The sequence below is a fragment of the Acidiluteibacter ferrifornacis genome (genome assembly GCF_009909615.1).
Classification (GTDB): Bacteria; Bacteroidota; Bacteroidia; order Flavobacteriales_E; family Vicingaceae; genus Acidiluteibacter; species Acidiluteibacter ferrifornacis.
Genome location: NZ_WWNE01000002.1, coordinates 877 through 58,547 on the forward strand (window position 1 = coordinate 877; position 57,671 = coordinate 58,547).

At 35.3% G+C, this 57,671-nt stretch carries 51 protein-coding genes and 1 pseudogene (1 of these 52 running past the window's edge); 27 read left to right on the top strand and 25 right to left on the bottom strand.

What is annotated here, in order from left to right:
* Positions 1-418 precede the first annotated feature (418 nt).
* The 4 genes from GQN54_RS00040 to GQN54_RS00055 all read right to left on the bottom strand — a co-directional run bounded on the left by GQN54_RS00040 (position 419) and on the right by GQN54_RS00055 (position 4,825).
* Entirely contained in the window at positions 419-1,414 is a 996-nt protein-coding gene (locus GQN54_RS00040; RefSeq protein WP_160630710.1) for a M28 family peptidase, read from the bottom strand.
* Complete coding sequence (gene cysS / locus GQN54_RS00045) at positions 1,404-2,891, bottom strand: cysteine--tRNA ligase (protein WP_160630712.1); 1,488 nt, start codon at positions 2,889-2,891, stop codon at positions 1,404-1,406. Before cysS ends, GQN54_RS00040 begins: the two co-directional genes overlap by 11 nt.
* 56 nt (positions 2,892-2,947) lie before the next feature.
* Positions 2,948-3,811: a toxin-antitoxin system YwqK family antitoxin gene (locus GQN54_RS00050; RefSeq protein ID WP_160630714.1), complete on the bottom strand. Its 864-nt coding sequence runs from the start codon at positions 3,809-3,811 to the stop codon at positions 2,948-2,950.
* A 72-nt stretch (positions 3,812-3,883) separates the two neighbouring features.
* A complete protein-coding gene (locus GQN54_RS00055; RefSeq protein ID WP_160630716.1) occupies positions 3,884-4,825 on the bottom strand; it encodes an NAD-dependent epimerase/dehydratase family protein in 942 nt (313 codons plus the stop codon).
* A gap of 296 nt (positions 4,826-5,121) precedes the next feature.
* Here GQN54_RS00055 and trhO point away from each other — a divergent pair, with 296 nt between their 5' ends.
* The 5 genes and pseudogenes from trhO (at position 5,122) to GQN54_RS00080 (ending at position 10,003) form a co-directional block, all read left to right on the top strand.
* Positions 5,122-6,120 (top strand): oxygen-dependent tRNA uridine(34) hydroxylase TrhO, encoded by a 999-nt coding sequence (gene trhO, locus GQN54_RS00060; RefSeq protein ID WP_235932931.1) that lies wholly within the window; start codon positions 5,122-5,124, stop codon positions 6,118-6,120.
* Positions 6,121-6,157: 37 nt separating this feature from the next.
* A complete protein-coding gene (locus GQN54_RS00065) occupies positions 6,158-7,315 on the top strand; it encodes a homogentisate 1,2-dioxygenase (RefSeq protein ID WP_160630720.1) in 1,158 nt (385 codons plus the stop codon).
* Positions 7,316-7,511: 196 nt separating this feature from the next.
* Positions 7,512-7,874 (top strand): annotated as a pseudogene (locus GQN54_RS00070) (four helix bundle protein).
* Positions 7,875-7,923: 49 nt separating this feature from the next.
* Positions 7,924-9,084 carry a 4-hydroxyphenylpyruvate dioxygenase gene (gene hppD / locus GQN54_RS00075; RefSeq protein WP_160630722.1) on the top strand — a complete coding sequence of 387 codons (1,161 nt, stop codon included), beginning with the start codon at positions 7,924-7,926 and terminating at the stop codon, positions 9,082-9,084.
* Positions 9,085-9,289: 205 nt separating this feature from the next.
* On the top strand, positions 9,290-10,003 hold the full coding sequence (locus GQN54_RS00080; protein WP_160630724.1) for a GIN domain-containing protein: 714 nt from the start codon (positions 9,290-9,292) through the stop codon (positions 10,001-10,003).
* A 65-nt stretch (positions 10,004-10,068) separates the two neighbouring features.
* On the opposite strand, the gene GQN54_RS00085 is transcribed toward GQN54_RS00080, so the two are convergent.
* From GQN54_RS00085 to GQN54_RS00095, 3 genes are all read right to left on the bottom strand, one after another.
* Positions 10,069-11,970, bottom strand: a complete 1,902-nt coding sequence (locus tag GQN54_RS00085; protein WP_160630726.1) for an amidophosphoribosyltransferase — start codon at positions 11,968-11,970, stop codon at positions 10,069-10,071.
* Between the two features lie 121 nt (positions 11,971-12,091).
* Positions 12,092-13,108 (bottom strand): amidohydrolase family protein, encoded by a 1,017-nt coding sequence (locus tag GQN54_RS00090; RefSeq protein ID WP_160630728.1) that lies wholly within the window; start codon positions 13,106-13,108, stop codon positions 12,092-12,094.
* A gap of 3 nt (positions 13,109-13,111) precedes the next feature.
* Complete coding sequence (locus GQN54_RS00095) at positions 13,112-13,636, bottom strand: 3-hydroxyanthranilate 3,4-dioxygenase (protein WP_160630730.1); 525 nt, start codon at positions 13,634-13,636, stop codon at positions 13,112-13,114.
* Positions 13,637-13,756: 120 nt separating this feature from the next.
* Here GQN54_RS00095 and GQN54_RS00100 point away from each other — a divergent pair, with 120 nt between their 5' ends.
* The 7 genes from GQN54_RS00100 to GQN54_RS00130 all read left to right on the top strand — a co-directional run bounded on the left by GQN54_RS00100 (position 13,757) and on the right by GQN54_RS00130 (position 21,750).
* Complete coding sequence (locus GQN54_RS00100) at positions 13,757-14,545, top strand: SDR family oxidoreductase (protein ID WP_160630732.1); 789 nt, start codon at positions 13,757-13,759, stop codon at positions 14,543-14,545.
* Between the two features lie 132 nt (positions 14,546-14,677).
* A complete protein-coding gene (locus GQN54_RS00105; protein ID WP_160630734.1) occupies positions 14,678-15,745 on the top strand; it encodes a glycosyltransferase family 4 protein in 1,068 nt (355 codons plus the stop codon).
* Positions 15,746-15,838: 93 nt separating this feature from the next.
* Positions 15,839-16,966, top strand: a complete 1,128-nt coding sequence (locus GQN54_RS00110; protein WP_160630736.1) for a glycosyltransferase — start codon at positions 15,839-15,841, stop codon at positions 16,964-16,966.
* A gap of 14 nt (positions 16,967-16,980) precedes the next feature.
* Positions 16,981-18,201, top strand: coding sequence for an O-antigen ligase family protein (locus GQN54_RS00115; RefSeq protein ID WP_160630738.1), 1,221 nt, complete (start codon positions 16,981-16,983; stop codon positions 18,199-18,201).
* Positions 18,202-18,285: 84 nt separating this feature from the next.
* Positions 18,286-19,071: an ABC transporter permease gene (locus GQN54_RS00120; protein WP_160630739.1), complete on the top strand. Its 786-nt coding sequence runs from the start codon at positions 18,286-18,288 to the stop codon at positions 19,069-19,071.
* A gap of 3 nt (positions 19,072-19,074) precedes the next feature.
* Positions 19,075-19,842 carry an ABC transporter ATP-binding protein gene (locus GQN54_RS00125; RefSeq protein WP_160630741.1) on the top strand — a complete coding sequence of 256 codons (768 nt, stop codon included), beginning with the start codon at positions 19,075-19,077 and terminating at the stop codon, positions 19,840-19,842.
* A gap of 21 nt (positions 19,843-19,863) precedes the next feature.
* Complete coding sequence (locus GQN54_RS00130; protein ID WP_160630743.1) at positions 19,864-21,750, top strand: glycosyltransferase family 2 protein; 1,887 nt, start codon at positions 19,864-19,866, stop codon at positions 21,748-21,750.
* Between the two features lie 5 nt (positions 21,751-21,755).
* On the opposite strand, the gene GQN54_RS00135 is transcribed toward GQN54_RS00130, so the two are convergent.
* From GQN54_RS00135 to GQN54_RS00150, 4 genes are all read right to left on the bottom strand, one after another.
* Entirely contained in the window at positions 21,756-23,315 is a 1,560-nt protein-coding gene (locus tag GQN54_RS00135) for a DHHW family protein (RefSeq protein WP_160630745.1), read from the bottom strand.
* 129 nt (positions 23,316-23,444) lie between these two features.
* Complete coding sequence (locus GQN54_RS00140; RefSeq protein ID WP_160630747.1) at positions 23,445-24,854, bottom strand: MBOAT family O-acyltransferase; 1,410 nt, start codon at positions 24,852-24,854, stop codon at positions 23,445-23,447.
* Positions 24,851-25,768: a hypothetical protein gene (locus GQN54_RS00145; RefSeq protein WP_160630749.1), complete on the bottom strand. Its 918-nt coding sequence runs from the start codon at positions 25,766-25,768 to the stop codon at positions 24,851-24,853. The genes GQN54_RS00140 and GQN54_RS00145 overlap by 4 nt, the downstream gene beginning before the upstream one ends.
* Entirely contained in the window at positions 25,768-27,252 is a 1,485-nt protein-coding gene (locus GQN54_RS00150; RefSeq protein ID WP_160630750.1) for an MBOAT family O-acyltransferase, read from the bottom strand. Before GQN54_RS00150 ends, GQN54_RS00145 begins: the two co-directional genes overlap by 1 nt.
* A 178-nt stretch (positions 27,253-27,430) precedes the next feature.
* On the opposite strand from GQN54_RS00150, the gene GQN54_RS00155 reads away from it, so the two are divergent.
* Positions 27,431-28,039 carry a sulfotransferase family 2 domain-containing protein gene (locus GQN54_RS00155; RefSeq protein WP_160630752.1) on the top strand — a complete coding sequence of 203 codons (609 nt, stop codon included), beginning with the start codon at positions 27,431-27,433 and terminating at the stop codon, positions 28,037-28,039.
* Here GQN54_RS00155 and GQN54_RS00160 read toward each other — a convergent pair.
* From GQN54_RS00160 to GQN54_RS00195, 8 genes are all read right to left on the bottom strand, one after another.
* Positions 28,023-30,323 carry a glycosyltransferase family protein gene (locus GQN54_RS00160; protein ID WP_160630754.1) on the bottom strand — a complete coding sequence of 767 codons (2,301 nt, stop codon included), beginning with the start codon at positions 30,321-30,323 and terminating at the stop codon, positions 28,023-28,025. The two genes, GQN54_RS00155 and GQN54_RS00160, sit on opposite strands and share 17 nt — an antisense overlap.
* Positions 30,324-30,363: 40 nt before the next feature.
* Entirely contained in the window at positions 30,364-31,116 is a 753-nt protein-coding gene (locus tag GQN54_RS00165; RefSeq protein WP_160630756.1) for a hypothetical protein, read from the bottom strand.
* Entirely contained in the window at positions 31,113-31,826 is a 714-nt protein-coding gene (locus GQN54_RS00170) for a transthyretin-like family protein (protein ID WP_160630758.1), read from the bottom strand. The genes GQN54_RS00165 and GQN54_RS00170 overlap by 4 nt, the downstream gene beginning before the upstream one ends.
* A gap of 167 nt (positions 31,827-31,993) precedes the next feature.
* The gene (locus tag GQN54_RS00175; RefSeq protein WP_160630760.1) at positions 31,994-32,416 is read right to left on the bottom strand and encodes a hypothetical protein; all 423 of its coding nucleotides are present in this window, start codon (positions 32,414-32,416) and stop codon (positions 31,994-31,996) included.
* Between the two features lie 12 nt (positions 32,417-32,428).
* On the bottom strand, positions 32,429-32,815 hold the full coding sequence (locus GQN54_RS00180; RefSeq protein ID WP_160630762.1) for a hypothetical protein: 387 nt from the start codon (positions 32,813-32,815) through the stop codon (positions 32,429-32,431).
* 4 nt (positions 32,816-32,819) lie between these two features.
* A complete protein-coding gene (locus tag GQN54_RS00185) occupies positions 32,820-33,557 on the bottom strand; it encodes a hypothetical protein (protein ID WP_160630764.1) in 738 nt (245 codons plus the stop codon).
* A 140-nt stretch (positions 33,558-33,697) separates the two neighbouring features.
* A complete protein-coding gene (locus tag GQN54_RS00190; RefSeq protein WP_160630766.1) occupies positions 33,698-34,699 on the bottom strand; it encodes an OmpA family protein in 1,002 nt (333 codons plus the stop codon).
* Positions 34,700-34,796: 97 nt separating this feature from the next.
* Positions 34,797-35,564, bottom strand: coding sequence for an exodeoxyribonuclease III (locus tag GQN54_RS00195; RefSeq protein WP_160630768.1), 768 nt, complete (start codon positions 35,562-35,564; stop codon positions 34,797-34,799).
* A gap of 175 nt (positions 35,565-35,739) precedes the next feature.
* Here GQN54_RS00195 and GQN54_RS00200 point away from each other — a divergent pair, with 175 nt between their 5' ends.
* The gene (locus tag GQN54_RS00200; RefSeq protein ID WP_160630770.1) at positions 35,740-39,198 is read left to right on the top strand and encodes a hypothetical protein; all 3,459 of its coding nucleotides are present in this window, start codon (positions 35,740-35,742) and stop codon (positions 39,196-39,198) included.
* Position 39,199: 1 nt separating this feature from the next.
* Here GQN54_RS00200 and GQN54_RS00205 read toward each other — a convergent pair whose 3' ends face one another.
* Positions 39,200-40,126, bottom strand: a complete 927-nt coding sequence (locus GQN54_RS00205; RefSeq protein ID WP_160630772.1) for a hypothetical protein — start codon at positions 40,124-40,126, stop codon at positions 39,200-39,202.
* 68 nt (positions 40,127-40,194) lie between these two features.
* Here GQN54_RS00205 and GQN54_RS00210 point away from each other — a divergent pair, with 68 nt between their 5' ends.
* The 10 genes from GQN54_RS00210 (at position 40,195) to GQN54_RS00255 (ending at position 50,375) form a co-directional block, all read left to right on the top strand.
* Positions 40,195-40,884 (top strand): ComF family protein, encoded by a 690-nt coding sequence (locus tag GQN54_RS00210; RefSeq protein ID WP_160630774.1) that lies wholly within the window; start codon positions 40,195-40,197, stop codon positions 40,882-40,884.
* Positions 40,885-40,972: 88 nt separating this feature from the next.
* Entirely contained in the window at positions 40,973-41,986 is a 1,014-nt protein-coding gene (locus GQN54_RS00215) for an endonuclease/exonuclease/phosphatase family protein (protein WP_160630776.1), read from the top strand.
* An 87-nt stretch (positions 41,987-42,073) separates the two neighbouring features.
* Positions 42,074-42,556, top strand: coding sequence for a GAF domain-containing protein (locus tag GQN54_RS00220; protein WP_160630778.1), 483 nt, complete (start codon positions 42,074-42,076; stop codon positions 42,554-42,556).
* On the top strand, positions 42,557-44,164 hold the full coding sequence (locus tag GQN54_RS00225) for an Ig-like domain-containing protein (RefSeq protein ID WP_160630780.1): 1,608 nt from the start codon (positions 42,557-42,559) through the stop codon (positions 44,162-44,164).
* Positions 44,165-44,226: 62 nt separating this feature from the next.
* Positions 44,227-46,050 carry a M2 family metallopeptidase gene (locus tag GQN54_RS00230; RefSeq protein WP_160630782.1) on the top strand — a complete coding sequence of 608 codons (1,824 nt, stop codon included), beginning with the start codon at positions 44,227-44,229 and terminating at the stop codon, positions 46,048-46,050.
* Positions 46,051-46,154: 104 nt separating this feature from the next.
* On the top strand, positions 46,155-46,940 hold the full coding sequence (locus tag GQN54_RS00235; protein ID WP_160630784.1) for a hypothetical protein: 786 nt from the start codon (positions 46,155-46,157) through the stop codon (positions 46,938-46,940).
* A 148-nt stretch (positions 46,941-47,088) separates the two neighbouring features.
* Entirely contained in the window at positions 47,089-47,961 is an 873-nt protein-coding gene (locus tag GQN54_RS00240; protein ID WP_160630786.1) for a competence protein CoiA family protein, read from the top strand.
* 311 nt (positions 47,962-48,272) lie between these two features.
* A complete protein-coding gene (locus GQN54_RS00245; RefSeq protein ID WP_160630788.1) occupies positions 48,273-48,512 on the top strand; it encodes a hypothetical protein in 240 nt (79 codons plus the stop codon).
* 364 nt (positions 48,513-48,876) lie between these two features.
* Complete coding sequence (locus tag GQN54_RS00250; protein ID WP_160630789.1) at positions 48,877-49,632, top strand: nucleotidyltransferase family protein; 756 nt, start codon at positions 48,877-48,879, stop codon at positions 49,630-49,632.
* Positions 49,633-49,634: 2 nt separating this feature from the next.
* The gene (locus tag GQN54_RS00255) at positions 49,635-50,375 is read left to right on the top strand and encodes a DUF6602 domain-containing protein (RefSeq protein WP_160630791.1); all 741 of its coding nucleotides are present in this window, start codon (positions 49,635-49,637) and stop codon (positions 50,373-50,375) included.
* A gap of 205 nt (positions 50,376-50,580) precedes the next feature.
* Here GQN54_RS00255 and GQN54_RS00260 read toward each other — a convergent pair whose 3' ends face one another.
* On the bottom strand, positions 50,581-50,946 hold the full coding sequence (locus GQN54_RS00260) for a hypothetical protein (protein ID WP_160630793.1): 366 nt from the start codon (positions 50,944-50,946) through the stop codon (positions 50,581-50,583).
* On the bottom strand, positions 50,943-51,170 hold the full coding sequence (locus tag GQN54_RS00265) for a hypothetical protein (protein ID WP_160630795.1): 228 nt from the start codon (positions 51,168-51,170) through the stop codon (positions 50,943-50,945). The genes GQN54_RS00260 and GQN54_RS00265 overlap by 4 nt, the downstream gene beginning before the upstream one ends.
* 484 nt (positions 51,171-51,654) lie before the next feature.
* On the opposite strand from GQN54_RS00265, the gene GQN54_RS00270 reads away from it, so the two are divergent.
* From GQN54_RS00270 to GQN54_RS00280, 3 genes are read left to right on the top strand one after another with little or no spacing between them, the layout of a single operon-like run.
* Positions 51,655-52,284, top strand: coding sequence for an HAD family hydrolase (locus GQN54_RS00270; RefSeq protein WP_160630797.1), 630 nt, complete (start codon positions 51,655-51,657; stop codon positions 52,282-52,284).
* Positions 52,281-53,387, top strand: coding sequence for an S-methyl-5-thioribose-1-phosphate isomerase (gene mtnA / locus GQN54_RS00275; RefSeq protein WP_160630799.1), 1,107 nt, complete (start codon positions 52,281-52,283; stop codon positions 53,385-53,387). Before GQN54_RS00270 ends, mtnA begins: the two co-directional genes overlap by 4 nt.
* Positions 53,388-53,390: 3 nt before the next feature.
* The gene (locus GQN54_RS00280; RefSeq protein ID WP_160630801.1) at positions 53,391-53,999 is read left to right on the top strand and encodes a class II aldolase/adducin family protein; all 609 of its coding nucleotides are present in this window, start codon (positions 53,391-53,393) and stop codon (positions 53,997-53,999) included.
* Here the strand turns inward: GQN54_RS00280 and mce are convergent.
* The 3 genes from mce to GQN54_RS00295 form a co-directional block, all read right to left on the bottom strand.
* Positions 53,996-54,397, bottom strand: a complete 402-nt coding sequence (gene mce, locus GQN54_RS00285; protein ID WP_160630803.1) for a methylmalonyl-CoA epimerase — start codon at positions 54,395-54,397, stop codon at positions 53,996-53,998. The two genes, GQN54_RS00280 and mce, sit on opposite strands and share 4 nt — an antisense overlap.
* Positions 54,398-54,461: 64 nt before the next feature.
* The gene (locus GQN54_RS00290; protein ID WP_160630805.1) at positions 54,462-55,256 is read right to left on the bottom strand and encodes a hypothetical protein; all 795 of its coding nucleotides are present in this window, start codon (positions 55,254-55,256) and stop codon (positions 54,462-54,464) included.
* A 146-nt stretch (positions 55,257-55,402) separates the two neighbouring features.
* Positions 55,403-57,671 carry the 3' portion of an adenylate/guanylate cyclase domain-containing protein gene (locus GQN54_RS00295; protein ID WP_160630807.1) on the bottom strand. Its footprint extends 1,532 nt past the window's final position, so only the last 2,269 of its 3,801 coding nucleotides appear in the window; its start codon lies beyond the right edge, outside the window; the stop codon is at positions 55,403-55,405.

Sequence of the window (57,671 nt, forward strand, 5' to 3'; positions counted from 1 at the left end):
TTTCCATTACTGACAACCGCATTGTAAAAAGCAGCTTCTTCTGCACATACTGTTGTTGGCCCGTGAACAACTTGTGTCCCTTGTGCAAATGTAATAATTGAAATAATTGAAAATAAAAATAGTAAAACTGACAGCTTTTTCATTTGACTTAAAATTAAGAGGTTAGTTGTTCTAAAATTAAATCAAACTTTAATACAAAGCAAGACAGTTCTTTAAAAAAATAGATATTGTAATAGCATATCAATGAAACCCTTATGGGAATTGAAATTTCAATACATTATTTGTAATAATATTTGAAAAATTAGGCTAAAAATCGTCAAATTTGTTCTAACCTTTTCTCTTAGAATAATCTAAAAATGTCCTATTTTAGAAAAAGTCCATTTCACTTAGAAGTATTCTATGAATAATAATCCAAGATCTACTTCTCACCATAAACCGTCGCCAAAACCACTTGACCAACAGCTTTTAGGGTATTCTTGTCTATCACCTCCATATTGTCGTCATGGGTGTGCCAATGTGGGGCAAATGCACGAGTATTGGCGTCATATTGAATAATGTCTATGCTTGGAATTTTTGCCAATCTATTGACATACAAATGATCATCTTCTCCTACATGGGTGGTTTGCATAAAAGGAAAGTAGTTGCTGTAGCCCAATCGTGCCGCTACATTCCATACCTTGTCTACAATTTGTGGAGCATAGTACATCGAAATGGATTCTTGAGTAAACACTGCATTGGCTGCGCCTACCATGTCTAAAAGAATGCCATATTTTGCGGTGTAACCCTTAATGTGCGGGTTTCTTGCCCAGTACTGGCTACCCAAACACCAAGTAGCTTGTTTGGGGTTCATGGTGCCTGAAGGTTGACCATAATCCTCTGCATCAAAAAACACAATGTCTACACCAATTGTAGGATTCTTAATCTGAAACTGGCGAGCAACTTCCAATAAAACACCAACTCCACTACCTCCATCATTGGCACCAGCTATGGCTTTATTACGATCTTTTTTATCTTGGTCGGCAAATGGGCGAGTATCCCAATGCGCCATTAGTAGCACCCGATTTACTTTTTCGGGATAATAACTACCAATAATGTTTTGAAAATTCAACTTCGTCCCATCAAAGGCTTCTACTACTCCTTTCTGAACGGTCAAAGTTGCTCCAAATTTGGTCAATTGATTTTTTAAATACTCAGCAGCTTTTCGGTGTGCTTCAGTATTTGGGACTCTGGGTCCAAAGGCTACCTGATCGGCAACAAATTGGTAGGCAGAGTCAGCATTAAAATCTGGCAAAGCCAATTTTTCCACAGGCGGCTTAGAAAGAGGTGACTTTTCAACTACTTTCTTGGTATCGTCTTCACCACAGGCAACTAAAAAGGTAACTGCAGCAAAAAATGCTAAGTATTTAGTTCTCATATTCCCATTGGGCTCCTTCTTTCCCGTCTTTTATCTGAATGTTTAATGCCTTTAATCGATCACGAATCTGATCAGCCATTGCATAGTTTTTATTTTCTTTTGCACTTGCTCTGAATTCTAAAACCAAATCCATTAAGGCATTGGTTAGCGCATTGTTCCCACCCTCAACTTCGGCTGAAACTTCTTGTTTTAGCCCTAAAATATCAAAAACAAATAAATGAACCACCTTTTTAAACTGCTCTAAATCAGCTGCTGTCAGTTGCTCTTTTCCTTCTTTCAATAGGTTTATCCACTTCGCTGCGTCAAACAAATGAGCGATTGCAATGGGAGAATTAAAGTCGTCATCCATTGCAGCGTAAAGCTTTTCCTCTAATTCTTTTACATTCAAGGTAGAGGCATTTGACGGCTTTAAATCATTCAACAACCCAACAGCTTTCATTAAACGTCTCATCCCCTTTTCAGCAGCAGCAAGTGCCTCATTAGAAAAATCTAATGTGCTACGATAATGCGATTGTAAAATAAAAAATCGAATTGTCATTGGACTGTAGGGCTGGGTTAATTGGAAATTATCTCCAGAAAATAATTCATGGCAGAAAATTCCATTACCTAAAGATTTTCCCATTTTTTGTCCATTAATGGTCACCATATTATTATGCAACCAATAGTTGGCAAATGGCTTATCTTTATTCGCTTCTGCTTGGGCAATTTCGCACTCATGATGTGGGAATGCATTTTCCAAACCACCTCCGTGAATGTCAAAATTATCTCCCAAATATTTTTGACTCATCACCGTACACTCAATATGCCAACCCGGATAACCCATTCCCCAAGGTGAATTCCACTGCATTAAATGGGTTTCGTCTGCCTTTTTCCACAGTGCAAAATCAAGCGGAGTACGCTTTTCAGATTGAGCATTTAGCGATCGGTTGGCAGCTCCATCCATCATTTCTTCTACTTTCCTTCCCGAAAGCTTCCCGTAGTTATGGTCTTTGTTGTATGTTGTGACATCAAAATACACCGAACCATTCACTTCATAAGCAAATCCCTTTTTGATCAATTCTTCTATAGCTTCAATCTGCTCTGGAATATGACCTGAAGGTCGTGGAGAAATGTTTGGACGCAATACATTAAGGGCGTCCATGTCGCGAAAATAGTTATACATATACTTTTCTACGACAGCCATTGGATCCACCTTCTCTAATCTGGATTGCTTAGCAATTTTATCGTCTCCTTCGTCAGCATCATCCGTTAAATGACCTACATCCGTAATATTTTGAACATATTTTACTTGCGGAAATTTATGTTTGAGATATCGATAGATCAGATCAAAAGAAACATATGATTTCGCATGCCCTAGGTGGGCGTCACCATAAACGGTAGGGCCGCAAACATACAAGCCTATGCTATTCGGGTTAATGGGTTTAAAAACCTCTTTTTCTCGACTTAAGGTATTGTAAAGTTTGATTGGTGTAGACATGAGTGAAATCGATTGTTATTGTTTAATTCTCTACAAAAGTAGGAATGAAATAACAATTATTTATCCTCGATAACACCATCTCCAATATAGCGACCGTTTTTAAAGATTTTGATTTTAACCAGCAAACCATTTTGGTCGTAATCATACATTTTACCATTGATGAATCGATAATCCTTGAATTCTCCATCCTTAGCAATTTGCATGTCCTTGTTATACAATTTATAATACCCATTACCTGTAAAACCACCTTGGTTAGGTTGTTCTTCCTTAGATGCTTTTACATTTACGTTTGGTGCTGCATCCAACTGTTTTTTTAATGGATCGGTCATTGGTTTTTTAGGAGCGTATTCAGCATAGTTTTCTCGATCGATTAAACCGCCCGCAAATACCTTTACTGATTTCAAGTCTCCATTATCGTAGTATTCCTTTAGCTCTCCGCTCTCTTGACCTGCAGCCCATGTTCCTTCAATCTGAAGCTGCCCATTTTCATGAAAATATTTTTGAACCCCTTCTCTTTTACCACTTGCTGTAAAATTAAAATCTTGAGCTATATTTCCATTGGTATGGTATCGTTTAAAAGAGCCTGTATTTTTAGTACTTGCCCAAGTTCCTTCTTCTTGTAGCACTCCGTTTTCGTAATATAACTTGTAAGGCCCCTTCGGTCGGCTCCCTACATAAGTAATCTCTGATTTTAATTTCCCATTATCAAAATAGGCTTTCCATAAACCTACTTTTCTGCCATCCGCATACTTCCCTTCTTCCTCTATCTTTCCTGATTTGTCTTTCACTATCCAATAACCTTGTCGCTTATTGGCCACATCAGTCTTGTTTATGGTGTCTCCATTTAGCAACTCAAACGACTGTGAATTAGCAGAGTAGCCAAAAATACTTAAAACAATTATCAGGAAGAATCTCTTCATAATGTAGACGGTAGTTGAACGTTGTATCTAAATGAGTTTTTAAATGTATAAAAAAACCATTTAAAGAAAAAATTAACTCAGCTTTGAAAGTTGTTTAATCATGTCTTCCGACATCTTTCTTAAATCGTACTCCATTTTCCAATCCCAATCATTCTGTGCAAATGAATCATCAATACTTGAAGGCCAACTCTCTGCAATTTTTTGACGAAAGTCAGGTTGATAAGTAATTTCAAATTCTGGAATAATTTTCTTGATTTCGGCAGCAATTTCTTTTGGATTAAAACTAATTCCACCTAAATTATAACTGCTTCTAATGGTTAGTCTACTGCCATCAGCCTCCATCAATTCAATGGTTGCCCGAATAGCGTCTTCCATATACATCATAGGCAATGAAGCGTCCTCTTTTAAAAAGCACTCATATTTTCCTGACTTCAAAGCTTGGTGATAAATGTCTACCGCATAGTCGGTAGTTCCGCCGCCAGGCAAAGTCTTATAACCAATTAACCCTGGATAACGGATACTTCTTACATCTACACCAAATTTTTGATGGTAATATTCACACCATCTCTCTCCTGCTAGCTTACTGATTCCATAAACTGTAGTTGGATCAGTTGTGGTGTGTTGAGGAGTATTTTCTCTCGGAGTATTGGGACCAAATACAGCAATAGAGCTTGGCCAAAAAATTCGATTGATATGCCCATCTTTGGCTAAATTCAACACATGAAACAAACTATTCATGTTTAGATCCCAAGCAAATTCAATCTGCTTTTCAGCGGTAGCCGAAAGCAAAGCGGCTAAATGATACACATCAGTAATTTTGTATTGTTGAACAATTTCAAAAAGACGTTCCTTGTCTAAAGCATTCAAAACTTCAAAAGGCCCTGCTTGATCACCAAAATCTCTAATATCTGAAGAGACCACATTGTTGGCTCCATGTTTTTCCCTTAAATTAAAAACGAGTTCCTGTCCCACTTGTCCTCCTGCTCCAATCACTAATATTCTTTTATCTTCCATGATGTGTCAAATTTGGGGTCAAAAGTATTAAATTAAACGTAGGATTTTAAGTAGGGAATGTTAGAAAACCAGAAATGTCTCTTCCAAGCTCTATGAACTAATAGCGCACTCCAAAAGCATTGTGTTAGTGACCTATAATTGTTTAGATAAGTGTCAACTTAAATCTCCAAAAGGTAGAATCAAAGCACGCTTTTGTTCAATAAACTTGTTTATTGAATTTTGTACCTTTGTAGGGCAAATTTTAGACTATGCAGCTGTTTAATATCTATGACAAAAAGCTTTTAAAAGAAAAGCTAATGAACGAAACGTTTAAAAGAATCACGATTTCGTTTTATCGATACGTTATAATTGACCAACCTCATCAACTGCGTGATGAATTGTATGCCGAATGGGCCGCATTAAATGTATTTGGGAGAACTTATTTAGCCCAAGAAGGAATTAATGCCCAAATGAGTGTTCCTGAGCACCATTGGGATGAATTTATGCTTCGATTACAGGCGAGAAAGTATTTTGAAAATATGCCTATAAAACGCGCCGTAGAAGATGATGGAAAATCTTTTTACAAGTTAAAAGTAAAAGTTCGAAACAAGATTGTAGCCGATGGATTGGATGATGGAACATTTGACGTAACTAATGTAGGTCGACATTTAACGGCTAGAGAATTTAATGAAGCATTGGCTGATCCAAATACAATAGTGGTAGACATGCGTAATCATTACGAAAGTGAAATAGGTCATTTTGAGAATGCCATTTGCCCTGATGTCGATACCTTCAAGGAAGAATTGCCCGCGGTAGAAGATATGCTGAAAGGAAAAGAAGATAAAAAATTACTGCTTTATTGCACCGGTGGAATTCGTTGCGAAAAAGCCTCAGCTTATTTCAAACACAAGGGCTTTAAAGATGTGAATCAACTTCACGGTGGAATTATTGACTATGCACGACAAATTGAAGCCGAAGGATTAGAAAATAAATTTAAGGGTAAGAATTTTGTTTTTGACGAACGATTAGGAGAGTCTATTTCAGGCGAAATCATTTCTGAATGCCACCAGTGTGGAGCTCCGTGTGATACTCATACTAACTGCGCTAATGACGATTGTCATCTATTATTTATTCAATGTGAGGCTTGCGCTACAAAAATGGATGGTTGTTGCACAGACGAGTGTAAAACTATCGCTAATTTGCCTATGGAAGAGCAAAGAGCCTTACGTAAAGGAAAGTTAAAAACAGATGCCCATTCTGTTTATAAAAGCCGTTTGAGACCGAATTTAAAAAATTTAAGAAATCAAAAAGTGTAGCATTTTTTGCCTACATTTTTACTTTAAAAAATAAATTATGCCATTTTACAGAAAGCTTGGAAACATACCACACAAACGTCACACAACTTTCAAAAAAGAAGACGGGAGTTTACATTATGAACAACTATTTGGTACTGTAGGGTTTGACGGAATGTCTACTTTAATGTACCACAAACATCGTCCTACTATGGTGAAAGAATACCTAGGATCCAAGGATGTAATGCCAAAGATTGCTGTAGAAAAAAACTTTAAATCAAGGCGGTTAATTGGATTTAATGTAAAGCCTGTTGATGACTATTTAGAAAGCAGAGAACCGATGCTTTGTAATTCAGATTTAATTGTTGCTTTAGCTGCTCCTAAGCAATCGATGAAGGAATATTTTTATAAGAATACCGATGCCGATGAAGTAATTTTTATACATAAAGGAAGTGGTAAGCTAAGAACATTCTTAGGGAATATTGACTTTAAATATGGAGATTATTTAGTAATTCCAAGAGGGATGATTTATCAAATGGAATTTGATGATGAAAATAATCGGCATTTTGTTGTCGAATCCTTTAGCCCAATATACACGCCTAAGCGATACAGAAATTGGTTTGGCCAATTATTGGAACACTCCCCTTTCTGTGAGCGCGACATTAGAACCCCAGAGGACTTAGAAACCCATGACGAGATGGGTGACTTCCTAATCAAAATTAAAAAAGAAGGTGTAATTCACGATTACATATATGCCTCTCATCCTTTCGATGTAGAAGGTTGGGATGGATACAACTATCCATATGCCTTCTCTATTCACGACTTTGAACCAATTACAGGAAGAATACATTTACCACCTCCTATTCATCAAACATTTGAAGCTGCTGGCTTTGTGATTTGTTCTTTTGTTCCTAGATTATATGATTATCACCCAGACAGCATACCTGCACCATACAACCATAGCAATATTGACTCAGATGAAGTATTGTACTATGTAGACGGTGACTTTATGAGTAGGAATGATATTGATCAAGGGCAAATTACTCTGCATCAAGCTGGAATCCCTCATGGTCCGCACCCAGGTGCTTATGAAAGAAGTATAGGTCAGAAGGAAACAGCAGAATTAGCGGTTATGGTGGACACTTTTAAGCCCCTGAAAATAACTGAGAATGCTATGAAATTAGATGATGGAAAATACTATAAGTCTTGGATACACTAATGCACGATAAATTAGGAGCCCAAGCCAGAGCAATGTGGTAAGTACGGTTTATGGGTTTTAAAAGAGGAGGCTTGTATGTCTAAGATTTTAGACCACGTCACTGTGAGAATTGAGATGTTAGATCGCTTCGCAGTTAGAAGCGAAAAGTTAGACCGCTTCGCAGTTAGGAAAAAGACAAATGAGTAAAGAAATTTAGATGGCAGAAAATAGAAAAAGACATAACTATAAAAACTTAAAAATATGGATTTTAGGTATGGACATGGTAAATGATGTTTTTGAACTATTGACTGAATTTCCTCAGGAAGAAAAATTTGGTTTAACTTCACAAATTAGTAAGTGTTCGGTTTCTATTCCTAGTAATATCGCAGAAAGCTCTTCGAGAACCGAAAAATCATTCTCACATTACATTGATGTCTCTTAGGGTTCCTCTTTTGAGCTTGAAACACAATTATTGATTGCATTAAAAAGAAATTATATACAAAAAGAAAAGTTTAAAGAAATAGAGAAGAAGCTAATTGAGTTCCAGAAAATGACAATGGAATTCCAAATGACTTTGTAGAATTAGTCTGGCTTCTTGCATCTAACTTCTTACTTCTAAAAAGAAAAATATGAAAAAAGAAATCAAATCAGTAGAATACGGTTTAGAGAAAATATTTGAAGGTGCTCAAGACTTCTTGCCATTGATGGGTACAGATTACGTTGAGTTTTACGTTGGAAATGCCAAACAAGCAGCTCATTTTTACAAGACAGCCTTCGGCTTCCAATCCTATGCATACAAAGGATTAGAAACTGGAAGTAAAGATTCAGTTTCCTATGTGCTAAAGCAGGATAAAATTAGGTTGGTATTGACCACACCATTGAATTCAAAGAGCCCAATTAACGACCATATTGTGAAACATGGTGACGGTGTGAAAGTGGTAGCTCTATGGGTAGAAGATGCAACTAAATCATGGGAAGAAACGACTTCTAGAGGAGCTAAATCCTATATGGAGCCAACTGTTGAGAAAGATGAACACGGAGAAGTTGTAAGATCAGGAATCTATACTTATGGTGAAACAGTCCATATGTTTGTAGAGCGTAAAAACTACAATGGACAATTTTTACCTGGTTTCCAAAAATGGGAATCTGACTACAATCCAGCTCCAACAGGATTGAAATACATCGATCATATGGTTGGAAATGTGGGTTGGAACGAGATGAATATTTGGGTAAAGTGGTATGAAGATGTTATGGGATTTGTGAACTTCTTATCATTCGATGACAAACAAATTCACACTGAATATTCTGCTTTGATGAGTAAGGTAATGAGTAATGGAAACGGCCGAATTAAGTTCCCTATTAATGAGCCCGCAGAAGGTAAAAAGCGTTCTCAAATTGAAGAGTATTTAGATTTCTACGAGGGCCCTGGTGTTCAGCATATCGCTATTGCTACGGATGATATTTTGACGACAGTAGCTGACCTCAGATCTAGAGGAATTGAATTTTTATCGACTCCGCCGGACGAGTATTATAGAGCAGTACCTGGTCGTTTAGAAGAATTTAGCCACGAGCTCAAGGAGGATATTGAGAAATTAAAGAGCCTTGGTATAATGATCGACGCAGATGAGGAAGGTTACTTATTGCAAATCTTTACAAAGCCTGTTGAAGATCGACCAACTTTATTCTTTGAAATTATTCAGCGAATGGGAGCAAGAGGATTTGGAGCAGGTAATTTCAAAGCATTGTTTGAATCCATTGAAAGAGAGCAAATGAAGAGAGGTACGTTGTAACATCGATTATTTTTAGTAAAGCCTTCTTAACAAATTGTTAGGAAGGCTTTATTATTTCCTACCATTCGATGAATGGAATTATTGTTACTGCTATTTACTTTTAACCTACGTGGATGACATGATACGGTCGATAAGCGGCGAATATTCTAGAATTGAAAAGAGTTTTAGTGCCTAGTTTTGTATTCTAAATTAGAAAACATACAACATGAGCACTCCAATTCGATTAACCATTTTTTCATTACTGCTTTTATTATTTCAACCCTTAATTTCGACTCCTATCGAGGACAATAAGTTTGATATTGAAAGAGAAATAAATGTAGAAGTTTTTACCAAACTTTTCATTTATGGAAATGTAGAAGTTTTCATCACCGAATCACCAATTCAAAAGGTTACAATAGTAGGTCCCGAAGAAGTAGTTAAGGATGTAAGTTATAGCAATGAGGAGGGAGAGTTAAGACTAGTTCATGGCAATAAATACGATGGAAAAAATAGAATTCAACTACATATACAGTTACAAAAAATAGATGCCATTTTCGCTTCAGGTGCTGTAGATATAATTGGTGAGGGTTTGTTCTCTATGGAAAATGGTAAGTTAGAAGCCATCGGTAACAGTTCTATACTAATGGAACTGGATGCTAAAAACATCGAGTTATTTTCAAAAGGCTACGGAAAAATAGGTTTAGCAGGAAAGGCCAATACATTAAACTTAAATATAGAGGATAAGGCAATGGTAGAAGCTGTTAATTTATTTGTAGAATACGCTTCTATCAATACTTCAAGCTCCCAAGATGTGTATATTGATGCTTTCCGTAAAATAGATGTAACCATTTCTAGCAAAGGAGATGTAATATGTAAATCAAAGCCCATGATTAATACCATGAATAAATCTGGTAAAGGCAAATTCATCTATAGCTTATAAAATTCAGTGCAAAAAAAAATGCTTCACCAAATGGTGAAGCATTTTTTTTGCATTCTACAACTTTATTAATAGGCTCTTTCGTTCTTACCTTCAATATAATTGATGAAACTTTTGTTTACCACCTTGTTTCCCCCAGGGGTAGGATAATCTCCTGTAAAATACCAATCTCCTTTGTGGTTTGGAATTGCTTTATGCAATCCTTCAATGGTTTGATAAATTACTTGCACTTCAGCTTTTATTCCTTCAGGACGTAACAATTGACTAATCTTAGCAGAAATCTCTTCCGCTGTAAATGGTGCATATATCTCCTTTACATAGTTGCGAATTTCTTCCTTTGGCAAGTTCACCTGAGCTTTACAACGTTTGTAAACGTCCGTAATAATGGCATCCTTCCCTTGTTCTTTCAACAAAGTAATCGCTGCTACAAAAGCAATAAAATCTCCCAATTTCGCCATGTCTATTCCGTAGCAATCTGGGTAACGAATCTGAGGTGCAGAAGAAACTATAACAATCTTTTTTGGTCCCAATCGATCCAAAATTCTAAAAATACTTTGCTTTAAAGTAGTACCTCTTACAATAGAGTCATCAATCACTACTAAGTTGTCTTTCCCCATTGCAATTGCGCCGTAAGTCACATCATAAACGTGGGCTACCAAATCATCTCGTCCACTATCTTGTGTAATAAATGTTCTTAGTTTCGCATCTTTGATGGCTATCTTTTCTGCTCTGGCTCGCTTAGAAAGCACTTCTGTCAATTGCTCATCTGTAGCATCAGGACCAAGCGCTCTAATTTCTTTCAGCTTGTTTTGATTGATGTAATCCTCCATCCCTTTCACCATTCCGTAGAAAGCAGTTTCTGCCGTATTTGGAATAAAAGAAAACACACTGTTGTCAACATCGTAATCGATGCTTTTCAACACTTCTGGAGTAATTGAACGACCCAATTCTTTACGTTCTTTATAAATATCTGCATCGCTTCCTCTTGAGAAGTAAATCCGCTCAAACGAACATTGCTTTTCCTCTAAAGGCTCCCGAACCAATTGTTCTGAAACAGTTCCATCCCTTTTAATAATTAATGCATGTCCTGGCTTTATTTCTTTAATGGATTCCAACGGAACATTGAAAGCAGTTTGAATAGCTGGTCGCTCTGAAGTCACCACCACTACCTCATCATCTTGGTAATAATGTGCCGGACGAATTCCAGAAGGGTCTCTCAACACAAAAGCATCTCCGTGCCCCATCAAACCTGCCATAGCATATCCGCCATCCCAATCTAGAGCCGCATTTTTTAGAATAGATTGTACATCCATCTTCTTAGCTATCAATGATGATATCTCTTCATTGGAATAGCCCAATGTTTTATATTCCTTGAAAAGTTTATTATTCTCCTCGTCTAAAAAGTGCCCAATTTTTTCCAAAACAGTCACCGTATCAGACATTTCCTTCGGGTGCTGCCCAATATTTACCAACAAGTCAAATAGCTCATCTACGTTGGTCAAATTGAAGTTACCAGCTACTACTAAGTTTCTGGTCATCCAGTTATTCTGACGTAAAAATGGGTGACAATTTTCTATACTATTTCTTCCAAAAGTCCCATATCTCAAGTGACCTAGAAATAGTTCTCCAGTAAAACCTACATTCTTTTTTAACCAATCGGTGTCTTTCAACAACTCAGGATCTTTTTCATAAACCTCCTGGATAGCTCCATTTATCTTATCAAAAACGTCTTGTATAGGCTTGTTGCTATTGGAGCGGTGTCGACTAATATAACGCTCACCTGGTTGCATATCAAACTTTATGTTGGCAACTCCTGCACCATCCTGACCTCGGTTGTGCTGTTTCTCCATTAATAGATAAAGCTTGTTGATTCCGTAGGTGGCTGTGCCGTATTTCTCTAGATAATAATCAAGAGGTTTTAGTAGTCGAACGAGGGCAATTCCGCACTCGTGTTTGATTGAATCACTCATTAAAATTGCTTTTAAGCACCCTAAAAAATATGAGGTGCAAATTTAGGATTAAATCCAATGTAAGGGAAACCTCCCTTCCAAAAATAAAGCGCACGTGAGTTCTCAAGTGCGCTTTATTTTTTTATAAAAACTGTGCTTTATTTAGGCCTAACCAATTAAGGGCGTTGTCTGACAACAACTTTCCTTTTAATTCATTGGAATAGGGCATGCTCTTTATTAATTTTCCTGGCTCCAATTCTCCTAAAGGAAAAGGGTAATCTGTTCCCAAAGCGACAAAATCTTCACCCATTGTTTTAATCACAAAATCCAAAGCATGGGGATCATGGACCAAGGAATCAATATAAAATTTCCCTAAATAATCTCTTGGGTTTACATTGTTATCAATCGCACATAAATCAGGACGAACATTAAATCCGTGTTCTACTCTACCTATAGTCGCAGGAAATGAGCCACCACCATGAGCAAAAGCCACTTTTAACTGAGGAAGCCTCTCGAATACGCCCCCAAAAATCATAGAACAAATGGCTAAAGAAGTTTCCGCTGGCATTCCAACTAACCAGGGCAACCAATAACGCTCCATTTTATCTTTACCCATCATGTCCCAAGGGTGCACAAAAATGGACATTTCTAAATCTTGTGCGGCCTCAAAAATGGGGAATAATTTTGGTGAACTCAAATTCCAGTCATTAACATGACTCCCTATTTGTATACCTTTTAAACCTATTTCTTTACATCGTTTTAATTCTTCAATTGCTAGTTCAGCATCTTGCATTGGAACAGTTCCTAACCCTATGAAACGTTTCGGGTATCGAACGACTATATCTGCAATGTGGTCGTTCAAAAACTTAGAAACTTCTAAGCAGTCATAAGGTTTTGCCCAATAACTAAACATAACAGGAACAGTAGACAACACCTGAACATCTACATGTTGGTGTCCACATTCTTTAATGCGCGCTTCTGCCGACCAACAATTATCTTCGATCTCTCTAAAAAATTTATTGTCCATCATCATACGAGCGCAACAAGGCTTATGATGATCGAGGTGGATAAACCCTCCATATCCAAACTTCTCTCGAAAGTTGGGAATGTTTTCAGGTAAAATGTGTGTGTGAATATCTATTGTGAGCAATTCTGCCATATCTTATACAAACCTTTCATCTACTTCCATAACTGTCCCACATTCCTTGCAGGTTCTTAACTCTTCAGATCCGTAAAACTTACGGAATACAGGAATAAAATCTTTTTCTATGCTATTTAAAACAAAGTATTCATCAAATAGCTTAGTATTGCAATTATCGCAAAACCATAGCAATCCATCCTTTTCTCCATTGATTCGCTTTCGCTCAATAACCAATCCAATAGACCCTTCAGAACGAATTGGTGAATGAGGGACACGTGCTGGCAATAAGAATATTTCTCCTTCCTTAATTGGTACTTCTACTGCCTTTCCATCTTCTTGGATTTTTACAATAATATCTCCTTCCAACTGATAGAAAAACTCTTCCCCTTCTTCCCAATGATAATCTTTTCGAGCGTTTGGCCCACCAACTACCATCACTATAAATTCCGCATCTTCATACACCAATTTATTTCCTACGGGAGGCTTTAATAAATGACGGTGTTCGTCTATCCATTTTTGAAAATTAAAAGGTCGTCTGATTGCCATGATTATTCTATTTTTAATGGTCTTCTAAGGTAATAAGTTTTTGAAGTTTTACAAAGCTAGCCACAACTTTTGAGAATGCTATTTGGAATAGCTAATTTAGCAGCACTAAAAAGAAAGCAGATGAATTTAGACTTAACAAATAGAAGAGCATTAGTTAGCGGAAGCACCGCAGGAATCGGAAAAGCCATTGCCATGGAATTAGCTAGCATGGGCGCAAGCGTTACTTTACTAGCTCGTAATGAAGACAAACTAAAAACAGTACTTTCTGAATTACCATCTAACACCAATCAAACTCACGAATACATTGTAGCCGACTTTAGCCAAACAGCTCAAGTTCGACAAGCGATAGAAAACTATTTGGCAGGTGGAAAAACAATAAATATCTTAATCAACAATACAGGTGGACCTCCTGCAGGGCCAATAGAAAATGCTTCAACAGAAGAATTTGAAGCGGCATTTTCAATGCACTTGATCAACAACCATATATTAGCAACTGCTGTAAAACAAGGGATGATTGATTCTGGATACGGCCGAATAATCAACATCATTTCTACTTCAGTAAAAATTCCTTTAACAGGCTTGGGCGTATCTAATACGGTTCGTGGAGCCGTAGGAAACTGGTCGAAAACTATGGCCAATGAATTGGGTAAATATGGCATTACGGTAAACAATGTATTACCTGGTGCTACTGCTACAGAGCGATTGAGTCAAATTGTAAGTAATAAAGCATCAAAAACAGGAAAAGCAGAAGCAGATGTTATGAAAGGTATGGAGGCTCAAGTTCCGATGAATAGAGTAGCACAACCAGAAGAAGTAGCCAATGCAGCTGCATTTTTAGCTTCACCAGCAGCTAGCTACATCAATGGAATTAACATTCCTGTAGACGGTGGACGAACGGGTAGTTTGTAAATGAATATAAATTAGCACATCAATATTATTGTCTACACTGAAAATATTTTGACCCAGCATATATCCGTATAATACCCTACATAAATTACTTTTTTTCACCGTTATATTTGTACCTATATTAGTTCAATTTGAATGAATAAAAGCAAAACCATATACATCAATGGCAGATTTTTAACTCAACCAGTTACGGGAGTTCAACGCTTTGCAATTGAGTTATGCGAAGAATTATTCAAACTCGATCTAAAGGTCAAGTTAGTTTCACCAAAAAATGTCCTTCATAAGGATTTATCTAAAAAGTTTAAAAACCAAACTATTGGCTCTTTAGAGGGGCATCTCTGGGAGCAAATTGAATTACCCCGTTTTTTGAAACAAAAGGGAAATCCAATATTGCTTAATTTATGTAACACTTCACCCCTTTATTATTCAGAATCAGTAATTACATTACATGATCTGGCCTTTATAAAGCATCCTGAGTGGTTTTCATTTGCATTTAGAACCTTTTATAATTTTTTAATTCCAAAAACCATAAAGAAAGCAAAAATGATTTTAACAGTTAGCAATACTGTAAAATCAGATATTCAGAAGTATTTTAATCAGAATGGTGACAACATTCACGTAGTATATAATGGTCTTCCTCTCATATTTCAAAACGCTAAAAAAAATCGGAAAAAAGATGATAAACGTCCTTATTTTTTAGCAATGGGTGGAAAAAACCCTAGGAAAAATCTGAATAATGTTCTCGCTGCCATGCAATTGCTTGAAAACTCAGATTTTGATTTAAGAGTAATTGGTCGATCTGAAGCTAATTTTAATACCGTTAAAATTGATGCAAAAGAATACCGATTTAATCTCATCTTTCACACGGATATTGATGACGAAAAACTTCAAGAACTCTACAAGGGAGCCAAAGCACTTATCTACCCTTCATTCTACGAAGGTTTTGGGATTCCTCCTCTCGAAGCTCTTAATGCAAACTGCCCCATAATCCTATCCGATATTGAAGTTTTTAGAGAATTATATCATGACGTGGCAACCTTTGCTGACCCCAATAGTATTGAGGATATCAAATCAGGTATTGAAAAAATAATAAACAATGAATATGAAGCTCTATCCATTGAAAAAATGAATGAGCTCAATGAAAAATATTCTTACTGGAATGCTGCAAAAATAGTAAGCGATCGTGTGGAGGCTTTAATTTAGATTAATTCTAAAAGTGTAATCCATGACCAAATTCTTTGCTCAATTCTAACCAAAAACATTAATTTGGAAGGCTGTACAACTACAAAATGTTAAATGGAAAAAAAGTTAAAGGTTGCAATAGTTCATGATTGGTTCACAGTAGATGGTGGTGCAGAAAAAGTATGTCGAGAAATCATCAATATGTATCCTAGTGCAGACATATTTAGCCTTATTGACTTTTTATCCGATACAGATAGAGCAACCATTTTAAATGGTAAGAAAAGTAACACCTCTATAATTCAAAAATTTCCTTTTGCTAAGAAATATTACAGGTATTATCTTCCTTGGTTTCCCTATGCAATTGAACAGATAGACTTAACTCATTATGATTTAATTATATCTTCTTCCTACGCAGTAGCAAAAGGAGTGTTGACTCACTCTAACCAAATTCACGTATGTTATTGTCATAGTCCGATGCGATATTTATGGGATTTGTATTTCAGCTACATCCCTAAAACAAAATGGTCCAATTTCCCTTTGGCTTATTTTATGCGCCATTACATCTCTAAGTTGAGACAATGGGATGTCATTTCAAGCAATAGGGTAGATACATTTGTTGCAAATTCGGAAAATATTGCCAAAAGGATTAAAAAAGTATACAGAAGAGATTCCATAGTCGTATATCCACCATTATTTACTGACAAATTTAAGTTAGTCACTCAAAAAGAGGATTATTATGTATCTGCATCACGTTTGGTTCCCTATAAAAAAGTTGAACTCGCAATACAAGCTTTTAAAAAGCTTCCCGGTAAAAGACTTAAAGTAATTGGTGACGGTCCTGAACTAGTGAAATTAAAACAGCTAGCTAAAGGATCTAAGAATATTGAAATTTTAGGTTACCTTGAGCAAGCCGACTTTTCAAGAGTTTTAGGAAATGCTAAGGCATTTATTAATTCCTCCTACGAAGATTTTGGAATTGCCCCGGTAGAGGCTCAAGCTTGTGGCACACCTGTGATAGCTTATGCAAAAGGAGGAGTTTTAGAAACTACACTAGAAAACAAAACAGCCATATACTTTTACGAGCAAACACCTGAAGCTATTATAAAAGCTATCGATCAATTTGAGCTAACTAATTTATGGGCACCTGAAGCAATTCATAAATATGCTACTTCATTTAATAATGAGCGATTTGCTCGTGAATTCACTAAAGTTATAAATCAGTGCTTAAAAGATCACTCCTAAAAAACAATCTTTTTTTGATTACAACCATTGCTTTGATGTTCGCTTTGGTTTTGGATAGAAAAGCTACTACTTACTTTATTGGCTTTTGGTTTATCAGTGCTATATATGAAGCTTTTCAAAATAATGAACACCCTTTTAAACAAAATTTAAAGTGGTGCATTATTATCGCTTCAATGTTTGTCCTATATACCATAGGTTATTTGTTTTCAGAATTCAGTAGAGAGGCTTCTGCTGCACTTGAAATTAAACTATCCTTTTTCATTTTTCCACTCGGTTTCTTTTTAAGGCGTAAACCGATCTCTGCCAAAGAGATAAAAATAGCTCTACTTGCCTTTCAATTAGCTTGTTTAATATCTGCTCTTTATCTGGCAGCGCAATTAATTCCTGCTGTAATAAAAAACTCTAATTTAATTACCACAGAATCATTTACCTACGCCGTTCGGACTTTTACAGAGAAGACGTTAGGCGTTCATTCAACTTACTTAAGTATCTTTTATCTATTTTCTATCTACATTGAGCTAAAGGGATATGGATTAAGAATCATTTTAAAAAACAAGAAAATCAAGGTCGTAATTCAAGCTTTTCAAATTTTAACACTCTCTGTAATCGTTTTATTACTAGTAGCACGAGCACCTATTATTGCCTTTTTTGTAGGTGTTATAATTGTCGAAATATTAAAAAACTGGAAAAGAGGAACCCTAATTCTTCTTTCATGTTTAGCGATACTTTTAGCTGCAATCTTTTTTATTCCAGGCGTTGGAAACCGATTTGAAGAAGCGATAAACTCACATGAAATTACGGAAAATGAAAGTTCAGTAAACTCATCTAATCTTAGAAGAAGCATTCTAGTTTGTTCGAATAAACTAGTTTCTGAAAACTGGCTAAGAGGAGTTGGATTAGACCACATCCAATATAGTTTAAACAGTTGTTACGATTCATTCAATAATAAAGAACTTTCGGAGACCGGATATAACACACACAATCAATATTTTGACATAATACTTGGCCTAGGTATTCTCGGACTCATTATGTTTATTATAATTCTTATCTACCCTTCTCAACACCTTATTAAACCTCAATTTGCGCTTCTTCTATTTTTTAAATTGTTTATTGCTATTTGCTTACTAACTGAGAATCTACTTAATCGACAACACGGCGTGGTTTTCTTTGTTTTTTTTAACTGTCTATTCGTTTCTCATTATCTATGGATAAATAAACAGAAGAAGTTAGAATGAAAGTACTTTTTAATCAATCGTTAAGACAGGCTTTCAGCTTCTACAGAATATCAATAACTTTGCATACTTTCTAGATTTAAAAATTTGAAAACTTCTTATATATCAAACACATCTAAAATCTCACACTTTACGAACTTAGTTTGGATACTTTCATTAAAAAATCTGAAACTAAGGTATAAGAATTCTATACTTGGTTTTATGTGGAGCCTGCTAACTCCGTTACTTTATTTAGCCATTTTCACATTTATCTTTAGTAAGGCATTCCCTGATTTAGAAAATTATCCACTTTATGCCCTAACTGGCTTAATATTTTGGAATTTTTACAGTAACGCCACCACAACTGCCATTAACTCTGTAATAAATAGTAGAGGAGTTCTCAAGTCTCTTAAAGTAGAAACAATTGCTTTACCAATTTCTGAGGTTGTTACCTCCATCATCAATTTACTTTTCTCCTTTATTCCTTTTGGTATACTGATGGTTGTTTTTGATGCTTCTATTGGATTTGAAACTCTGTTCATCTTTTTCGCGATGCTTTTATTTGCACTTTTTACCCTAGGAATTGGTCTATTTGTATGTGCGTTTAATGTGTACTTTAGAGATGTTGGTCTTTTATACACCTCATTAACTCCTGCATTGTTTTACTTCACACCTATCGCTTATTCTACTAAACTAGTTCCAGAACAGTTCCAGCTTTTAATTAAGTTAAATCCACTATATCATTTCATGGAGTTATTTAGAACTATTTTGTATTATAACCAAATCCCTGATTTATATCAATGGAGCTTAGTTATTTGTATTACGGCCTTCTTTTTTGGTGTGGGATTACTTGTCTTTAAAAAACTAGAAAAAGGATTTATTTCTAATTACTAATTGATGGAAGCAGACAATCAGAATAAAGAAGTTATTATTGAAGCTAAAAATCTATCCGTTGGTTTTTTAGTGACGAAGCATGGAATTAATAATTTTAAGGACTTCTTACTAACCATGGGAATTAGAAAATTGTTTGAAAACAAAGAAGTTTTAAATGACTTCAGCTTAACCATATATAAAGGAGAATGTTTTGGAATAATGGGGCGAAACGGATCAGGGAAAAGTACTTTTTTAAGGGCAATCTCAGGAATAATGAAACCCAATAAAGGAACCTTAACTGTAAATGGAAAAGTTGCTCCAATGATGGCTTTAGGTGTTGGCTTAGAGCCAGAATTAACAGGCTTAGAAAACATTAAACTTCTAGGAACTTTAATGGGATTAACTCAAAAAGAAATCAAACAATCCCTACAAGACATCATAGCGTTTTCTGAGTTAAGCGAATATGACATAAACTCTCAAGTGAAGAGATACTCACAAGGTATGCTTGCGCGTCTGGCTTTTTCGATAACCGTTGCTAAAGACCCTGAAATTTTAATTGTTGATGAAGCTCTTACAGTTGGAGATTTGGGGTTTAAACAAAAATGTGCACAACGAATTGAAGAAATTAGAAAAAATGGGAGCACTATTATTTATGTTTCTCACCACCTAGAAGATATCAAAAGTATCTGTAAAAGAGCTTGCTTCATAAAGGATGGTAAAGTATTAAAGGTAGGGTCAATTGAAGAAATTTCTGATCTGTATGAATTAGAAATGGCAAGAAAGAAAAACTAATACATCTAAAAATAAAGTCTTTTGGGAATAGTAAGCAAAGTTCGAGAGGTAGTCGGAAGACAAACCTTTATGCAATCTCATGAAAAGTGGAGTTTTCATCGTTTTGTAGTATTTTTTTTCTCAGTAGATGGATTCAAAAAAATGATCCGTTTTGCAGGAAAAGTCTTTCGCTACATATGGCGAAAATATTTTGGAGGACCTCAAACAGAAGATTTAGTTTATGCTAAATGGAGAAGAAAAAACATGCCCAAAAAAAAGGATTTCGAAGCATTTGAAAAAAAGGAAAAACAATTTACTCATCAGCCAAAATTTTCGATTGTTATTCCTGTATTCCGATCCAACTTAAATCATTTTAAACAAGCCATAGAATCAATAAATAATCAACTATACTCTAATTGGGAGGTATGCATTGCCGACGACAATTCTAAAGAAGAAGGTTTACTTTCCTATTTGCGTGAGCTAGAAAAAAATCCAAAATTTAAAGTGATTTATAGAACTGAAAATGGACATATTTCTGCTTGTAGCAATTCAGCCTTAGAGTTAGCAACAGGAGACTTTATCTGCTTTATGGATCATGATGACTTATTGACAAAAGATGCGTTGTTTCAATTCGCAGATGCACTAAATTTAGATTCCTCTTTAGATATTATTTATTCAGATGAAGATAAAATAACAGAAAAAGGTAGGTATACACAGCCCAACTTTAAACCCAGTTGGAGCCCAGACACCTTTTTATCTAGAAATTATATCGGCCATTTTGTAGGTATAAAAAAGTCGATTGTAGACCAACTGAACGGCTTCCGACTTGGTTTCGAAGGGAGCCAGGACTACGATCTTTTACTCCGGGCTACAGAGATTTCACAACAAATACACAGAATACCAAAAATTCTTTATCATTGGCGAATGCATGACAAGAGTACTGCAATGAATGAAGAGGCAAAAGACTACTCTTTTTTAAGTGGTGTAAAGGCTTTAAACGAAGCACTGCAGAGGAGAAATATAAATGGTATCGCTAGCCTCCAGAGTGGAAAGCCTGGATTTTATAGAATCAGTTATGCCCTAGAAAATACACCGAAAGTGAGTATAATCATACCAACATATAACAACTCTGAGGTTTTAACCACTTGCATCCATTCCATTTTTGAAAAGACGTCATATCAGAATTTTGAAATAATTTTGATTAACAACAACAGTAACGAAAAGGCTTTATTTGATTGTTTTAAACTCTGGAAGTCTAAGTATGGTGAACAATTTCAATTATTGGACTGTCCCTACCCTTTCAACTACTCAAAATTAATGAATGATGGAGTGGCTCATGCCAGTGGTGATTTTATACTATTGCTCAATAACGACACTGAAGTTATCCAGAATGACTGGATAGAACAAATGATTCATCATGCTCAAAGAAAATCCATAGGAGCCGTAGGAGTGAAACTACTATATCCTAACGATACAGTTCAGCATGGAGGCGTGGTATTGGGAATTGGAGGAGTTGCAGGGCACACCTTTATAGGAGCAAAAAAAGATGATCCAGGATATTTTTACTATTTAACTTCTGTCACCAATTATAGTGCGGTAACTGCTGCTTGCTTAATGGTAGAGAAGAGCAAATACCTTGCTGTTGGTGGTTTTGATGAACAACTGGCTGTTGAGTATAATGATGTGGACTTTTGCTTAAAATTAATTGAAAAAGGATATTACAATCTTTTTAATCCAGATGTAGTATTATACCATTACGAATCTTTGACACGAGGTCATCCTTATGCGACCAAGGAGTCCTATAAACGTCATTTAAGCGAAGTAAAATACTTTAAAAAGAAGTGGCAGAGTTATATTGATAATGACCCATTTTACAACCCGAATTTATCTCTGATTACCACACACTTTGAGCCTGACGTTGTTCTATAATATACTTACTCCACTAGTAAGTCATCTATAAAGCGTTCCATCATCTCATGAATGATTATGTCTGGTTTTTCTTGGAGAATTCTTTTATCGTTTAAACGATTACCCCAAACTATACCAGAATAACTAAAGTGTTCAGCTAGATGGCTGCGCAAATACTCACTATATGAATCTCTATACAGTAACATCCTAGGTTGATTCTTGTTTTCATGTATGTAATACATAAAGTTTGATTCTCCTTCCATATTTACTCCTATATTTAATAATACATGCTCTGAACTATTTTTAGGAGTTAGATAATAAGTGGTTCGAGCAAAAGTATTCTTCATATCAATTAATCCCACCAAGTCTCCTGAAGAATCAACTTTAGTTTCCACAATAAAATCCTGAATCGATAATGTTGGTGAAATTTGAGGAAAGTCTTCTCGGATACGATTAATGATTAATTGATAAACGTAAAACGCACCCAGCCTATTCCAGTGAGTATCAGTTTGATAATACACTATGTGGTCTTTTTTGAGATGCACTAATGTTTCATAGGGATCAATTAGTCGAATAAAAGAGTTTTCCTTTAGATAATTTATTAATTGTTTCCATTTTGTTGTATTGGAAACTTGTTTCAAGCTGTTTGGCAAATATTCAGGATAAACTCTATGTTTCATTGGTGGAATAACCAGGTAATATGCAATTCCATATTGTTCTAATAAAGTAGCCTTTGCTTCTAAACTGCTTTTTATTTTATCTAATTGATCATTACTATAGAGCACTGCTCCCCGATTTAATTGAACAACATCCTCTGCAGCGTTAAAGAGCCAACCTTCTTTTCCTATCCTTACTACATCAGGCTTTGGACTCATATTAAAAGCATGAAATTTAACATAATTCCCAATGAACCTTAATTCATTTCTAAACGGAAAATGATCATTATAATATTTATCAAAATTTTTCGGAATTCTCCAAATGTTAACATTTAAATCAGGGAAAGAGGCCAATTCTCTATTCTCTCGTGATCTATTATCTTTTGGAGTAATTAATGGAGTGAAAAGGAAGGTTATAAAAGTTAAACAAAAATTAGCATTGTATTTTATGTTTAATGATAGTTTACCTAAAAAATATAAAGTTAGTAACACAATAAAAACGAGCAATGCAGCAATAATAGCAATGAATTTTTGCCAATAAAACAAATGAAAGTCCAAATTTCTAAATATGGTATTCTTTATAGTAAAAGTGGTCATTTGATTATTTAATGAGACAAGAATTCCTTCCTCAATGTATTTAGCTGGAGTAGGATTAGTCAAGTCTGATTTAGAAATTCTAATAGCAGAAAATAACTTTTCTTTTGGAATAGTAATCGTGCCAAATAAACCCTCTAATTCAAACCCCTTTACAACAATATCTAACTCGTCTTCAAATAATATATTTAATGATAAAACCTCTTTATCTGATGGTCTAGGAATAACCAGTCTATTCAACCCTACTTGAAGGGGTTTCTCTGAAACGAGCGCACCTATTTGACCAGGAGCTATATTAATAGAATGCTTTATAGTCGCTTGTTTTGACACATCCATGATTAATTGGTAATTAATCTTGGTCTTCGATACCGTTGACGTATAAAGAATATAGAAAACTGTAGAATAACATAACCATGCTACCATCAACAAAAAAATAATTCTATGTATCCAATCTCTCATCATCTATCAAAACCTAAAGTAAATAAATGGGCTATAAGTATTGCTAACCATTTCAACCACAGAAAATATAAATACCAATATTATCAATGCGCTCTCCCAATACTTTGTCCAGGGGTAAAATTGAAGTCTTTGTAACAGTTTATGCATCGGAATACATAATACTAAAGCAGCAAATAGAGTTAACCAATAATAGCTATTCATAAAATAACTTATCTCATATTGACTCTCTACCAAATTCATTCCCAGCATTGTTTTCTGAATTTGTAGTGCATCAGTCCAATTTTCAATTCTAAACAATACCCAACCAAAAACAACAATTAATAACATATACATGTGTTGTATGATAGCAGGCATTCGTTTCAATATTTTGTCGAAACCAGCTCGCTCAATTAACATAAATATTCCATGAAAAAGACCCCATATCACAAAGCTCCAACTAGCTCCATGCCACAAACCAGTGATAAAAAAGACTATAATCAAATTTCGCATTGTCAGAAGAGTGGATCCTCTACTTCCTCCTAAAGGAATATACAAATAATCTCTAAACCATATGGATAGTGATATATGCCAACGTGTCCAAAACTCACGAATTGATTTAGAAATATAGGGAAAATTAAAGTTTTCAGCTATATCAAACCCAAACATTTTACCTAATCCTATGGCCATATCTGAGTATCCTGAGAAATCATAATAAATTTGTAAAGAATAAGCTAATACAGCTAACCATGCCATAGGTGTTGAAATATCATTGACAGGCAACATGTAGATTTCATCCGCTATATAGGCCATTGGATTAGCAATCAACATCTTCTTGCCCAATCCTATTACAAAGCGTCGGATTCCTTCATTAAATTTGATTAAATTTTGTGTTCGTTGTAATAATTGCTCAGCAATCTCATTATACCTAACGATTGGACCGGCTACCAATTGGGGGAAAAGTGCAACATACAACCCTAAATTTAAAAAGTTCCGTTGAGCTTTTACCTCTTTACGGTATACATCAACCAGATAAGAAATACTTTGGAATGTATAAAAAGAAATACCCAAAGGAAGGCGTTCATATTTGATTCCATCAATAATTGGAATACTTAAGACGCTCAGAAGCTGATTAATATTCTCTACGATGAATTGAGAATACTTGAAATAGACCAAGACTCCTAGGTTTACAACAATACCTACTATCAGTGCTACAACTTTACTCCGTCCCTCTTTATTCTCAATCCATTTACCTATAAAAAAATTAAGTAATATGGAAGCAAGCATTACAAATACTTTCTCTCTTTCTCCCCAAGCATAGAAATATAAAGAAGCAATAAACAATAAAGTATTTTGCCATTTTATATTTCTCCAAACATAATTTCCAATCAGAATGAAAGGTAGAAAGGAGAACAAGAAAAGTAAAGAACTAAAAATCATGGATTCAACTTTTTAGATATTAAACTAGCTACACTTTTTGCTCCATTTGCATTTAAATGACCATTGTCAAAATGGTATTTTCTATCTTGCAACTCATTGGAGAAATCCAAAATTGGTACATTTTTTCCCACTATTTCAACTAGTCGATCATTAAATCCAACTAATTTAGCTTTGTATGATGGCAATCTAACCAAATACAAATCAATCCCCATTGTTTCACTCTCGTTTACAATCGCGATAAGAGACTCGATAAATGTTTTTTGTTCCTTCTGAGGGGAATAATCTATACTTAAATTTCGATCGACCAACTTGTTTAGGTGTTTATCTTCATTTGAAAGGGGAATAAACCCAAACTCATTTACATTTGTTGTTTCATCAGGCTCAAGTCTACCTTTAAAAACCCAATTTATTGCTTCAAACATGTTTTGGTTTTCTCTGTATAACCAACTCACTTTTGAAGGTAAGTAACTCTTGGAGGAATTTTTTACGATTTCATTCAGTACGGGCTCGTATTGAATAAAGGGAAACAGCTTGTCCTTTCTATAAATGGCCTTTTCATTTACTTTAAAAGCATCATCATCATCAACTACAAGAAGGATTGTTTTGGGTTGATAGACTTGTGTAATAATATTAAAGATACTTTCGTGAAAGTTAAGATTTGACCCTGAAAAGCCAAAATTATACGCCGTTTGATTATTGAGATTTTTCTCTAGTTCTCCTGTATCAATTCCATTTAAGGACCTAGAAGACCCAATGATAACAACATCACTTCTCACCTTACCTTTCATTAGCAACTCAATCCGTTGGTCATATTGTCGATTTATAATCCCTTTAGAAATAGAAAAACCAATCGGTTTATCCACAAGGAAAATAATGAATACAAACAAGGCTATTTTAACAATTAATTGTTTCATTAAAACTGAAAATAGATAAAAGGAATTTCTTGATCAAATGAGTAAGCCATTATAAGAAGCGTAATGCCAATATATAAAGTCCACCTAAAGAATACTGATTTAGTAGCTAAAATCTCTCTAACACTGCCTTTATACTCTTGAATATAATGAACATACTCAAGCACCATAATCCCGATAAGCAATGCAATGAAACGAATTGAATCATGTCCTAGATATAATATATGCGCTCTACTATTGCCTTCATTGCTTATTATTCCCATTATATCATTTGACCAACCTTTGAATAACGATTTGCCCAACACTTGAGCAGCATACAAATCAGAAGTATAAAATAGTATCCCTAAAACTGCAAAAATTAAATAGGTTTTAACTCTTAAAAACCGTCTATACCAAACAGATTTTCTAAAAGAGCCCAACTTCTTATTCGCTTCTGACTTTAATTTAGTGAATCGTAAAGTCAAAACAATAACCAACCCATTCAAAATACCCCAAATCAAAAAGTTATAGCTTGCTCCATGCCATAACCCTGAGACCAAAAAAACAATCATTACGTTACGATAAGCCTTCCGACGTCCTTTCTTACTCCCACCTAAAGGAGAGAAAATATACTCCTGAAACCAGTTAATTAAGGAAATATGCCATCTATTCCACAATTCTGACAAACTCTTTGCGAAAAAGGGCCTTCTAAAATTCTCCATCAGTCTTACTCCCATAACTTGAGCACCTCCAATTGCGATATCAGAATATGCTGAGAAATCACAATAAATCTGATATATAAATAGACAAGAACAAAGAAGCACTGAGAACCCATTAAATTGTTCTGGGTTATCAGTCACGTATTTTATCATGGGTGAAATCTGATCCGCAATCACTACCTTTTTAAAAAAACCCCATGTCATCAACTTTAATCCATCTGTTACCCTTTTATATTCAACAAATTGCTTAACCTTAAATTGAGGCAACAAATTAGATGATTTTTCAATTGGACCAGCCACTAATTGAGGGAAATAAGTTACATATAAAGCAAAATATCCTAAATGATGCTCTGCTTTAATCTTTCCTTTATAAACATCAATGGAATAACCCATAGTTTGAAAAGTATAAAACGAAATTCCAACAGGAAGAATGATACTTAAAGATGGAATTAAGTATGGAATATTCAATAATTCAAATAAACTGGCAAAGGAATCATTAAAAAAATTGTAGTATTTAAAGAGGCATAGGATCCCTAAGTTACTAATTAAGCTAATAATTAAAAAAGGCCTACGACCTTTCTTAGTCAGCTTTTCATCCATTTTGATTCCCGCTATATAATCAATCAAGGTGGAAATAAGGATTAAAAACAAAAACCACCCATTTGCTAACCCATAAAAGAAATAACTCGCCAACAATAAAAAAAACCATCGGAAGCGGAATGGAAGGATAAAATAGATCCCAACAACTATAGGAAAGAAGTATAAAAATTCAATAGAATTGAAAAGCATTGAACTCTTTAAAAATAATTACAGTAACAATTAACTACTTCTTTTTGGGGAAAAAGCGTTGCAAAACTAAGTATATATTTGCAGACATATTGATATACCTTTAACAGTTTTTAAGACAATCATCAATCCGTATTACGATTCAATATTGTGCGGCTTTGGAATTACATTCTATTTAAATATGATAACACCTAATAGACAAATGGGCTTTATGCACGTCCCCAGAACAGCTGGTGGGTCAATCGTCAATGAATTAATGAAAACAAACTGGGTAATTCTTGGGCATGATGTTACATCTCCTCATTACATGCACCTTTCTAAATTCAGAAAAATTCACCCTCTCAAAGAAGCATATTTTATAGGAGCTGTAAGAAACCCATATGATCGATTAGTAAGCGCTTATCATTTTTTAAAGGCTGGTGGTGATAACGAAATGGACAAAAAAGATGCTGAAAAATTCATTAATCAATTTGATTCATTCGAGACATTTGTATTGAAGCAATTTTCCTGGTTAAAAAGTAGGAGCACATTAAAACAAATCCACTTAAAACCACAATACTACTGGATTACCAAATCAAATAAACTTTTAATTGACCAGCTCTTTAAATTTGAACAATTGGATAAACTATTTGACTTTGTTGTGGCTCACAGTGAAATTAAACATGAAATGATAAGTCATGTGCATGCCAGTAAGCATTCGAATTATCAGGACTATTATTCCACTTCCATGAAAAAGTTGGTTCAAAGAGCTTATTACTTAGACTTTAAACTTTTTAATTATAAGGTTTAATCGACTTAAATAGTTTAAAATTATTCCAATTGAATTGATTGTCTAAGTTTTGAAAAACTTCAACATTTAATGGACGAATTAAGACCTCATCAAAATATACCGAATCTGAATACTCCATACTACCCTGTGAACATAGCATTATATATTCTGATGTCGAATTCAATTGAAAACTGATTTCGTTAAATGACCATTTGCCATCATAAACATTACTTAATGAAGGATTAATATATTCTGTCCGTATAATGTCACCACTTTCATTTTTTACTTCTAGCCAAACCGTATTAAAATATTGATCGTACAGATTATTATAAGCCCAGAAACTTAATTGATACAATTTATTAGGATCTAATTTTATCGACTGCCCGTTTAAAAGTATTCCAAATTCACTCTTTCTTTTCTTCAAAGCTCCTTCTCCTCGATATTGAAAGTCTGTTGGCAAATCGTCAAAAGATACATACGCTATTCTTGAACTATCAGACTTGTAGAATCCCCACAATGAGTCGTACAAATAATGCTCTGCCTTTTCTTCTAACCCTAGAATAATCTCTTCTGAGTTATCAGTAAACAAATTGATTAAGTCGATTTGATACCATTCGAATTCTTCATTGGAATACAGAAGTTTAGCTCGGCTCAGGAACTCCTTTTCTAATGGCAACACCTCACTTTTTGAGAAAACAACAAGTAAGGGTTTGTCATTCAAATAGTTTTGTATTGGCTTCTTGATAAAAACTGGGGTTAATAATTGTACTATACTTTGAGCCTCCGCTACTGAATTTCTTGATAGCATAGCACTCATTAGCGGCAATCCTGTTTTGATCGATAACTGCATCGATAGTCTTTTAGACTTTTCATCATCCTGTAAGGCATTTAATCCAGTATACTCATGATAAAAAGGAACCGGAAAAATCGCTTGAAAATCATCGAAATCAATATCGGATTGCATGGCATCATCAAAAATTTGATTCTGAAATGGAGATTTGTGAATACTGATAACTTCGCTTAGGTGACGGTGAACAGCCATTCCCTCTATAAGCAATAATAATCCTGCCACAGTTAAGATAATACTTCTATACTTCAAAAGAGTAAAAGTGTTTAAGGCAACCAATGAAAAGGTGGTGATGACAAAATAGAATGCCCATGCAAATCGGCCAAGACCAACAAACTGCTTAATAATTGAAGGCAATAAAAAGTCCAACCCATACCTAAAAGGGAAAGCAAATGAAAACATTAATAAACAAAAAGCTGATAGAAGAAATACCCACCAATGTTGATTTAATCCTGCAAAAAACAACTTAACCTTTCCAACTACCAACCCATAAATTAAATAAATGAAGGCCATAAATAGAATAACTATGGTTGATAACCCAATATAGTTACCCACCCTTGACCATGGCTCAGCATTGAGGTGGGAAAAATCAAACAGCAATTCAAAAATGGGCTTAAATGGAGAAACTAAAGGCAACAAAATAGAATGTAATGACGCTCGATGCTGGAAAAGATATGGCATCTCAATTCTACCAGAATGTTGATCTAAAGTCTTAATTAGCAACACAACTATTATTGTTGGTATTGACACCTGAACCAAGAAATGCAGCCAAACATCTATTTTTTTCTTATCGGTAAAAATCAACCAATGAAATAACCATACAAATGCGGTGAATGCTAAAAGTATAAATCCAAGATAATTATGTGAATAAAACCAAAATAGGGTATTCAAACCAATCAAACTGCTGTACATCCAATCTTTAGAACCCTCAAGATACTTGATTATTAAAAACCAACCCATCGGAAAAAAACAAACATATGACAAAGAGTAATGACCGTGTTGCCATAAGATGGCTGTTGAGCATAAAAATGAAATTCCTAGTGCTGCAATTATTGCAGTTATTCTTGGACATTTATAATAATCAAGAATTAAGAACAAAAACACAGCTGCGATTGGGATAGAAAAAAGCATACAAAAGTTCAAAATTCCAACACCATAATCACTTATATCCCAAAAGTAGGTACAAAAGAATTTCAAAAAATTGGCGAAAAAAGGGTGAATATCAACGAGAAAAATCAGTTCTCCATATGGATAATTCATCCCATCAAATGAAAGATAATTAGGATCATGCTTTATATGATACAAGTAATTATAATAGTTCTTAAAACCATCTCCTCCGTTACAAAACAGAACTTCGTTAAGGTTTAATATTATGTCTGAATATACCCCAAAAAGTAGTCCAACTGCTATGCAGAAAACCAGAAGTAATGAATTGTTTTTACTGAACAATACCTTCATTTTTAATTGTTGAAACGAATCTTAAAAAATAAACTATTTTTTAGTTTTTACTCTTAATGGTCTTTCTTAACCGATTAATATTAATACCAAAGCTAATAGAGGTATTCAACCATCTATTCGTATAAAAACCATCTTCAGGGGAAATGTAGAACCCAATTTGCCAAGTGAAATCAAAAATATCTTCTTTCTTTAATAGTGTCATGGTAGGTTGAGCAGAAGTAAAGGTTTTTCTAAAAAAGTAATCTTTTGATTGTGGGTAATAAGGCGAATTATTGATATCGTAAAATGTAATTGCTGCTAACTTCGCTGAAAAACGCACAGAGGTAGTTTTATTAATCTCATATGCAAAAGTAGGCTGAATAAAAATGTGTTCATGCATGGCTTCAAGAGAAACTTGAGTGCGTAAAAATAAGTCATTCGAAGTTCCTACTATTCCTGACTCACCAATTCCATAGCCAGCATAAATTTCGAAATAATGTAAAGTGTCAATTCTTAAATAGTAGCCCAACCCAAATTCATACTGCTGATTATTATAAGTATTGACAATTGAAGAGTTTGGGCTTCCCTCATTTCTTCGCTCCACATTTTGAAATCCATTGGTATAGTTGGCAATAATTCCTAGGTGATTTATTGGACTATAAGCTGCTTCTACCCCATAATTCCGACCTAAACTAACCGATAAATTTCCATCATTTTTCCCTTCTAACACTGGAACATTTGCTCTTCCAGGCTTATACAAATTGCAACTGGCAAGTAAAACAGCTGATATAATACAAACGAATAGTGACTTCATTGAATAAGCGAATGATTTAGGTCAATGAATACATTTAACCGATTGCAATAAGGAATCACTTCACTTATGAAACCAAAGTTGCCTGGGTGGCAATTCACATTTCTTTTTCCGTAAAAGCAACTGTCAGCGATATACCATTCTATTTCAAAAGGGTAAAAACTTTGAAAGTCGCGTACGATTATATCTAACGATTGACCATCTGTAAATGGTCCTACGAAATCTTTACTATAATTACTATTAGAATAAGAAACCTCTTTAATAAAAAGGGTATCGCTTCTGGTCAGTTGGTTGACTCCGGTGGTAAAAATAGAAATGGTATCTTTTAGCTGTTTGATTAATTCAACATGCAATTCGTTTTGCCACGGAAGTCGATTAGAAATTAGCGTTTCTTTCCCAGATGATTCGTCGTAACTATAAAGTCGCAAATCATTTGAATTAAACTTAAAAGAAGTTGTTTCTAAAATGTATTTAATAAAAAACTCCCCATTTAAATTTGTACTCGTTTGTGCAAGAAGTTTATTATCATGAAATGCTGAAACAGCATATAGCCTTATAGCTACATCATTCATTGGAGTACCTTGGCAATTTTTTAAATAAACACCCGATAGGGTATATTCTTCAAAATTTAATTGATATTTAGTTTCTTCACGATCTAAACATGAAGAAAGGATTAATGCTAGAACTAAAAAATTGATATTTCTCCTAATCATAACGATTATTTAGCTAGCAACTAAGTTATATAAATACTTCCATAGATATTAAATTCCTGACATTATTTCTATAGAAGGATAAAAACACCTTACACGACAATCAAATGATCATGTAGACTAATTGCAATCCACTAATTTATTTTTAATCAGAGCGCTATATTAAATATCTATCTTATTGTTCTAAAAGTAAAAATGTAAGGGTAAGTATACTCTCTCGTTTCCTTTTTATAAAGCATAATTTTGTATTCACTCTCTTCATCACATTTAGCTGCTGCCCATTGATTATTATAATCTGAAACGACAATCATCTTACCAAAAGGGTCTTCAAACCTTACTTGGTAATCATCAATGTTATCTTTTATCTTATCCGGTAAAATATCCTCTTGAATTTCTACTTCAAATTTGATCGTTGTACAGTCTATCTGACTAATATTTTTTGCAATCACATATTGCTCCTTACTGATGTTAGACACTTTTTGCGTTAAATAAATATCCTCCAAATCGTTATCTTTTTTACATCCTCCAAACATAAAAAGCAATATCATGGAGTAATAGAGGAGAGTATTCTTTTCGAAATTAAGTAGACTCATGATTCAATAGAGTTATTTTTTTGTTTCAAATTTAAAGTAGTAAGGTTTCGACTCATTGCTGTGATAAGAGGTATATATAGAAATGCGATAAGTGTTAACCGTATCACATATAGCTGATGCGTATTGCTCATTTCTAGTACCGGCATAAAATATCTTTCCGTATGGATCCTCCACTTTTATATGATAAGGTCCAATGTCATCGGGTATACTATCTAAATCAACATCTACATAAAACCCTATTCTATCACAACTAACCTGCCTCACATCTCTAACCGATACACAGCAGAGATAAGGGTCTTCGTATATCGAAGGAGTAATTGAGACACCTTCTAGCAAGTCCTCCCTTTCACAAGATGTAATGAGAAATATAAAAAAGAAACAAAATGTTATCGATCGCATAATACTAAAACTGAAATTTTATATACAACCCAGTTGATTGAACAGTAAGTGTTGGGATAATATCTAAGCGAGCTAATTTAGGTTCTTCACTAAATTCAGGTCTTTTCAATTTTTTACTGAGTTTCCAGGTTACAAAATTTAATACCACGGCAGCTCCTGCTCCGTAAATTATAAATTCACTATTTTTATTAATTTGATTCACTGCATTGGTATACTTATCCTTCGTATTGTCAAATTTAGTCCTATTGGATAATAAATCGAGCTCCCAAAAAGAATCTTCATATGCTTGCTTATGCATTAAAGCTTCTTGTTCATAACGGTCTGCATCTGCGTTTAGATTAGAGTTTTGAATTAGCTTACTTCCTGCTATTATACCATAGGCCAGTATTGGACCATAGCGCATACTAAACCTTGAAAAATTGTATGCATGTAATTTCAATCTATACGACTTGTACTCTTTAGTAGGTTGCAACTCCACTGATACTGTTTTATAAAAACCATTCCCAATTTTCACTTGCTTAGTTACTAATTCCCGAGTAGGAGCCCAAATTTTCACCTCATATGTTCCGGTATCAAGCTCAATCGGCTTTCCTGACTCATAGGTGGCAGTACCGATTTGAATTATAGCATTTTGCGGGATCGTATATACTTTTAAAATTCCACTGTTTTGACTTACTAGCAGTGTGCTAAAGAAAAGTGCCAATAATAACAAAGTGGAGCCTCTAGATTTCAATGGATTCATCTCTAATTTTGTAGGTTTTAATTCTTTGGAAATAACTAATTTCTGGAAAAATAGAGAAAATAATTAAGTACAAAACAAAAAAGGAGAATATTTTTACAAATCTTCTCCTTTTATTAAATTCTAAACCAAGTTTTTATAGGCTAATTTCCCAGAATCTCCAACAACTCGTCCAACTTTGGAGTTAAAATAATTTCGGTTCTTCTATTCTCGGTTCTTCCCTCTTTGGTAGTGTTTGGAGCCACTGGCACATATTCGCCTCTTCCAGCAGCAGTTAACCTCGTAGGATTTACCTTACTGTTTTCTACAATAATTTTAACCACCGATGTTGCACGCTTAACGCTTAAGTCCCAGTTGTCAGCAATTGGGCCGGAACCTTTTAGAGGTACATTATCTGTATGACCTTCAACTAAGACATTTATGTCTTGATTTTGTTCCAATACTTTTGCCAACTTCTTCAAAACATCTACTCCTTTTGGGTCAATCACATAGCTTCCTGATTTATAGAGTAAACTCTCGTCTAACGAAACGTATACTTTCCCATTCTTCGTTTCAATTTTCAAACCATCATTTTCAAAGCCCAATAATGCATCTTGAACCTTCATTCTTAACGCATTCACAACAGAGTCCTTCTCATTCAATATAGATTGTAACTCCTTCACTTTTGCTTCTCTCTCTTCCAAGTCCCCATTTAAAATAGATAAACGCTCTTCTTTTGCATTTAAATCAGCTTCTAGTCTTTGTAAAGCATCACGCTGTTTTTGCAATTCAGACTCAGCTTCTTGTAGACTTCCAAATAAACGTTTGTTGTCAGCAGCATTTCCCGCCAATAAGTCTCTATTTTTTTCTAATAGCAAGTCATAAGTTTCATTCAACTTATCATAGTTTTTAGTCAAGGTTCTCAATGACTTTCCTTGCACAGTAGTATCTGCTTGTAGCCCTTTTAATCTTCGTTCAAAATCTTCAAACTTAGACTGAACTTCAGTTAGCTGCTCATCCAATTCTCGGGTTCTCTCTTTAAGCGCATTATTTTGCTCTTCACACGCCATTCGACGTTCTTTCATCTCTTCGTATTTCCGTGCAGGAACGCAAGCAAACAGTAAGCTACTCAATAAGATTGAAAAGGTTATTCTTTTTAATTTCATTTTGAATCCATTTTTAAACTATTACAAATATTGTTCTTTTCCATACAGCACGAATGATGCCGTAAAATAGTTTTAAACACTTCGTTTTTAATTGGCATTAAAAGTCTATTTCCACTAAAACAGGACAGTGATCGGAATGCTTTGCTTCTGGTAGAATCGCCGCTCTTGTTAACTTTTCGCTTAGCGAATTACTTACCATATGGTAATCAATTCGCCACCCTAAGTTTTTACCTCTTGCGCCTGCTCGATAGGTCCACCATGAATAATTGTGTGGCTCCTTATTAAATACTCTAAAAGAATCAATAAATCCACTATCTATGAACTGAGTTACCCACTCTCTTTCTTCAGGTAAAAACCCTGAAGTGTTGGCGTTTCGCGTCGGGTTGTGGATGTCTATCGCAGTATGACAAATGTTATAATCTCCACATATTATCAGGTCTGGTATGGTCTTTTTCAATTCATTGATGTACTCTTGAAAATCCGCCAACCACTCCATTTTAAATGCTTGACGTTCATCACCTGAACTTCCGGAAGGCATATAAACGCACAACACAGAATATCCATTATAATCAGCTCTTATTACTCGACCCTCAAAATCATATTTTTCAACCCCCATTCCGTACTCTACATGTAATGGTGTTTCCTTTGTAAAAATTGCCACTCCACTATAGCCTTTTTTTTCAGCTGAAAACCAATACGTCTCATATCCCAATTCTTCGATTTGATCCATTTCAACTTGGTCTTTATGGGCTTTAGTTTCTTGTAAACACAATATATCAGGCTGTGCGGCTTGCATCCATTCTACCAATCCTTTTTTCATGGCTGCTCTTATTCCGTTTACATTGTATGATATAATTCTTTTCATGATCTATTACTTGAAATTTCTAAAATGTGAAATTCTGAAATAAATTCCGTAGTTAAAACTTTCTCCAACTTCTCTACTCACTAAAACGCTTAATTTTCCGTTAATTTACGGTCATCAAAGGCAGTGATTATTGAATACTCTCCGAATCCTTTTTGTTTTACTTATCCTCTCCTTTTTGGATCTTCAAGCCCAAGAAGGCTCTACCTATAGAGAAAAGGCCATCCAAGTTGAATCTGATACGATAATTTTAGACACTTTCGCTATCGCAATAGGAACGGAATTAGTCTTATTCGACAACCAAAAACTCGATAGCACTTTCTATACTATTGATTATGCTAGGTCTTTATTCCTTCTAAATGATTCCTCATTATTTAACAAAGAAATCAAGATTTCCTATCGAATTATAGACTACGATTTTGATAAAAAGTATTATCATAAAGATCTATCAGAAATTGAAAAAGCAGACCCTGGCCTACCTAATTTTTATACCATTCGTCCTAGTGATAATCAAGAAAATGTATTCGATTTAGGTGGACTCAACAAGAGTGGCAGTATTTCTAGAGGTATTGCATTTGGTAATAATCAAGATTTATCTGTTAACTCCAATTTAGATCTTCAATTATCCGGAAAATTATCCGACAATATCAACATTCGAGCGGCTATATCGGATGATAACATACCTATACAGGCTGAAGGAAACACTCAACAACTAAGAGAGTTTGATCAAGTATTCATCCAATTGTATAACGACGATTTTGAGCTAACTGCAGGTGACTTCAGATTAAATCGACCGAAAAGCTACTTCATGAATTTTGATAAAAAAGTGCAAGGAGGAAGCATAAAAACTCATCTATTTTTAGATAAAAAAATTGATCAAGAAAAGAAGAATAGAGCTGTATTGCATTCCCAATTGAGTATTGCGGTTTCTCGTGGAAAATTTGCGCGGAATGTTTTAAGTAGTGGTGCTCCAAACGGGGGAATTGGAGTAGAGGGCAACCAAGGTCCCTACCGACTAAGTGGAGCTGAAAACGAAGCGTTTATTATAATTCTATCCGGAACGGAGAAGGTGTTTTTGAATGGGAAACTATTAAAACGTGGTCAAGAATTTGACTATGTAATTGATTACAACACAGGCGAAATAACCTTTACGCCCAATCAGTTAATCACAAAAGACTCTAGGATAATTGTTGAATTTCAATACTCTGAACGCAATTATGCGCGATCTTTAATCTACACCAATCAAACTTTTCAAAAAAAGAACTTAGAACTTCGACTTAATATTTACTCCGAACAAGACAATAAAAAACAACCCTTACTTCAAGAATTAAGCGATTCTGATAAGTTACTATTGTCACAAATTGGTGATAGTTTAAATCAAGCATTGGTTTCCGGAGCGGATACGGTGGAAGAGTTTATTAATGACCAAATTTTATATAAAAAGATAGATACTCTTGGGTATGCAGATGTTTATGTTTATTCCATCAATCCCGATAGTGCAAAATACCGTGTTCAATTTTCTCAAGTTCCTCTTGGACAAGGAGATTACATTCGAATACAAAGCGCAGGAAATGGGAAGGTGTATAAGTGGATAGCTCCGGTTAATGGAGCCTCTCAAGGTAATTTTATTCCTTTTGTGCAGCTGATTACACCAAAGAAAACCCAGATGGCCACCTTTGGAGGAACCTATAAAATAAGGGAAACGACCACCATTAATTTTGAAGGAGCAATTACTCAACGTGACCTCAACACATTTTCGACGGAAGACAGTGGTGATGATAATGGTTATGGGTTTGAAGTAGAGCTCGACCATAAATCTCCATTGAAGAAAGTGGAAGAAAAAACAACTGTGCAGCTTTTAGGAGGGTTTCATTTTGAACAAAGAGGAGCTAACTTTAACCCAATAGAACGGTATAGGGATATTGAATTTGAGCGGGATTGGAACATAAATGCTTTGAGCCTCACTGGTGACCAATCTTTAGGCAATGCCTATGCCGGATTAGATTTCGGTAGAAGAGGAAAGGTAATTTACAACCTAGGAATATTTGAAAATGGAACAGACTACAACGGAATCAAACACAGCTATCAAGGAAATTTCCAACAAAAGGGATATCAAGTAAAATCGAATGGTAGTTACCTTACCACCAACGGATTGGTCAACTCTACTTTCTTACGTCATTATACCACATTAAGTAAAGACATAAGCTCATTTACTTTTGGTGTTTATGGAGATCAAGAAAAAGCCATTTTTAATTTAGACAGAAACCAAATCGGATTAAACAGCAACAATAAGCTAGAATGGAAAGTTTTCGTGAAAACTAGGGATACGACTGCCAATAGCAATAAGTATGAGTTGAGTTATGGACAGCGATTTGACTACCTACCTCGACCAACAGAATTGGGCTTAGCAAATAAAGCAGAAGATTTTAATGCTTCATTTTTATTAGCCAAAAACCCAAGTAATCGACTAAAAGGTCAGGCAACTTATAGACGATTAAAAACCGTAGATAATGAATTAAGTAATTTAGAGGCAGAAAACACGCTGATCGGAAGGCTAGAGCACGACTTTAAAATTCTAAAAGGTTTCATTAGCACCAATACCTTCTATGAAATTAGTTCAGGGTTAGAATATAAAAGAGAATTCTCTTACATAAAAGTCACCGATGGGCAGGGGATTTATCTTTGGAATGACTACAACTCCAATGGCATAAAAGAGTTAAACGAATTTGAAGTAGCTGGAACAAACAACGCGTTTCAGGCCAATTACATCCGAATTTTTACTCCAACTACCGAAACGATAAAAGTTTATAGTAATCAATTTAATGAAGTTCTTTTTATCCGGCCGGAAGTGGTGTTAGTGAATAAAAAAGGAATTTTGAACCTCCTTTCTAAGTTGTCAAACAAAACAGCATATCGCGCTGAAAGAAAGACCTCCAGAAGCGACGATATTTACAACCCCTTTAGTTCTCCAATTGAAGATTCTACTCTAATTTCAGTTAGCTCAACGGTGTCGAACACTTTCTATATTAATAGACTAGGTACTAAATTTGGGACAGATTTATTCTACCAGAACACAAAAAGTAAAAGCTTGTTGACCAATGGATTTGAGAGTAGAACTTCTACTACGAGAGAACTTAGAAGTAGGTATAATGCATCCAACACTATCACTGTAAACACCGTATTCTCCTTTAATGAAAAGTCGAATATTTCAGATTTCTTTGATGATAGAAACTACGAAATTGTTAGTTATATCGCTCAACCAAAGGTAAGCTATCAACCCGGCGTTCAATTCAGACTTAGCCTATTTGGAGAGTATGGTGACAAGGATAATCGACTTGGAAATGAGCGTGCATTCAACCGCACAGTTGGCACAGAAATACAATATAGCAAGGCTGGAAAGGGGAATTTAACTGTAGAGATTAGATACATCGACATCACTTTCAACAGCGGTTCAAATAGCGCTCTTGCTTTTGAAATGTTAGATGGATTGCAAGCCGGAGGCAACAGCACTTGGACCGTGAATCTGCAGAAAAACCTTTCCAAATCATTACAATTAAGTATCAACTATAATGGTAGAAAGTCTGAAGACCTTGATACCATCCACTCTGGCGGGATGCAATTGCGTGCTTTCTTCTAAATTATTTTAACTCCAGCTCAGCTGTTCCTATTTCGTAATCTTCCGCATAAATGGTAATAAAATATTCTCCTGCTAAAAATTCAACCTCTTCACTAGCTCTTGAAAAATCCAAACAAGCATTTGAAGCTGAGTTATTATAATCAATTGTCAATTTATCTGAGAAGACACCCTTTTGACCTTCAAATTCAAATCGGTAATCATCACCTAATCCTTCGGATAAAATCTGACCATCAGGAGCGATTATTCGAATGTATAATGATTTCTTACCTGCTGGAGTAATCTTATTTTCGTCAATGTCAAAGCACACTCTAATTTTATCTGTTCTATTCGCTCGATCCGTATCTTTCCCTGTCATGTCCCGTTTTACACGAACTCCGTAGGCACTAATATTTCTTGCTTGTAACCTTGAAGCCAAAGCCACTTTACTGCTCAATCCTTCATTTTTTTCTTGCAAAGATTGATTGGTTCTTTTCTCAGAAGTTAAACGCTCTTTTACTGCAGAGTTTTCCTGACGTAAACCTACATTCAACGTATTCAAAGAATCAATAGTCACCACATAACCTCTCATAATAGTTCTTAAGGTTTTGGTCTCTTTTCTCAACTTGTAAATTGCAAAGTCTTTGTCTTTAACTTTTGCTAGCAAATCCTCAATTTCATTTCTTCTGTTGGTTAATTCAGCGCGCATGGAATCGTTATCCGTTTCCATATCTTCAAAATCTTCCAACATTTCTTCTAGTTCTGATTGCAGTTCAGTTCGTTCATCATTCAGGACTTCTATTTCTGACCCTTTGTTGGAATTTTGACTTCTTAGGTCAAAATATTGCCATAACAAGACCCCACAAAATACGGCTAGTAAAATTACTAGAACTATCAGAAAATTATTTATCTTGTTGTTATTATTACTATTAGGTGTTATATCTTCTGCCATCAGGACTAATTATTGAATTGAGAACTCAAATGTAATTTTATTTTGAAACCTACAAAAACTTAACCAAATTGGATATACTAAAAAGAGGAATAAATATGCTATTTTTCCCCAAACACTGCTGCGCTTGCGGCAGAGCTTTGCTTAAAAAAGAAAATCATATTTGTCTGCCATGCATCTCTAGTCTACCTTATACCAACACTCATTTAGAGAAAGATAACGCCGTGGAGCGAATATTTTGGGGACGCTTAAAGTTAGAGCAAGCCTTCTCTATGCTTTACTTTCAGAAAAAAGGAAAAGTGCAGAATTTAATGCACGAATTAAAATACAATGGCAAAAAAGAATTAGGAATTGTATTGGGTGACTTATATGGCTCCCATTTACTTAACCACTCTGAATTCAAACACATTGACTTAATTATTCCGGTACCCATACATTCTAAAAAAAAATTATTGAGAGGGTATAATCAAAGTGACTTTATCGCTCAAGGATTGTCAGAGCGGTTAAAAATTCCCACAACTCCTACTTCTGTGGAGAAAAGAATACACACTGAAAGTCAAACCAACAAAAATAGATTTGAACGTTGGGAAAATGTGGACTCTACTTTTAAGGTGATAGAAAAGGAATCGATAATGAATAAACACATTTTATTAGTTGATGATGTTTTAACTACCGGTTCTACCCTAGAAGCCTGTGGTAAAGAAATTCTTAATCTGTCTGGAACAAAACTTTCAATTGCTACTATAGCAGTGGGAATATAATTACATTTGATTCAGAAACATTAGCATTTTCCCATTGGCTGAATACTTCATTATAGCACTTAGAGTTGTTGTCCTCTTACTTATTGTAATGACAGTTATACCTCTCATTCGTCATGACTTTTGGACGTTTCGAATCTTTGAATTTGCGCGTGCTCAGAAATTAGTACTCAATATCCTATTTCTTCTTTTTTATAGCTTCTTCATTCTACAATTTAAGACAATAGACTATATTATTTATGCAACTTTCATTCTGAACTTAATCTATCTGATTTATCAAGTATTTCCATATTTACCCATCGCTAAAAAGCAAATAAAATCAGCAAATCAATCAGCAACCCCTTCCATCAGACTTTTAGTAGCCAATGTTTATCAAAAAAATCGAGAGTTTCATCAATTAAATGATCAAATTTTAGCAGAGAACCCAGATATTGTTCTTTTGGTAGAAACGGATCAATGGTGGAAAAATCAATGTCTTGAAAATTTTGCTAAACAATTTCCAGAACAAGTTTTACGTGACAAAGAGAACACATACGGAATGTTGTTATTTTCAAAGTTGATTTTATCTGATACCGAAGTACGCTATTTAATTGATGAAGAAATTCCATCCATAACTACCAACGTACAACTTAAAAATGGTGATTTGATCAAACTTTTTGCGTTGCACCCAGTACCGCCAGTTCCTACACAAAATTTATATTCAACAGATCGAGATGCTGAAATTCTACTCATAGGGAAAGAAGCTAAGAAAGAAAATTTACCAGTCATTGTAGCAGGCGATTTGAACGATGTAGCTTGGAGCTACACCACCAATTTGTTCCAAAAAATAAGTGGATTGCTCGACCCAAGAAGAGGAAGAGGATTTTATAGTACTTTTCACGCCCAAAAGCCTTTGTTTCGTTGGCCATTGGATCATATTTTTTGTTCGACTCAATTTAGGCTTCAAGCTATGAAGCGCCTGAATGACATTGGCTCGGATCACTTTCCTATTTTAGTGCAATTACACCTCGCTTCTACCAAAGACCAATCAGATCAACTAAGTGCAAGCAAAGAGGAAAAGAAAGATGCTGCAGAGAAAATTGAAAATGGGAAAAACAATCATTAGTTTACAATCACAAAACTTCTTCTACATTCTGAAATCTATATGCAACCCATAATGTTTACTTTTGTCCTTTCGATTTAAACACCCACAATGAGCGAAGATTTAAAACTCGATTACAATTTAAGCAGAGCAGAAATGTATCAAGCAATTATTCCTCAAATCAAAGGACTAATTTCTGGTGAAAGCGATCACATTGCAAATATTTCGAACATCATCGCAGTTTTAAAAGAAGCATTTCAATTCTTCTGGGTAGGGGTATATTTCGTTAAAGGTGATACATTAGTATTGGGGCCATTCCAAGGACCAGTGGCCTGCACTCGTATTAAAAAAGGTCAGGGAGTTTGCGGTGCTACTTGGGAAAAAGGACAAACAATAGTTGTTGAAAATGTGGATGAATTTCCAGGTCACATTGCTTGTAGTTCTCTGTCTAAATCAGAAATAGTTTTACCGGCTTTTAAAAATAGTGAAGTAGCATTAGTGCTGGATATTGACAGTAATCAATTGGCAGACTTTGATCATGTCGATCAACACTACTTGGAAGAAATTATCAAACTAATCGAGGAGGTCATTTAATTGAAAAATCAATCGATTTTATACACTTTTTTTATAGCAATCCTTTTAACGGCATGTGCTCAAGTGGTGTCCCCAACAGGTGGCGAAAAAGACATTCTGCCACCAAAGGTTACCAATGCCAAACCTGAGAACGGAAGCACTAATTTCAACGCTAAAGAAATTGTTATCACCTTCGATGAATACATTCAATTGGGGACTATTAGTGAAGAATTAAACATTTCTCCACCTCTAAACAAGAAACCAGACATCACCATTAAAGGAAAAAGCTTATCCATTAAAATTTCCGACACACTGAGTGAAAATACAACTTACACTTTTAGCTTCGGAAGTTCCATTAAGGACAATAACGAAGGAAATATTTTAGAAAACTATACCTACGCTTTTTCTACAGGAGCAGTAATCGACTCTCTATCTGCAAGTGGAATAGTATTAGATGCCTTCACTATTGAACCCAAAGAAAAGTTCCTAGTGATGCTTTATGAAAACCTGGGAGATTCCGTTCCTTATAAAGAATTACCAAGATACATTACTCGTACCAATAAAAGTGGTGAATATAAGTTTCAAAACCTCAAAGAAGGCACGTATCGTTTATTTGCGCTAGAAGATAAAAACAGAAACAGTAAGTTTGATCAAGCCAATGAAACCATTGCCTTTCAAGAGGAATCGTTAAAATTAAATAGAGATACTTCAGGATTAAAACTATTTAGTTTTTTAGAAGATAAAACGCGTCAATTTTTAGTAAAAAACAGCTACAGTAAGGGAAAATTGACACTGATCTACAATAGACCAACACAACAAGTTGACCTGCAACCGCTAGATGCAACCTTCCAAAACCAATGGTTCATTAAAGAACAATCCAAAGAAGGCGACACGGTTTCCTATCTATTCCTTATTCCTGACAGCACTTCGTTTAAAGCAGAAATTAAAGCAGACACTGCGGCTCCCGACACCATAGAATTGAAAATAAATACCAAAAAAGAGCTAGACTCTATTTTGAAACCAACTACTTCTGTACCATCGGGTAGTTTTAACATCAGTAAGTCGTTGCGATTAATGTTTCCCACACCTATTAAAGTTTGGGATCCACTGCTAGTTTCATTGATGAAAGACTCTGTTCCTGTCCCATTTGAAGTTGAACTAACAGACTCATTGGCAAAAACTGCGCTCATCAAGGCTGATTTAAAAGAGGCCACAACTTATCAAATCAATATATTGCCGAAAGCATTTGTAGACGTTTATGCCAGAACTACAGATACATTGAGTTCCAATTTTACCACTACTGAATTGAAAGATTACGGTAATTTATCAGTAACCATCAATTCAATGGACAGCGCCAATTTAGATGTTCCGATGATTCTTCAATTGATTAATGCGCAAAAGAAAATTATCAACGAAAAACGAATCACCAATGGGTCGTCCGTTCAATTCAGATACTTGGATGCCGGCAACTATTCCTTAAAAGTTATCTTCGATAAAAACCGAAACGGAAAGTGGGATACTGGAAATTTCATCTTAAAACAGTTACCTGAAAAAACGGCCCTTTATGAAGGAGAAATCATCATTCGATCCAACTGGGACAAGAAAATTGCTTGGAAGATTAAACGCTAACCCCTTGTTTTAATTCCGAATTGTTAGCTGTATATTTGGTCAACTCAATCAACTGTACAACTATGCGAATCAAAATTATTTCAACAGCAGTAATAGCTGCAGCACTATTTGCTTGTAACTCCACACAACCAGTAGAAACCAATCCAAACGAAAAGATCATTGCGCAAGCGGACTCTTTCCTGTCGGAATACAATCAGAAATACCAAGAACTTTATTACCAATCAGCAGAAGCGGCATGGACGCTGAACACCCACATTGTAGAAGGTGATACCATAACTGCAAAGTTGGCAGAGCAAGCGGATAGCATGTATGCAGCATTTACTGGCTCCGAGTCAAACATCAAAGCTTGCCAGTATTTCTTGGCGGAGAAGGAGGCCCTTTCTCCACTACAAGTGAAACAATTGGAAACCATTTTATACAATGCTGGAAGCAATCCTGCGATAGCCGGAGATTTGGTACAGCAACGCATTAAAGCAGAAACCAAGCAAACGGAATTGTTGTTTGGATTCGAAACGTTGTTGAATGGCAAACCAGTAAGTGGAAATGAAATAGACGGCATTCTAGCGAATTCGAATAATTTAAAAGACAGACAACAAGCTTGGGAAGCCAGCAAAGAAGTAGGTAAAAACCTGAAAGATGGATTGAACAATTTGCAGCAGTTGAGAAATCAAACCGTGCAAGCATTGGGATATGAAGATTACTTCGATTATCAAGTGTCGGCTTACGGAATGACCAAGCAAGAACTGATGGATGTGTGCAAGGACATGGTGGCGGAAATGTGGCCACTTTACCGTGAATTACACACTTGGGCACGATATACATTGGCCCAAAAATACAAACAAGAAGTTCCTGAAATGCTTCCTGCGCACTGGCTACCCAACCGATGGGGACAAGAATGGAGTGGTTTGATAGAAATAGAAGGCGCTGATTTGGATAAAACGCTTGAACCTAAAGGTGCAGAATGGATTATGCAGCAAGGAGAAGAGTTTTACAAAAGCTTAGGTTTTGATGCCTTGCCTCCTAGTTTTTACGAAAAATCGAGTTTGTATCCTGCGCCTAAAGATGCTGATTACAAAAAGAATTCTCATGCTTCAGCTTGGCATTTAGACTTGGATAAGGATGTTCGTTCGTTGATGAGTGTAGAGCCAAATACTAGATGGTGGGGAACCGTTTTACACGAATTAGGTCACATTTACTACTACATGGAGTATTCGAATCCTGAAGTTCCGATGGTTTTGAGAGAAGGCGCCAACAGAGCATACCATGAAGCAATGGGAAGTTTGATTGGCTTGGCAGCGATGCAGAAACCATTTTTGGTAGACAGAGGATTAATGAGTGCCGATGTAGAAACGGACGCCACTCAAGCGTTGATGGCTGAAGCCTTAGATTTTGTGGTTTTGATTCCTTGGGGGGCCGGTGTAATGACCGAATTTGAGCACGATTTATATGCCAAGAATTTACCGAAAGATCAGTACAATCAAAAGTGGTGGGAACTGAAAAAGAAGTATCAAGGAATTGTGCCTCCAACAGAAAGAGGAGAAGAATACTGTGATGCCGCTTCTAAAACACACATCAATAACGATGCGGCACAATACTACGATTACTCCATGAGTAACATTTTGTTGTTCCAATTTCATGAGCACATCGCCACTAAAATCTTAAAGCAAGACCCACATGCGACTAACTATTATGGAAACAAAGAAGTGGGCGCTTTCTTGAAAAAGTTGATGCATCCGGGCGCTACAGTTGATTGGAGAACCCACCTAAAAGATAATTTAGGAGAAGACATGTCGGCTAAAGCGATGTTGAACTACTTTGCTCCTTTGATGGATCATTTGAAAAAAGTGAACGAAGGCAGAACGCATACATTGCCGGAGAGTATTTGATTGGGGGAATGGGGATTGCAAAAATAATTGAATTACAGTATTTAATATAAAACATGAATATGACGCACTTTGTGCGTCATATCCACTTGTTGGCATTAATTAAAATGAAAAGACTATTAACCATAATTTCGACATTCCTTTTATTCAGTTGCACTAATCAGAACACAACGAATGAGAAGAGCAATTCAGATGAAATTAAGACAACTAAGCAGTTCGAGTTTCCAGCTGACTTTTTAGGAGCGTATATAAGTTCCGAGTATCTAAAAGAATTGGAAAATCACGGTTCGACAAAGAAAGCTCAAGAAAAAGCCATAATGAGCACGGCAGGACTTTATTCTGAAGATGGAAATATTATACTTTCTAATACATGGAATTTTCATGAAGGTGGAGGAGCTGACTATGTTAAAATGGTTTCTGAGTCCAAAGCAATTGTAATTGGTGAGCTATCAAAAGACACCATTTACTCTATTGTCTTCTCAAGAAAAGGAGAGATAATAATTAAAGACGAGAAAGCCTCGTATAGATTAACTCAGTTCTCAACTGACTATAAGAATCGTGACTATTCGAAAATTGTTAATGAACACATTTTACCAAATGATTTGCTGCTTAATGGAAATGTAGTAAAATTCAAACCAAACGGAGAAATAACAGGACTTGACTCAATTATTAGCTATTCATTTAATGAAGACTATTTTGACGCAGGAATGCAAGTAGACATGATATACCTGAGTTATGTTGACAAACGACCTGAAGAAACATTTGGTTACAGCTTGACGGATAGTACATTTATTATTTCCAAACTGAACTGTTTAGAGAAAGATGAAGAATATGATTATTGTCTTGTAAGAGAATTAGGAGAACCGTATTTAAAATTTAAAAGAAAAAACTAATGCCAACAGCACCTAAGAAAACATGGGGCGGTCAGTAGTTTCCGCTAAGTTCGTTCTTCGTGGCTGTATTTGTCACGGGCGGACAGGAAATTACTTCGAAAAACCCCACGTCTCTTAGCTGCGATACGTTACCTTCCATTAAATAAAAATGCTAACTTCTATTAGATATAGTGATAATAAAAAGGTTTTAGGTGCTGAAATTATAAAAGATAAAAGTGCCAAATACTCTTGCGAATATTGTAAAAAAGAAACTATTCATCATAAGTCAGAAAGTCAAGTTAGAATAGGCCATTTTAAGCATAAACAAGGTGCTTCACATTGTCCAAATCAGACAAAAGAAACTCAATGGCATTTTAAAACCAAATATGACATTTTAGCTTACATAACTAATGGATGGGGCAACAAATTAAAACATATTGAGGTTGAAAAATGGATTTGTAATAACTCAATCCGCTCTGACTTATACATTGAGACCTCAAAAAATAAGATAGCAATTGAAGTACAAGCTTCAATTTTAACTGCTTCAGAAATAAAAAGACGGACTGATAAATACTACAAGAATGGTATTGCTGTAATGTGGATTTTGCCATATGACTATGACAGAATATTTGAACCAAAATATTTAGGTTCTCATTATTCTGATGAGGATAACAATAGAATGTGGAAACGGGAGAAAGTTAAACTAAAAGAAATGGAAATTTGGCTCTATTGGGCTAATTATAAAAAGCTAATTTTTTGGGACTTAGAACATCAACATAGTGATGGATTTACGGTTGTAGAGTTCTCTGAATATAAGAGTGAAAGCGTAGATTTTAGAAAAGATGGAATGGATCATTATTATGAAGGTAAAACTTCAAAAACGATAAAGACAGTAAGTAAAGTCACTAATAACATACCCTTTGACAAATTGAAAATCTCTTTTTGCAAAGAGTTTAATGCTCCATACAGAAGTTATACAATCCCAAAACGTAAGATATTTACTTATGATGATGGAGAATGGAAAAATAAAAACGGAAGGTAACATAGTATAAAATTAATTAGGCATCAGTAGGTTACGACATTTTAGCTTTCTTTTGAAACATCCGTTCGCGCGGACTTGCAGTCCGTGAAAATAAGCGTGAAGGAAGAGAGGCCTTTTAGTTCGATTAGAGAATAAACCATAGAAAAATCTTTATTTCAGCTTGATGTCAATCAAGTACAGATAGTTTTGTAATTTGTGTGTTGTAAGTTAAGTTACATCACGGACTGCAAGTCCGCGCGAACAGAATAAAGAACTTCCTATATGATAACTAAATTTGTTTCGAAATAATTAACTTTACTTAAAATGAAATTATGGCAACTGTTGACCAAATAAAAAATGGTTTAATCGATAAGATTCTAAATATTCAGAACAAGGAATTTTTAAATGCACTTGATAAAATAATTTCTGCCTCTTTTTCAGTTAATCAAACTGAACTTTCTGACTCACAAAAAGCGATGCTTGAAATGAGTAATGATGATATTATTCATGGAAGAACAATTTCTCAAGAGGCAATGAATAAAAGAAATCTCGAGTGGCTAAACGGACAATAATTTGGACCAAAACTGCAGATATTCAATTTGTAGGAATTCTTGAATATTGGTTAAATCGAAATAAATCTAATAGTTATCCTAAAAACTAATTAAATTATTAGTTCGCGCGGACTTGCAGTCCGTGAAAATAGGCGTGAAAGAAGAGAGGCCTTTTAGTCCGTTTTGAGAATAAACAATAGAAATAATCTTTATTTTAGCTTGATGTCAATCCACTGGAATTGGACTCACACCCATATTACTGTAAATCATAATCATAAAATTAAAAATCCAATAGATTTAATTAATTTAGGCTAAATTTAAAATATGGATATGACGCACAGAGTGAGTCATATCTGCTTGTTGGGCGTAATGCAAAAACTAAAAAATGACAGGTGAACAATACTTAAAAAATGTAATTGAAAAGCACAAGGCTCCAAATTTGTCATTCTATGACACTAGACTTACGAATGTAAAAAATGAAATTCGAAGTTGGGCAGGAAAACAGCTTTCCGATATAAAACTGTCAGGTTCTTGTGTTAAGAAAACAGCATTAAAAGGAAAGGCTGACTGTGATTTGTTCATTTCCTTAAAATCAGACACTTCTAACTCTCTATCAGAAATATACACTTTGCTTGATTCTCATTTTAGTAATGCAGGATACAATACACGACAACAAAATGTTTCGATAGGAATCAAGACAAATGGATTGGATATAGATTTAGTGCCAGGAAAAATTCATTCGGGATATAAAAATTATCATAGTCTTTATTTGAGTAAAAAAAATAGTTGGACACAGACCAATATTGACTTACATATTCAAAATGTAACTAACTCAGGTCGCCAAGATGAAATAATGTTAACGAAGACTTGGAAGGACTGTCACAATCTCAAATTTCCTTCGATATATATAGAATTGGTAGTAATACAAGCCTTGAAATACAAAACCAAAGGTCAACTAGAAAAGAACTTTATTTCTGTCCTTGAGTACCTGAGAGATTCTTTTGTAGGCACAAAATTTACAGACCCAGCCAACACTAATAATGTAATATCAGATATGATATTTAAATATCAGCAAGAAAACATTAAGAAAGCGGCTAAATCAAGTCTCGATGAACAGTATTGGGGACAAATAATTTGGTAATTATGACAAAGACACCCACATTAAAAGAAATCTTTTACAACCTTCAGAATCAGATGATTCAAAAGCTTTCTACAGACAGGAAAATAATATTTCATTCACCTACTAAAGGTGGCGCAACAGAACTTAATTGGATAGATTGGCTAAAAAAATACCTTCCTAATAGATATCAAGTTGATCAAGCCTTCATTGTAGATAGTAATGGACGTTTCAGTGAGCAAATGGACTTAGTTATATATGACCAACAATACTCTCCATTTGTATTTAATCAAGACGGTGCTATTTTCATTCCAGCAGAAAGTGTTTACGCAGTATTCGAAATTAAACAAGACTTGGACAAAGCCAATTTTGAATATGCTTCCGACAAGATTAAAAGTGTAAGGCTTTTAAATAGAACTTCTGCTCCAATTGTTCTCGCTTCGGGTAGAATTGATAATCCTAAAAAACCATTTCAAATATTAGGCGGCATTTTAACCCTGACCACAACTTGGCAAGACGTATTTGGCGAGCCTTTTCAAAAAGCAATTTCTGAAACGGATAAAATCTCAAGAATTGATATGGGTTGCTGTTTAGAAAAAGGCTCTTTTTTAATAAAATATGAGAGCGATACTTATTCTTTCGAGACTAGTTCGGATGATGAATCATTGATATATTTCTTTTTAAAGCTACTGTCTAAACTTCAAGAATTAGGAACAGTACCTGCACTTGACATAAACGCATATGGACGAGCTTTGGATAGTATTTAACAAAAAGCACATACGCCCAACAATGGGTATAAAACATAGGGCGGACAGTGGTTTCCGCAAGTTTTCGGCACTTAATAAACTCAGTTTCGGGTGGACAATTAAGTGCTTTGAAATGCCCTACGTTTCATACCCGAGACCGTTCCCCCCGGATGTTCTATAAATCATAATATGTTCCCCAGTGGTTTCCTCCTAGCGGCGGTCAGGTTCAACCCTTAGGTATAATACCAACCTTCCCCCGAAACCACCAAAACCAGCACCCTCCAATAAATATTGCTAAAGCATCAAAAGGATCAGCAACAAATTCGGAGGAGAGAAATGGCAACAGCCACTCTGAAGCAAGCATCAAAACAAGGAGAAGAATGACAAATTCTATTTTGGCAAAGTGGGTTTGCTTAAACAGCCACTCCCGTTCTATTAACAACAGTGGAGGAACTAAAGCACCCAAACAAAAGGGGTCCAAATAATCATCAATGAAAGAGAGATTGATCGCAACTCCTTTTTGCAAGATTTGGTGTACAACAAATAAAGCAGCAGGAATCCAAAAACTGAAATGCAACAATCGCTTTATCATAATGTAAAAGCCATTGCAAACAGGAAGATGATCAACAACGCAGGACTTAAAATTATCAAGAGAATTATTCCCAATATTCGGATAGTCAATTTCCCTAGAATCGTTTTCAAGGAATCTCCAGGCTCTATTCTAGAACGAGTTCTCCATTGATCAAACCACTCTGAGGGACCAGTATTGGTAGATTTTACTTCTTGCTGTTTGATGTCGTTTCCCTTTTCCTCCATTTCTATCTATTCTAATACATCATTCCAAACAACCACATTTCCGTACCGACCAATTTAAAACAGTTTCCATGGTGGAGAGAATTTAGGAGAAACTAGCAATTGTGCCATTTCAATGTAGCAAATATACCTCATTTTGTCATGTCCAAATTGAAAAATAGGCACATTTTGAAATATCAAGATTACACTTTTGACATTTTAAACCTTTACACCAATCCAAAATACTGATAAAAACAGATTGAAACATTAATTCAAAACAACTTTTGGCCAACCACTATTCAATATTAGCTTTCTAACCTCCTCCATAAGAGAATAAATTCAAGGTCTTGTTAAATATATCTTGCAAAAAATTCAAATTATGTCATGTCAATATTGCATTATTATCAAAAAGTGTAAATCTCAGTTTGCAAAACTGCACAACTGTAGTCAGAAGCCATTTTCTAACTATCGGTATCATTTCCTAATTTAGCGCATTGAAAAAAAGAGAATGAATCCATTAATAAAAGAAGCAAAAAACATCATTTTTGACCTCGGAGCTGTGATTATCAACATTACTCCAGAAGCGGTTGTCAATGCTTTTAAATCGGCCTACAAAGGAGATTTTGAAACAACTTACAAGGAACTAGTCGCAACAGGAATTTTTGAGGACTATGAAATCGAAAAAGTCAATTCTACTCAGTTTTTAGCTGCGATATACCACGCATTGGATGGACAAATCAGTCTTCAGGAAATAGAAGTCATATGGAACAAAATGCTGTTGGACATTCCTCCAAAGCGAATTAAAATACTACAAGAACAGAAGCAGCTTAAGAACTCCTATTTGTGCAGCAACACCAATGAGATTCACATTGATGTGATCAATCAATACATTAAAGAAGAATTCAATGTGGATGGATTAGCCCCACTTTTTCACCAGGTTTATTTATCTTATAAATTAGGGATTCGAAAACCCAATCCAGCAATTTTTGAATTAATTTTGAACGAACATCAATTGATTCCTTCGGAAACGGTATTTATAGATGATAGTGCTGAGCACATCGCTACGGCGAATAAATTAGGAATTCAAACCATCCACCTAACTGGTGATTTAACATTAGAAAAAATCTTCAACGCATGATAATTAAAGGCGAACATAAACGAACCATTTGGGTAGATAAGAACAACAGTCAATTGATACAAACTTTTGATCAACGGCTGTTTCCACATGAAGTAAAAATCGTTGACATCACTACCTCAGCAGAAGCTGGAGTTGCCATTAAAGACATGATCGTTAGAGGTGCGCCACTTATTGGAGCCATGGCAGCTTACGGTATTTATTTGGCTGCAGTAGAATACAAAGGTGATGACGTTCTCGCCTATTTAAATGAACGTAAAGACTACCTCAACGAAACTCGACCAACAGCAATCAACTTAGCGTGGGCGTTGAATGAGCAGTTTAAAAATATAGATGGATTAACCGATCAATCAGAGATGATAGCGGCTTTGTTCAAAGGTGCCAATAAAATCGTGGAAGATGATGTGGAAACTTGCCGAATGATTGGTGAGCATGGTTTACAAATTATAGAAGAAATTGCAGCGAGCAAACCAGGAGAAACGATCAATATTTTGACGCATTGCAATGCAGGTTGGTTGGCTTGTATTGATTGGGGAACAGCGACTTCACCGATTTATCAGGCGCATCAAAAAGGAATAAAAGTACACGTTTGGGTGGACGAAACACGACCACGAAGCCAAGGCGCTAACCTGACCTCTTTTGAGTTGAACGAGCAAGGTGTTCCGCATACATTAATCACTGACAATACAGGTGGACATTTGATGCAACACCACATGGTGGACATGGTGATCGTAGGAACAGACAGAACGACAAGAAGTGGTGATGTAGCAAATAAGATTGGAACCTATCTGAAAGCATTGGCAGCTAATGACAACCATGTTCCGTTTTATGTGGCACTTCCTTCCTCTACCATCGATTGGGAAATCAACGATGGAGTAAAGGAGATTCCAATTGAAATGCGTTCGGAAGACGAGGTAAAATATGTGTATGGAAAAGGAAAAAACGGAATGGAATCGGTGTTAATCTGCCCGAAAACTACACCAGCAGCCAACTATGGCTTTGATGTCACTCCCGCTCGTTTAGTAACTGGATTAATTACTGAAAGAGGAATTTGTGAAGCCAGTGAAGAAGGGTTAACCAATCAATTTCCTGAGCAAAAAAGATAAGCTATGATTGACGAAGGTTATATAAAATTTGAGCTCTTTTGGGAGCAACAACCGAATGATTTTAAATTCGATATCAGCAACTTAATGCATTGGAGAGACAAAATGCATGAGTTGAATTTGATTGGGAATTATCCAGACTTAGGCATCGGCTTTGGAAACATCAGTCAGAAATTTGAGAAAGGCAATGAGTTTGTGATTTCAGGAACTCAAACAGGTGATATTTATCCCATTGCTGAAAAGCATTTTACTACAGTTACCAATTATGATTTAGCTGCTAACTCTGTTTGGTGCCGAGGACCACTAAAAGCTTCTTCGGAATCAATGACCCATGCTGCTATTTATGAATTTGATGAATCCATAAAAGCTGTGATACATGTTCACCACATGGAACTGTGGAAACAATTATTAGATAGAGTACCGACTTCAAAAGCTGATGTACCTTATGGCACACCAGAAATGGGCATGGAGATCAAACGGTTATTTGACGAAGAAAATTTAGCCACTGAGCGCATTATGGCAATGGCTGGCCATGACGAGGGCATTATTACTTTCGGAGCCACTCTAGAAGAAGCTGAGGCCGTTTTAATGGACTATTATAATCAGTTGGATTAAGGTTTCTCTTGGCACAATTCAACTAACAAACCACCTGTAGATTTAGGGTGTAAGAAAGCTATTAGTTTATTGTCTGCTCCATTTTTGGGAGTTTGATGAATCAACTGAAAACCTTCATTCGTAAGGCGCTCTATTTCAGCTTCAATATCATCTACATCAAAAGCGATGTGGTGTGTTCCTTCGCCTCTTTTCTCAATAAACTTAGCAATTGGACTATCAGGAGATGTTGCTTCCAAGAGCTCTATCTTACTTTGACCAATACGCATGAAAGCCGTTTTTACACCTTCACTTTCCACTGCCTCTGTTTTATAGATATCAGTATTCAGTAGCGTTTCATATACCTTCGCTGATTCTTCAATGCTTTTTACGGCTATCCCAATGTGTTCAATCTTTCTCATTGCATTTCATAAAAAAGCCCTCTTCAAAAAATGAAGAAGGCCCTAATTTATATTTTCCAATCAATTATCTAATTGTAATTGTTTCAGTTTTATTATCGTAACTCAAGTAATAAATCCCTTTTTCTAAAGTAGAAATATTGGCTTTAGAACCAAAACCTCGCTTTACTATATTTCCGTACTTGTCGTAAATTTCATACAAAGTCTCACCGTTTGAAAAAGCAATTTCATCTTTAAACTTAGTCTTCCCTTCTAAAGAAATTTCTGGAACAGAAGAAGTAAACTCAGCAGCTGGAGAATATCGAGGTTTTCCAGTGTAATCCACTTGTTTTACTCTAGCCTTGTTTGCTCCAGAGTGAGGAGTCACTTTAAACGAGTATTTGTGAGCTCCAGGCACACCTTTTCCTTTTACTTCACCAACTTTTACCCACTTGTTCCATCTGAATTGTTCTACGATGTAGTCCATTTCACCGGTTTCGTTATTAGTTGTCCAATTTAAAACTCCGTTTTTATCAAATGAAATTTGACTGGTATTAAAAGTAGATTTTGGTTTCAACACATCAGGATTTAATACCTGAACATCACAATCATCTTTGTGTTTAATGTTAACAATAATAGGGTCTCCCAGTTTTAATTTAAAATTATTGAAATCGATTTCAAATGCACTTGAATTGATTTCATCTGTAGATAATTCTCCATTCACTGTCACTTCAAAAACACAGAAACCAACACCAGAACCTCCAAAAGAGTTTTTGACAAACAAGTTTTTTCCTTGGTAGTGACCTTCTAAAATAAGAATCCCTGCGTTAGCAGTTACCGCAAACAACAAGCATAAGACACTAATAACAAGACTTTTCTTCATAATTAACCGTTTCTAATGAGGATGGTATTCTCAACTACAATAATAAAGTGTTTCCGTCCAATATCAAAATAATTCTGGATAAATATCGGACTACTAATTTAGTAAAAATTCAACATTTCGCTAACTAAATATTAATTCTCGACGAATCAACCATTCTTCTCATATTTTTTCAATACTTCCTTTAACTCAATAATTCTTTTTTGTTTTTCAGGATCTCTTCTGCTCTTGGCCGATTTTGTAAAGTACTTGTGCATAGTCAAAAATTTCACTTGCAAATGATCCCAATCCTCCGCTGACTTGAGCTTCCCAAATTTCATCAACTCTTGTTTCAACGTTTCCGCTTTTGGGTAAAAATCATTTCTTCCCAAATAATCCAAATCTGCATCACACATCAATTCTTCCAAATGAGATTGGGGGTTATGTGGAACCTTGGTGGCCTCTATCAGTGTAATCACTAATTCTATTTGTTCTTCCGTGTATCCAAAGCTCGGCAGCATTTCTTTTGCCATCTGTGCTCCAATCGGTTCGTTACTCTCATACGATTCAATGAAACCTGCATCATGAAACAAAGCAGCAGTTTTTAGCAAGTATAATTCTTCTCCTCTAACTCCTTCCCAAATAGCCAATCTTTCAACACTTTCACATACATCTTTGGTATGATGTATTCCATGATAATAGAGTCCTTCAGGCAACTCATCCCCTAATCGTTTAATAATGTATTTTTCTGCATTTCTATAATTTATATTACTGTAAAGCTTAAGGTTCACATAATGCTCAAATGCTTCATTTGGAGTTATTCCATCTTCATTTTCAGATAGCTCTGGTTTCACTCCATGCACATAATACATGTCAATTTCGCCTTTATTTTTTGCCGGAATTTTGCCTCTGTACTCACATTCAAAAAACTCTGCAACAGCTTCGTATGTCGTTCCAGATATGTTGATCATACCGACTTCGCAAGCAGTTTCTAGTCGGCTAGCAATATTTACCGTATCCCCCCAAATATCATAAGCAAAACGCTTGATACCTACAACTCCGGCGATTAAATCTCCTGTGTGAATACCAATTCTTAACTCCCAAGGCTCCTCACCTTTCGCCTCCATCTTTGCGGCTTCTTCCCGCATGCACTTTCTAATATTCAATGCGGCTAAAACGGTATCTATAGGGTTACTTTTATTTCGAATTGGAAGTCCTCCTGCACATAGGTAGGCATCTCCAACAGTCTTAATTTTTTCTACGTCAAACTCAGCGGTGATCTCATCAAATTTGATAAAAAAGCTATCTAATTTAGCCACTAAATCTTGCGGCTTATAATTCTCCGCTATTTGGGTAAACCCTGCAAAATCAGTAAACATTACCGTTGCTCGCTTGTAGTTCCGGGCTTTGGCTCGTCCCCTATTTTTGAGTTCTTCAGCCGTTTCTTTTGGTAAAACGTTCAGCAGTAATTTCTCGGTTTTTTCCTTTTCTTCTTCTACTAATCTTTTTTGTACCTCAACCTCTTCTTTTTGCTTAATGATTTCAATGGTTCGATGTTTAACTTGAGCTTCCAGAATTTTTTTCTGCTGCTTTACACGCTTTAATCGACTTCGATAATAGAAAAATATTAAACTCAAAACAGACAATATTACCAATGTTCTAAACCACCAAGTGGCCCAAATTGGGGGATGAATGGTCAAGGTTATTTTTACTGGCTCGCTCCAGATGTCATCACTATTACTTCCTTTAACTTTAAAGGTATAGGTCTTAGCATTTAGATTGGTATAGGTAGCGACCCTTGAGTTATCTATATACACCCAATCGTCATCAAATCCTTCTAACATATAGGCATGTTGATTCTTTTTTGGATTGGAATAATGCAAGGAAGCGAATTCAAAGGCTATTACTTTTTGGTCATAATCTAAATCAATGTGTTTCGTTTCTGAGATACTCTGCTGAAGAATACCATCTTCAGTAATTGGCACCTTTTGATTGAATAGGTTAAACCCTGTTATTACCATCTCTGGTGGGTTCCTATTGATTGCTATTTGGTTGGGAGTAAAAACATTAAATCCATCTATTCCACCAAAAAACAACTCAGAATTAGCCGACTTAAATCCCGCTCCAGAATTAAATTCGTTGTTTTGTAACCCATCGGTTTCACTAAAATTGGTAATTAAACCAGATTTAATATTATATCGGCTAAGTCCCTTATTAGTACTAATCCACAGGTTGTCATTATCATCACCAATAATGGAATTAATGGCATTATTGGACAAGCCTTCATTCTCTGAAACATTCCTGATCTTTCTAGTAATAAGATTATACCCGTACATTCCTGCAGAGGTATTACCAATCCAAAGCTCCTCCTTTTCCATCCATAAGGAGGTAATGAAATCATCTTTTATTTGTGGTTTAGCAATTCGATAGCGAAATGGG

Coding starts and splice junctions, on each gene's coding strand:
- GQN54_RS00040 (WP_160630710.1), bottom strand. CDS start 1,414: ATGAGAACTAAATACTTAGCATTTTTTGCTGCAGTTACCTTTTTAGTT.
- cysS (WP_160630712.1), bottom strand. CDS start 2,891: ATGTCTACACCAATCAAACTTTACAATACCTTAAGTCGAGAAAAAGAG.
- GQN54_RS00050 (WP_160630714.1), bottom strand. CDS start 3,811: ATGAAGAGATTCTTCCTGATAATTGTTTTAAGTATTTTTGGCTACTCT.
- GQN54_RS00055 (WP_160630716.1), bottom strand. CDS start 4,825: ATGGAAGATAAAAGAATATTAGTGATTGGAGCAGGAGGACAAGTGGGA.
- trhO (WP_235932931.1), top strand. CDS start 5,122: ATGAACGAAACGTTTAAAAGAATCACGATTTCGTTTTATCGATACGTT.
- GQN54_RS00065 (WP_160630720.1), top strand. CDS start 6,158: ATGCCATTTTACAGAAAGCTTGGAAACATACCACACAAACGTCACACA.
- hppD (WP_160630722.1), top strand. CDS start 7,924: ATGAAAAAAGAAATCAAATCAGTAGAATACGGTTTAGAGAAAATATTT.
- GQN54_RS00080 (WP_160630724.1), top strand. CDS start 9,290: ATGAGCACTCCAATTCGATTAACCATTTTTTCATTACTGCTTTTATTA.
- GQN54_RS00085 (WP_160630726.1), bottom strand. CDS start 11,970: ATGAGTGATTCAATCAAACACGAGTGCGGAATTGCCCTCGTTCGACTA.
- GQN54_RS00090 (WP_160630728.1), bottom strand. CDS start 13,108: ATGGCAGAATTGCTCACAATAGATATTCACACACACATTTTACCTGAA.
- GQN54_RS00095 (WP_160630730.1), bottom strand. CDS start 13,636: ATGGCAATCAGACGACCTTTTAATTTTCAAAAATGGATAGACGAACAC.
- GQN54_RS00100 (WP_160630732.1), top strand. CDS start 13,757: ATGAATTTAGACTTAACAAATAGAAGAGCATTAGTTAGCGGAAGCACC.
- GQN54_RS00105 (WP_160630734.1), top strand. CDS start 14,678: ATGAATAAAAGCAAAACCATATACATCAATGGCAGATTTTTAACTCAA.
- GQN54_RS00110 (WP_160630736.1), top strand. CDS start 15,839: ATGGAAAAAAAGTTAAAGGTTGCAATAGTTCATGATTGGTTCACAGTA.
- GQN54_RS00125 (WP_160630741.1), top strand. CDS start 19,075: ATGGAAGCAGACAATCAGAATAAAGAAGTTATTATTGAAGCTAAAAAT.
- GQN54_RS00135 (WP_160630745.1), bottom strand. CDS start 23,315: ATGGATGTGTCAAAACAAGCGACTATAAAGCATTCTATTAATATAGCT.
- GQN54_RS00140 (WP_160630747.1), bottom strand. CDS start 24,854: ATGATTTTTAGTTCTTTACTTTTCTTGTTCTCCTTTCTACCTTTCATT.
- GQN54_RS00145 (WP_160630749.1), bottom strand. CDS start 25,768: ATGAAACAATTAATTGTTAAAATAGCCTTGTTTGTATTCATTATTTTC.
- GQN54_RS00150 (WP_160630750.1), bottom strand. CDS start 27,252: ATGCTTTTCAATTCTATTGAATTTTTATACTTCTTTCCTATAGTTGTT.
- GQN54_RS00155 (WP_160630752.1), top strand. CDS start 27,431: ATGATAACACCTAATAGACAAATGGGCTTTATGCACGTCCCCAGAACA.
- GQN54_RS00160 (WP_160630754.1), bottom strand. CDS start 30,323: ATGAAGGTATTGTTCAGTAAAAACAATTCATTACTTCTGGTTTTCTGC.
- GQN54_RS00165 (WP_160630756.1), bottom strand. CDS start 31,116: ATGAAGTCACTATTCGTTTGTATTATATCAGCTGTTTTACTTGCCAGT.
- GQN54_RS00170 (WP_160630758.1), bottom strand. CDS start 31,826: ATGATTAGGAGAAATATCAATTTTTTAGTTCTAGCATTAATCCTTTCT.
- GQN54_RS00175 (WP_160630760.1), bottom strand. CDS start 32,416: ATGAGTCTACTTAATTTCGAAAAGAATACTCTCCTCTATTACTCCATG.
- GQN54_RS00180 (WP_160630762.1), bottom strand. CDS start 32,815: ATGCGATCGATAACATTTTGTTTCTTTTTTATATTTCTCATTACATCT.
- GQN54_RS00185 (WP_160630764.1), bottom strand. CDS start 33,557: ATGAATCCATTGAAATCTAGAGGCTCCACTTTGTTATTATTGGCACTT.
- GQN54_RS00190 (WP_160630766.1), bottom strand. CDS start 34,699: ATGAAATTAAAAAGAATAACCTTTTCAATCTTATTGAGTAGCTTACTG.
- GQN54_RS00195 (WP_160630768.1), bottom strand. CDS start 35,564: ATGAAAAGAATTATATCATACAATGTAAACGGAATAAGAGCAGCCATG.
- GQN54_RS00205 (WP_160630772.1), bottom strand. CDS start 40,126: ATGGCAGAAGATATAACACCTAATAGTAATAATAACAACAAGATAAAT.
- GQN54_RS00215 (WP_160630776.1), top strand. CDS start 40,973: ATGACAGTTATACCTCTCATTCGTCATGACTTTTGGACGTTTCGAATC.
- GQN54_RS00220 (WP_160630778.1), top strand. CDS start 42,074: ATGAGCGAAGATTTAAAACTCGATTACAATTTAAGCAGAGCAGAAATG.
- GQN54_RS00230 (WP_160630782.1), top strand. CDS start 44,227: ATGCGAATCAAAATTATTTCAACAGCAGTAATAGCTGCAGCACTATTT.
- GQN54_RS00235 (WP_160630784.1), top strand. CDS start 46,155: ATGAAAAGACTATTAACCATAATTTCGACATTCCTTTTATTCAGTTGC.
- GQN54_RS00240 (WP_160630786.1), top strand. CDS start 47,089: ATGCTAACTTCTATTAGATATAGTGATAATAAAAAGGTTTTAGGTGCT.
- GQN54_RS00245 (WP_160630788.1), top strand. CDS start 48,273: ATGGCAACTGTTGACCAAATAAAAAATGGTTTAATCGATAAGATTCTA.
- GQN54_RS00250 (WP_160630789.1), top strand. CDS start 48,877: ATGACAGGTGAACAATACTTAAAAAATGTAATTGAAAAGCACAAGGCT.
- GQN54_RS00255 (WP_160630791.1), top strand. CDS start 49,635: ATGACAAAGACACCCACATTAAAAGAAATCTTTTACAACCTTCAGAAT.
- GQN54_RS00260 (WP_160630793.1), bottom strand. CDS start 50,946: ATGATAAAGCGATTGTTGCATTTCAGTTTTTGGATTCCTGCTGCTTTA.
- GQN54_RS00265 (WP_160630795.1), bottom strand. CDS start 51,170: ATGGAGGAAAAGGGAAACGACATCAAACAGCAAGAAGTAAAATCTACC.
- GQN54_RS00270 (WP_160630797.1), top strand. CDS start 51,655: ATGAATCCATTAATAAAAGAAGCAAAAAACATCATTTTTGACCTCGGA.
- mtnA (WP_160630799.1), top strand. CDS start 52,281: ATGATAATTAAAGGCGAACATAAACGAACCATTTGGGTAGATAAGAAC.
- GQN54_RS00280 (WP_160630801.1), top strand. CDS start 53,391: ATGATTGACGAAGGTTATATAAAATTTGAGCTCTTTTGGGAGCAACAA.
- mce (WP_160630803.1), bottom strand. CDS start 54,397: ATGAGAAAGATTGAACACATTGGGATAGCCGTAAAAAGCATTGAAGAA.
- GQN54_RS00290 (WP_160630805.1), bottom strand. CDS start 55,256: ATGAAGAAAAGTCTTGTTATTAGTGTCTTATGCTTGTTGTTTGCGGTA.